This is a genomic window from Bradyrhizobium sp. (genome assembly GCF_004799445.1).
Lineage (GTDB): Bacteria > Pseudomonadota > Alphaproteobacteria > Rhizobiales > Xanthobacteraceae > Bradyrhizobium.
Genome location: NZ_SSNA01000032.1, coordinates 1 through 50,073 on the forward strand (window position 1 = coordinate 1; position 50,073 = coordinate 50,073).

At 63.2% G+C, this 50,073-nt stretch carries 41 protein-coding genes and 2 pseudogenes; 22 read left to right on the plus strand and 21 right to left on the minus strand.

Annotated elements, in window-relative coordinates; translation table 11 throughout:
• The 4 genes from E8A46_RS03480 to E8A46_RS03495 form a co-directional block, all read right to left on the minus strand.
• Window positions 1-210, minus strand: a complete 210-nt coding sequence (locus E8A46_RS03480; RefSeq protein WP_291557509.1) for a GDCCVxC domain-containing (seleno)protein — start codon at window positions 208-210, stop codon at window positions 1-3.
• A gap of 187 nt (window positions 211-397) precedes the next feature.
• Window positions 398-886: a PAN domain-containing protein gene (locus E8A46_RS03485; RefSeq protein WP_291557619.1), complete on the minus strand. Its 489-nt coding sequence runs from the start codon at window positions 884-886 to the stop codon at window positions 398-400.
• 284 nt (window positions 887-1,170) lie between these two features.
• A complete protein-coding gene (locus tag E8A46_RS03490) occupies window positions 1,171-2,541 on the minus strand; it encodes a glutamate--cysteine ligase (RefSeq protein WP_291557512.1) in 1,371 nt (456 codons plus the stop codon).
• 96 nt (window positions 2,542-2,637) lie between these two features.
• On the minus strand, window positions 2,638-3,126 hold the full coding sequence (locus E8A46_RS03495; RefSeq protein WP_291557515.1) for a MarR family winged helix-turn-helix transcriptional regulator: 489 nt from the start codon (window positions 3,124-3,126) through the stop codon (window positions 2,638-2,640).
• A gap of 128 nt (window positions 3,127-3,254) precedes the next feature.
• Between E8A46_RS03495 and gstA the strand changes: the two genes are divergently transcribed.
• Window positions 3,255-3,869, plus strand: coding sequence for a glutathione transferase GstA (gene gstA, locus E8A46_RS03500; protein ID WP_291557518.1), 615 nt, complete (start codon window positions 3,255-3,257; stop codon window positions 3,867-3,869).
• A gap of 521 nt (window positions 3,870-4,390) precedes the next feature.
• On the opposite strand, the gene E8A46_RS03505 is transcribed toward gstA, so the two are convergent.
• From E8A46_RS03505 to E8A46_RS03530, 6 genes are all read right to left on the minus strand, one after another.
• Entirely contained in the window at window positions 4,391-4,948 is a 558-nt protein-coding gene (locus E8A46_RS03505; protein WP_291557521.1) for a sugar O-acetyltransferase, read from the minus strand.
• 144 nt (window positions 4,949-5,092) lie between these two features.
• On the minus strand, window positions 5,093-5,419 hold the full coding sequence (locus tag E8A46_RS03510; RefSeq protein WP_291557524.1) for a hypothetical protein: 327 nt from the start codon (window positions 5,417-5,419) through the stop codon (window positions 5,093-5,095).
• Between the two features lie 156 nt (window positions 5,420-5,575).
• Entirely contained in the window at window positions 5,576-7,795 is a 2,220-nt protein-coding gene (locus E8A46_RS03515) for an FAD-dependent oxidoreductase (protein ID WP_291557526.1), read from the minus strand.
• A gap of 144 nt (window positions 7,796-7,939) precedes the next feature.
• The gene (locus tag E8A46_RS03520) at window positions 7,940-9,148 is read right to left on the minus strand and encodes an acetyl-CoA C-acetyltransferase (RefSeq protein ID WP_291557529.1); all 1,209 of its coding nucleotides are present in this window, start codon (window positions 9,146-9,148) and stop codon (window positions 7,940-7,942) included.
• A 91-nt stretch (window positions 9,149-9,239) separates the two neighbouring features.
• Complete coding sequence (locus E8A46_RS03525) at window positions 9,240-11,030, minus strand: acyl-CoA dehydrogenase C-terminal domain-containing protein (RefSeq protein WP_291557532.1); 1,791 nt, start codon at window positions 11,028-11,030, stop codon at window positions 9,240-9,242.
• Window positions 11,031-11,157: 127 nt separating this feature from the next.
• Window positions 11,158-11,544 (minus strand): nuclear transport factor 2 family protein, encoded by a 387-nt coding sequence (locus tag E8A46_RS03530; protein WP_291557534.1) that lies wholly within the window; start codon window positions 11,542-11,544, stop codon window positions 11,158-11,160.
• A gap of 131 nt (window positions 11,545-11,675) precedes the next feature.
• On the opposite strand from E8A46_RS03530, the gene E8A46_RS03535 reads away from it, so the two are divergent.
• The 6 genes from E8A46_RS03535 to E8A46_RS03560 all read left to right on the plus strand — a co-directional run bounded on the left by E8A46_RS03535 (window position 11,676) and on the right by E8A46_RS03560 (window position 21,496).
• Window positions 11,676-12,266: a PadR family transcriptional regulator gene (locus E8A46_RS03535; protein WP_291557536.1), complete on the plus strand. Its 591-nt coding sequence runs from the start codon at window positions 11,676-11,678 to the stop codon at window positions 12,264-12,266.
• A 245-nt stretch (window positions 12,267-12,511) separates the two neighbouring features.
• The gene (locus tag E8A46_RS03540; protein WP_291557540.1) at window positions 12,512-15,847 is read left to right on the plus strand and encodes a hypothetical protein; all 3,336 of its coding nucleotides are present in this window, start codon (window positions 12,512-12,514) and stop codon (window positions 15,845-15,847) included.
• A 161-nt stretch (window positions 15,848-16,008) separates the two neighbouring features.
• Complete coding sequence (locus E8A46_RS03545) at window positions 16,009-16,815, plus strand: hypothetical protein (RefSeq protein ID WP_291557543.1); 807 nt, start codon at window positions 16,009-16,011, stop codon at window positions 16,813-16,815.
• A 205-nt stretch (window positions 16,816-17,020) separates the two neighbouring features.
• Window positions 17,021-17,947 (plus strand): sulfite exporter TauE/SafE family protein, encoded by a 927-nt coding sequence (locus tag E8A46_RS03550; RefSeq protein ID WP_291557547.1) that lies wholly within the window; start codon window positions 17,021-17,023, stop codon window positions 17,945-17,947.
• A complete protein-coding gene (locus tag E8A46_RS03555; protein ID WP_291557549.1) occupies window positions 17,944-18,732 on the plus strand; it encodes a TIGR02186 family protein in 789 nt (262 codons plus the stop codon). The genes E8A46_RS03550 and E8A46_RS03555 overlap by 4 nt, the downstream gene beginning before the upstream one ends.
• Window positions 18,733-18,952: 220 nt before the next feature.
• Window positions 18,953-21,496, plus strand: coding sequence for a hypothetical protein (locus E8A46_RS03560; protein ID WP_291557552.1), 2,544 nt, complete (start codon window positions 18,953-18,955; stop codon window positions 21,494-21,496).
• Between the two features lie 89 nt (window positions 21,497-21,585).
• Here E8A46_RS03560 and E8A46_RS03565 read toward each other — a convergent pair whose 3' ends face one another.
• The gene (locus E8A46_RS03565) at window positions 21,586-22,593 is read right to left on the minus strand and encodes a DMT family transporter (RefSeq protein WP_291557555.1); all 1,008 of its coding nucleotides are present in this window, start codon (window positions 22,591-22,593) and stop codon (window positions 21,586-21,588) included.
• A 96-nt stretch (window positions 22,594-22,689) separates the two neighbouring features.
• Between E8A46_RS03565 and E8A46_RS03570 the strand changes: the two genes are divergently transcribed.
• Window positions 22,690-23,553 carry a LysR family transcriptional regulator gene (locus tag E8A46_RS03570; protein WP_291557558.1) on the plus strand — a complete coding sequence of 288 codons (864 nt, stop codon included), beginning with the start codon at window positions 22,690-22,692 and terminating at the stop codon, window positions 23,551-23,553.
• Between the two features lie 870 nt (window positions 23,554-24,423).
• Here E8A46_RS03570 and E8A46_RS03575 read toward each other — a convergent pair.
• From E8A46_RS03575 to E8A46_RS03590, 4 genes are all read right to left on the minus strand, one after another.
• Entirely contained in the window at window positions 24,424-24,834 is a 411-nt protein-coding gene (locus tag E8A46_RS03575; RefSeq protein ID WP_291557561.1) for a hypothetical protein, read from the minus strand.
• A gap of 10 nt (window positions 24,835-24,844) precedes the next feature.
• Window positions 24,845-25,555: a ligase-associated DNA damage response endonuclease PdeM gene (gene pdeM, locus E8A46_RS03580; RefSeq protein ID WP_291557564.1), complete on the minus strand. Its 711-nt coding sequence runs from the start codon at window positions 25,553-25,555 to the stop codon at window positions 24,845-24,847.
• A 3-nt stretch (window positions 25,556-25,558) separates the two neighbouring features.
• Window positions 25,559-28,378, minus strand: a complete 2,820-nt coding sequence (locus E8A46_RS03585) for a ligase-associated DNA damage response DEXH box helicase (protein ID WP_291557567.1) — start codon at window positions 28,376-28,378, stop codon at window positions 25,559-25,561.
• 79 nt (window positions 28,379-28,457) lie between these two features.
• Window positions 28,458-29,384, minus strand: coding sequence for a methyltransferase domain-containing protein (locus E8A46_RS03590; protein ID WP_291557570.1), 927 nt, complete (start codon window positions 29,382-29,384; stop codon window positions 28,458-28,460).
• Window positions 29,385-29,466: 82 nt separating this feature from the next.
• Between E8A46_RS03590 and E8A46_RS03595 the strand changes: the two genes are divergently transcribed.
• The 5 genes from E8A46_RS03595 to E8A46_RS03615 all read left to right on the plus strand — a co-directional run bounded on the left by E8A46_RS03595 (window position 29,467) and on the right by E8A46_RS03615 (window position 34,798).
• Window positions 29,467-30,504, plus strand: coding sequence for a ligase-associated DNA damage response exonuclease (locus E8A46_RS03595; RefSeq protein ID WP_291557573.1), 1,038 nt, complete (start codon window positions 29,467-29,469; stop codon window positions 30,502-30,504).
• Window positions 30,501-32,381, plus strand: coding sequence for an ATP-dependent DNA ligase (locus E8A46_RS03600; RefSeq protein WP_291557576.1), 1,881 nt, complete (start codon window positions 30,501-30,503; stop codon window positions 32,379-32,381). The genes E8A46_RS03595 and E8A46_RS03600 overlap by 4 nt, the downstream gene beginning before the upstream one ends.
• Window positions 32,382-32,455: 74 nt before the next feature.
• Complete coding sequence (locus E8A46_RS03605) at window positions 32,456-32,758, plus strand: DUF6460 domain-containing protein (protein WP_291557578.1); 303 nt, start codon at window positions 32,456-32,458, stop codon at window positions 32,756-32,758.
• A gap of 79 nt (window positions 32,759-32,837) precedes the next feature.
• Window positions 32,838-34,052 (plus strand): MATE family efflux transporter, encoded by a 1,215-nt coding sequence (locus E8A46_RS03610; RefSeq protein WP_291557621.1) that lies wholly within the window; start codon window positions 32,838-32,840, stop codon window positions 34,050-34,052.
• An 11-nt stretch (window positions 34,053-34,063) separates the two neighbouring features.
• Entirely contained in the window at window positions 34,064-34,798 is a 735-nt protein-coding gene (locus E8A46_RS03615) for an MBL fold metallo-hydrolase (protein WP_291557581.1), read from the plus strand.
• 24 nt (window positions 34,799-34,822) lie between these two features.
• Here the strand turns inward: E8A46_RS03615 and E8A46_RS03620 are convergent, their stop codons facing one another.
• Together E8A46_RS03620 and E8A46_RS03625 are read right to left on the minus strand one after the other, a co-directional pair.
• Complete coding sequence (locus E8A46_RS03620; RefSeq protein ID WP_291557583.1) at window positions 34,823-35,920, minus strand: quinone-dependent dihydroorotate dehydrogenase; 1,098 nt, start codon at window positions 35,918-35,920, stop codon at window positions 34,823-34,825.
• The gene (locus E8A46_RS03625) at window positions 35,917-36,261 is read right to left on the minus strand and encodes a DUF952 domain-containing protein (RefSeq protein WP_291557623.1); all 345 of its coding nucleotides are present in this window, start codon (window positions 36,259-36,261) and stop codon (window positions 35,917-35,919) included. The genes E8A46_RS03620 and E8A46_RS03625 overlap by 4 nt, the downstream gene beginning before the upstream one ends.
• Window positions 36,262-36,451: 190 nt before the next feature.
• Here E8A46_RS03625 and E8A46_RS03630 point away from each other — a divergent pair, with 190 nt between their 5' ends.
• Window positions 36,452-37,105 (plus strand): helix-turn-helix transcriptional regulator, encoded by a 654-nt coding sequence (locus E8A46_RS03630; RefSeq protein ID WP_291557586.1) that lies wholly within the window; start codon window positions 36,452-36,454, stop codon window positions 37,103-37,105.
• A gap of 158 nt (window positions 37,106-37,263) precedes the next feature.
• On the opposite strand, the gene E8A46_RS03635 is transcribed toward E8A46_RS03630, so the two are convergent.
• Both E8A46_RS03635 and E8A46_RS03640 read right to left on the minus strand, forming a co-directional pair.
• The gene (locus tag E8A46_RS03635; RefSeq protein ID WP_291557588.1) at window positions 37,264-38,043 is read right to left on the minus strand and encodes a class II aldolase/adducin family protein; all 780 of its coding nucleotides are present in this window, start codon (window positions 38,041-38,043) and stop codon (window positions 37,264-37,266) included.
• Window positions 38,044-38,293: 250 nt separating this feature from the next.
• A complete protein-coding gene (locus E8A46_RS03640; RefSeq protein WP_291557591.1) occupies window positions 38,294-38,425 on the minus strand; it encodes a hypothetical protein in 132 nt (43 codons plus the stop codon).
• Between E8A46_RS03640 and E8A46_RS30400 the strand changes: the two are divergent.
• From E8A46_RS30400 to E8A46_RS03650, 3 genes and pseudogenes are all read left to right on the plus strand, one after another.
• Window positions 38,369-38,512: pseudogene (locus E8A46_RS30400) on the plus strand (2-dehydropantoate 2-reductase); the annotation flags it as partial. The gene E8A46_RS03640 and the pseudogene E8A46_RS30400 overlap by 57 nt on opposite strands.
• A 17-nt stretch (window positions 38,513-38,529) precedes the next feature.
• Window positions 38,530-39,072 carry a ketopantoate reductase C-terminal domain-containing protein gene (locus E8A46_RS03645; protein WP_291557594.1) on the plus strand — a complete coding sequence of 181 codons (543 nt, stop codon included), beginning with the start codon at window positions 38,530-38,532 and terminating at the stop codon, window positions 39,070-39,072.
• 277 nt (window positions 39,073-39,349) lie between these two features.
• Window positions 39,350-39,604: a cupin domain-containing protein gene (locus tag E8A46_RS03650; protein ID WP_291557596.1), complete on the plus strand. Its 255-nt coding sequence runs from the start codon at window positions 39,350-39,352 to the stop codon at window positions 39,602-39,604.
• 67 nt (window positions 39,605-39,671) lie between these two features.
• On the opposite strand, the gene E8A46_RS03655 is transcribed toward E8A46_RS03650, so the two are convergent.
• Window positions 39,672-40,691 carry an LLM class flavin-dependent oxidoreductase gene (locus E8A46_RS03655; protein WP_291557599.1) on the minus strand — a complete coding sequence of 340 codons (1,020 nt, stop codon included), beginning with the start codon at window positions 40,689-40,691 and terminating at the stop codon, window positions 39,672-39,674.
• Between the two features lie 385 nt (window positions 40,692-41,076).
• Between E8A46_RS03655 and metF the strand changes: the two genes are divergently transcribed.
• The 5 genes and pseudogenes from metF (at window position 41,077) to E8A46_RS03680 (ending at window position 49,248) form a co-directional block, all read left to right on the plus strand.
• Window positions 41,077-41,991, plus strand: coding sequence for a methylenetetrahydrofolate reductase [NAD(P)H] (gene metF / locus E8A46_RS03660; RefSeq protein WP_291557602.1), 915 nt, complete (start codon window positions 41,077-41,079; stop codon window positions 41,989-41,991).
• A 3-nt stretch (window positions 41,992-41,994) separates the two neighbouring features.
• Window positions 41,995-45,882 carry a methionine synthase gene (gene metH / locus E8A46_RS03665; protein ID WP_291557605.1) on the plus strand — a complete coding sequence of 1,296 codons (3,888 nt, stop codon included), beginning with the start codon at window positions 41,995-41,997 and terminating at the stop codon, window positions 45,880-45,882.
• A gap of 317 nt (window positions 45,883-46,199) precedes the next feature.
• Window positions 46,200-46,658, plus strand: coding sequence for a cache domain-containing protein (locus E8A46_RS03670; protein WP_291557608.1), 459 nt, complete (start codon window positions 46,200-46,202; stop codon window positions 46,656-46,658).
• Between the two features lie 721 nt (window positions 46,659-47,379).
• Window positions 47,380-47,433 (plus strand): annotated as a pseudogene (locus tag E8A46_RS30405) (hypothetical protein); the annotation flags it as partial.
• Window positions 47,434-47,451: 18 nt separating this feature from the next.
• Window positions 47,452-49,248: an EAL domain-containing protein gene (locus E8A46_RS03680; RefSeq protein WP_291557613.1), complete on the plus strand. Its 1,797-nt coding sequence runs from the start codon at window positions 47,452-47,454 to the stop codon at window positions 49,246-49,248.
• On the opposite strand, the gene E8A46_RS03685 is transcribed toward E8A46_RS03680, so the two are convergent.
• Window positions 49,158-49,790 carry a glutathione S-transferase family protein gene (locus E8A46_RS03685; RefSeq protein ID WP_291557616.1) on the minus strand — a complete coding sequence of 211 codons (633 nt, stop codon included), beginning with the start codon at window positions 49,788-49,790 and terminating at the stop codon, window positions 49,158-49,160. The two genes, E8A46_RS03680 and E8A46_RS03685, sit on opposite strands and share 91 nt — an antisense overlap.
• Window positions 49,791-50,073 lie beyond the last annotated feature (283 nt).

Sequence of the window (50,073 nt, forward strand, 5' to 3'; positions counted from 1 at the left end):
CTAGCCGCAGCACTCGCCCTTGCCGTTCTGCTGGATGGGCGGACAAGGCACCGAACCGTAGGAACAGAACACGCAACAATCGCCCGGCAGGGCCTTGAGTTTTTCACCGCAGCCCTTGCAGACGTAGAAATACTGGCAAGCATCTGTCGGCATTTTTTCGGTCGCCTGGAAGCTGCACCTTGGGCACGTCAGGATCGATTCAAGCTGCATGCTTCCACCCTGCTCGGTCAGCTAAAAAGTCGTCGTCAAATTAGTGAGCCACTGCGGCGAGGCATTGACGAGCGCGGCCTCTACCCGTTTGTCGGCACCGCTGACGCGCATCAGCGCCGCGACATCAGTCCATCAAGCATGACCGATTTCCGCGCGCACCCGCATTACGGTACAGATGCCACCGATGTCACCTGACCACGCCCGAAATGAAGCCGGGCTTGCGCCGCGGTGGCTTGATTTCCTTTTTCAAAAAACAGTGAGCGTCTTTTCCGGCATATCCGGGCCGGGCATAGGTCCAGGCCCGGCATTTATTGTCGCCGGCGCAAGCCGCCTTGCAGGCCTCGTCACGCTCGCCCCGCTTGAGTTCGAAACTGCGATAATCGCCACCGTAGCGGTCGATCGAGGTCTCGATCGCTCCATTGCGCGGTTCGACCACGCCAGCGCCGCGCACGCCCGAGACGCAGCAATCATCCGGGGTGCGTGCCGGCACGTTGTTCTTCAGCCAGCAGACCGCGCTGCCCGCAGTATCGCTCGGATAGTTGAAGCTCCATGCCCGGCAACGCCGGTCGCGCTCGCACACCAGCGCACAATCCGCCGGATCGCCCGAGGGCACCAATGAACTCAGATAATCGCCGCCCGGACGATCGAAGTTGGTCTGAGCAAATGCCGGTCGCATGGTCGTGGCGGCCGCAAAAAAAGCGAGCGTCACCAAACACGCCCCGAGCAGGCGGCCTCCCCACATTCGCGATGCTTTCAACCGATTGGACTTCCCCGCATTTTGCGGGTTGTCATTTGATCGCCACGAACCTGTACGGCGGATGAACGGTGCAAAAACCCTTCCATCCGGGGATCCGCCGGCGCGCCCTGGCCCCCGAGAAAAGCACCAAGGCACAACAGCTTGCGTGGAACCCGGCTCCCATCGCAGGCTAACGCGACCCTGCGGTCCCGATTGTGCGCCAGCTAGAATGCGTATTCGTCATAGGCCGGTTCTACCGAACCCTGCCAGGGGCCATGGAATTTCTCCAGCATCTCCTCGGCGGGGGTTTGCCCGGAATCGATGATCCGGTCCAACGGCTCGAGATGGCGGGTCTCGTCGCGTCCGAAGTGATCGACGTGGCCGCGCCGGCTCAGCCCCGCATGCGACAACGCCAGGCATTCCTTGGCGATCTCGAACAGATAGTGATGCCGGATCCTGGCCTTGAAGCCGAGGCGCGGCACGTCGTCACGCAGCGACTGGCGTTCGAAGGCATTCCAGGATTTGACGATGTCCCATGCGGCGTCGAGGCTGGTGTCGTCGTAGAGCAGTCCGACCCAAAACGCCGGCAAGGCCGGCAGCCGTCCCCAGGGCACGCCGTCGGCGCCGCGCATTTCCAGATAGCGCTTCAACCGCACTTCGGGGAAAATCGTCGAGAGATGGTTGGCCCAGTCCGACAACGTCGGACGCTCGCCGGGCAATGCGGGATTTTTGCCGTCGAAGAAATCGCGGAACGACGACCCTGCCACGTCGATATAGGCATCGCCGCGCTTGACGAAGTACATCGGCACATCCAGCGCATAATCGACCCAGCGCTCGAACCCCATGCCGTCCTCGAACGCCCACGGGATCATCCCGGCGCGCGCATTGTCGGTGTCGCGCCATATCTCGGAGCGGAACGACAGGAAGCCGTTGGGCTTGCCTTCGGTGAACGGCGAATTGGCGAACAGCGCGGTCGCCACCGGCTGCAGCGCCACCGATACCCGGAGCTTCTTGACCATGTCGGCCTCCGAGGAGAAGTCGAGATTGGTCTGCACCGTGCAGGTCCGGTACATCATGTCGATGCCGTATTTGCCGACCTTCGGCATATAGCCGGTCATGATCTTGTAGCGTCCCTTGGGCATCATCGGAATCTGCGCCCGAGACCATGACGGCGTCATGCCGAGCCCGAGAAAACCTATCCCCAGGGGCGTTGCGATCTCGTTCACCTGCGCCAGATGCGCCATCAATTCGGCCTGGGTTTGATGCACGGTCTCGACCGGCGCGCCCGACAATTCGAATTGGCCGCCGGGCTCCAGCGAAATCGCGCCGCCGCCGGTGACGTCATACAGCCCGATGATGTTGCCGCGCTCCATGATCGGCTCCCAGCCGAGCAGGAGCTGCATGCCTTCCAGCAGCACACCGATGCCGCGGGCGCCTTCGTAAGGCACCGGCTGATGGCCGTTCAGCGTAAAGGGCGTCTTTTCATGCTCGGTGCCGATCCGGAATTCGGAACGAGGCTTCACGCCCGCTTCCAGCCACGCGACCAATTCCTCGCGCGATTGCAGGGGCGTCATATCGATCTGGTCACGCGCCATGCGGATTCCGGAGGTGGGGCGTTTCGACCAAACGCGCGCGGTGTCGGGAGTATCCGCGAACCAGGCAGTCCGCGGATGCGAAAGGCAAAAACAATATCATCGGGCGGGAGCGCCGTCTCTCGCGGCGAGCGATGGAGCCTCGCCGCAGGAGCAGCCCAACCGGTCAAGCAGACCACAGAGTTTTACGGCATCGGTGTCGGAAAGCTTCGAACCAACGTGTTTTTCGATCGCGGCCGAATACGCGCTCCACATCTTCCTCTGCAGCTCGCGCCCGGCCTCGGTGATCTCGACGAACTGGCCGCGCTTGTCGATCTTGCATTCGCGGCGCGCCGCCAGCCCTTCGTCGACCAGCCGGTCGATCAGCCGCGAAGTCGAGTATTGCGGGATCAGCATCTGCTTTTCCAGTTCCACCGGGCGCATCTCGCCCGACGGCGCGCGCGACAGTTCGAGCAACGCATCGTACCAGGCCAGCGGCGGAAACCCGGCCTTCTTCAACTCCTGCTCGACGGCGTCAAGCACCCGGCTCTGGACTCGCATCAGGCGAATCCAGGCGGCGGTCGCCTCGGTCGATGGTTTGCGCTTCATGGTCCGGCCCATAGATGACGAGAGAGTGTAGCGCACTAAATGCAGCTGCATCAATCTTGACTATTTCATGCAGATGCATTTAGTCATCTGTTGGCTGTTTGCCAATCATCCGAGGGAAGGAAATTCCGATGAAGCTTTATTATTCGCCCGGAGCCTGTTCGCTTTCACCCCATATCGCGCTTCTGGAGGCGGGTCTGCCATACGACCTGGTCAAGGTCGACCTGCGGGCCAAGAAGCTTGAGAATGGCGACGACTATCTCAAGGTCAATCCCAAGGGCCAGGTGCCGGCGCTTGCGCTGGACAATGGCGAGCTCGTGACCGAGGGCCCGGTCATCGTCCAGATGATTGCCGACAAGGCTTCAGCCAAGAATCTCGCGCCCGCGCGCGACAGCGCCGAGCGCTACAAGCTGCTGGAGTGGCTCAACTTCATCACGGGTGAGCTTCACAAGAACTTCAGCCCGCTGTTTAATCCGACGATCCCGGACGAGGTGAAGAACTTCTTCAAGGACCGCATCATGGGCAAATTCAAATATGCCGACAGCCAGCTTGCCGGCCGCGACTATTTGATGGGCAAGCAGTTCACCGTCGCCGACGGTTATCTCTACACCATGCTACGCTGGGCCGACGGCAACAAACTGGACCTCTCCGGCTTGAATAACCTGATGGCCTACAAGGACCGCGTCGCGGCGCGGCCGAAGGTGCAGGAAGCCCTGACCAAGGAAGGCCTGCTGAAGGCGGCGTGAGTTCTCAGAGAATAATTCTCAGTACAAAGGGCCGGATCGATGATCCGGCCTTTTTTTGCGGTTCGTCATGCCCGGCCTTGCGCCGGGCATCCACGTCTTCGCCCATGCTGAAAACGTGCCGGAACCACAAGGCGGGTCTGGGCGTTGCCGGGGAACTGCAGCCTGCCGCCCGTTCGTCTTCCATATCGAGACCTAAATGCCCAAGCCCAGGGATGAAACCCCGACGACCCCGGCGATTTCGTCATGGATGTCCGGCAGTTTGACCTTGTACCCGCGCTATGGCGCGCCGAGAAAATTATCGTTTCCTTGCACCCTGGAAACTCAACTCTTGCTTCAACGGTTGGAGCAGGAGCAACAGGGCCGCGAAGAGACCAACCGCCGGGAACGCGTGGCGCGGAGATCACCGGAAGCCCAATCCGGCCGGGACAAGAAATAAGGCCGGAAGAAAATCAAGACTGCTGCAACAGCGATTTCAGGTCGAAAATCAGGGAGTTTTGAGAGACGACAGGAAAGTCGTGCCCTCAGTCGGCAATCGAACGAATGACCCTCGCCGGGTTTCCTCCGACAAGAGTATTGGGGGGAACGTTCCTGGTGACCACGGAACCCGCCGCAACAACCGAGTTTTCGCCCACCGTCACTCCGCCGATGATCGTTGCGCCGGCTGCGATCCAGACGTTTCTTTCAATCACGATGGGCTTTGCGATTGTGAGGGCGCGCCGCCGAGACGGTTCGACGGGATGGCCAGACGTGATGATGCTCACGTTCGGCCCGATCATCACATCGTCGGCAATGTCGAGCCCGCCAAGATCATAAAAAGTGCAGTTCTGATTTACGAAAACATTGCGCCCGATACTGATGTCGACCCCACCGGTTGTGTAGAATGGCGGGATCAATAAAAAACTGTCGTCCACTTTCTTGCCGATGAGATCGCTGAACAAGGCCCGGACTTCGTCGGCATCGTTGAACGTCAAACGGTTGAGATTGGCGGTGATCGCCATCGCTCGTTTGACGTTCGCCGACATGGCTGCTGATTCCGCCGTTCTCCCCGGAATTATCCTGGTGCGATCATCATTCGCCATTGGTTATTCTCCTCCGAGCGCGGTCGAACGAACGTTCGGCGCATGACGGCCGCGCCGAGATTCGCTCAGTATAGCCATATGGAATCCACCTTTCTGCAACCTTGCCGTGTTGCACAATTCAGGGAATTCGGACGGCGGAGGGACTTACTTTTGGTTGCTATCGATATAGGCTGCCCAGGCAGCGGAGGCCAAAATCTGCGATGGATTGCCTTTGCAAGCCACTTCAACAGCGGTGATCATGGCCGTGCCGTTCGTTTTCGGCTGGTCTTGCTGGCTCGACGCCGCCACATAATTCAAGCCGCTCCAAAAGCCATAAATCCAGACCGTACCCTCCAGCCGATGGTCGGGACCGGAGAGCCAATAAGAACACTTCCGACTGCCGATACCAGCCAAATTGATTGAAGCCTCTTCCGCACCCGCGGTGCCGGTAGTGACAGCGAAAGCAATTAGCAGAACGATTGCCCGGATCATTGCGTCGTCTTCATGGCTTATCTCCAAGCTCCCCACCGGCAATCATTCCGCGCTGAGCCCGTCCCTGCGCGCCGGATAGCCGGACGCGTTTGGCCGGGCCCCGGCGGAAGCGGCCGCTCGGCGCTTTTGCCCGGCCATGACGGCGAGAGTTAGGAGTTACGCCGCCGCGGGCTGCTTTTTCGGCGGGAACCGGCCGTAGAAGGTCTCGCCCTTTGCCGCCATGTCGATCAGGAGTTTCGGCGGGGTGAAGCGCGAGCCGTATTTGGCCTCGAGCTTGTGGCACAGCGCGACGAAGTTTTTCGTGCCCATGAAGTCGATGTAGGACAGCGTGCCGCCGGTGAACGGCGCGAATCCAAAACCGAGGATCGAGCCGACATCGGCCTCGCGCATGTCGGTGATGACATGGTCTTCAACGGTGCGCGCCGCTTCCACCGCCTGCACCACGAGAAAGCGCTGCTTCAGCTCCTCGACGTCGAGGATATCGGGATCGAGATGCTTCGGCTGCAACCCGCTCAAGGCCGACCACAGGCTCTTTTGGCCCTTGCCCTTCTCGGGATAGTCGTAAAAGCCCTTGCCGTTCTTGCGGCCGAAGCGGCCCTGCTTCTCGACCATTTCGACCAAGAGCTTCTTCTGGGCCTGGTCGATGGCGTTGGCGCCGAGGTCGGCCTCGGTCGCCTTCATGATCTTGAGCACGAGATCGAGCGCCACTTCGTCGGATAATGACAGCGGCCCGACCGGCATGCCCGCCATCTTCGCGGTGTTCTCGATCATTGCCGGCGGCACGCCTTCCATCAGCATTTCCAGGCCTTCGGCGGTGAAGCGCAGCACGCAGCGGTTGGCGAAGAAGCCGCGGGAATCGTTGACCACGATCGGGGTCTTGCCGATCACGCGCACGTAATCCAGCGCGGTGGCGAGCGCGACATCGCCGGTGTTCTTGCCGACGATGATTTCCACCAGCATCATCTTCTCGACCGGCGAGAAGAAGTGAATACCGATGAACTTGCTCTGGTCCTTGAACTCTTCCGCCAGCGAATTGATCGGCAGCGTCGAGGTATTGGAGGCAAAGATCGCATCGCCCCTGAGCAGCGGCTGCGCCTTGGCGTAGGTCTCCGCCTTTACCTTTCGATCCTCGAACACCGCCTCGATGACGAGGTCGCAGTCTTTCAGCACGTTATAGTCGGCGGTCGCGGTGATGCGCGACAGGATGGCGTCGCGATCGCTTTCCTTGGCGCGGCCCTTCTTGATCAGATCATCGATCACGGCTTGCGCATGGCCGTTGCCCTTGTCGGCGCTCTCCTGGTCGCGGTCGATCAGCACCACGTCGATGCCGGCACGCGCCGAGACGTAGCCGACGCTGGCGCCCATGAAACCTGCGCCGATCACGGCAAGCTTCTTGACCTTGGTCGGTGGCACGTTTTGCGGACGCCGCGCGCCCTTGTTCAGTTCCTGCATCGACAGGAACAGGCTGCGGATCATTGCCGCCGCTTCCTTGCTGCGCAGGATCTGCGTGAAGTAGCGCGATTCGACGCGCAGCGCCGCATCGATCGGCAACTGCAGGCCTTCGTAGACGCAGCTCATGATGGCGCGCGCCGCCGGATAATTGTCGTAGGTCTCGCGGCGGTAGATGGCGTTGCCGGCCGGGAACATCATCATGCCGGCCTTGGAGAAGACCGCGCCGCCCGGCAGCTTGAAACCCTTCTCGTCCCACGGCGCGACCGCCTTGCCGCCGCCCTTGATCCAGTCCTTGGCCGCCTTGACGAGATCGGCAGCGGGAACGATGGCGTGAATCAGATTCAGCGCCTTGGCTTTGTCGAGATTGATCGCCTCACCCTTGAGCAGGAGTTGCATGGCATCCTGCGGCGAGACGATGCGCGGCACGCGCTGGGTGCCGCCGGCGCCCGGGAAAAGCCCGACCTTGATTTCCGGCAGGCCGAGCCGGGTCTTCGGATTCTGCGCGGCGACGCGGTAATGGCAGGACAGCGTGAGTTCGAAACCGCCGCCGAGCGCCAGCCCATTGATCGCGGCGACCCAGGGCTTGCCCGAGGTTTCGATATTGCGGAACACCTGCGAGAAGCGGCGGCTCTGGTCGAACAGCATCTGGTTGGCCGCGACCTCGCCCTTGGCCTTCAGCAACTCGCCATATTGGCGGCTCATGCCCTCCAGCATCGACAGATCGGCGCCGGCGCACAGCGCTTCCTTGCCCGAGGTGATGACCACGCCCTTCACCGCCGCGTCAGCGGAGGTCTGCTTGACGATCTCCTCGAGTTCGGTGACCGAGGTTTCGTCAAGCACGTTCATCGAACGACCCGGAGTGTCCCAGGTCACCAGCACGATGCCGTCGGCGTCGGTCTCAACTTTGAAATTCTTGAAGGCCATTTGTCGCTCCCTCGATGCCGGCAGCCCGCAGGCGCGGCGGTTGTCTCTGATCGTAGGGTGGGCAACGCGAAGCGTGCTCACCATGATAAACCGAATTCAAGTGGTGGGCACGGCGCGAATCGCGCCTTTGCCCACCCTAAGCCCTCACACCCGCTCGATGATGGTCGCCGTACCCATGCCGCCGCCGATGCATAGCGTGACCAGCGCGGTCGACTTGTTGGTTCGCTCGAGTTCGTCGAGCACGGTACCGAGAATCATCGCCCCGGTCGCCCCCAATGGATGGCCGAGCGCGATAGCGCCGCCATTGACGTTGATCTTGGCGTTATCGATGTCGAAGACCTGCATATAGCGCAGCACCACCGAGGCGAACGCCTCGTTCAATTCGAACAGGTCGATGTCGGATTTCTTCATGCCCGAGCGCTCGAGCAGCTTCTCGGTCACATCGACCGGGCCGGTCAGCATCATCGCCGGCTCCGAGCCGATATTGGCGAAGGCGCGGATTTTTGCACGCTGCTTCAGGCCATACTTGACGCCGGCTTCCTTGCTGCCGAGCAGGACCGCGCCGGCACCGTCGACGATGCCGGACGAATTGCCGGCGTGGTGGACGTAGTTGATGCGCTCGATTTCTGGATGCGACTGGATCGCCACCGCATCGAAGCCGCCCATCTGTCCCATGGTGACGAAGGAAGGCTGCAACTGACCGAGCGACTGCATCGTCGTCGTCGGCCGCATGTGCTCGTCCTTGGCGAGGATGGTGAGGCCGTTGACGTCCGTCACCGGGATCACCGAATTCTTGAAGCGGCCCTCGTCCCAGGCCTTGGCGGCGCGCTGCTGGCTCTGCACCGCATAGGCATCGACATCGTCGCGCGAAAACCCGTATTTGGTCGCGATCAGGTCGGCGGAGACCCCCTGCGGCATGAAATAGGCCGGCACCGCGATCGAGGGGTCCATCGGCCAGGCGCCGCCGGAGGCGCCGATACCGATGCGGCTCATCGATTCGGCGCCGCCACCGATGGTGAGTTCGTGCTGGCCGCTCATGATCTGGGCGGCGGCGAAATTCACCGCATCAAGGCCGGAGGCGCAGAACCGGCTGATCTGGATGCCGGGGACGGAATCGCCGAGACCGGCGTTGAGCGCCGCAAAGCGCGCGATGTCGGAGCCGGCCTCGCCGACCGGATCGACCACGCCGAGGATGACGTCGTCGACCACGCCCTCGGGCAGATTGTTGCGCTGCTTGAGCGCCTTCAGCGGCGCGGTCGCCAGCGCCACCGCGGTCACCTCGTGCAGCGCGCCGTCGGCCTTGCCGCGGCCGCGCGGCGTGCGAACGTGATCGTAGATATATGCCTCAGGCATGACGCCCTCCTGGTATGAGGATCATAATATTTAGGCGATTGGGAAGATACCGCGGCGGATTATCGAGCGGCCGCGGGAAGGATTTTTCCGGTCAGAAGGCTTCAGCCGCCAATTCCATGATGGTCGCGCTTCCGGTCTGGATGCGCGCAAGATGCACTGACGTTTCCGGCAGCATCCGTTCCATGAAGAAGCGGCCGGTCACCAGCTTGGTCGACAGATAGGGCGTCGCGCCGCTGCCTGCAATCTTGTCGTGTGCGACTTTCGCCATCCGCGCCCACATATAGGCGAAGGTGACGAGGCCGAACAGCTGCATGTAATCGGTGGCGGCGGCGCCGGCATTGTCCGGCTTCATCATCGCATTCTGCATCAGCCAGGTGGTGGCCTGCTGCAGATGACCGAGCGCCGTGCTCAGCGGGGCGACAAACGGCTTCATCGCCTCCTCCGCGCCATGATCCTTAGCGAAAGCGGCGACCTCGCCAAAGAAGGACATCACGGCGCGGCCGCCGTCGCGCGGCAGTTTGCGTCCGACGAGATCGAGTGCCTGAATGCCGTTGGCGCCTTCATAGATCATGGCGATGCGCGCATCGCGCACGAACTGCTCCATGCCGTTCTCGGCAATATAGCCGTGACCGCCATACATCTGCTGCGCCAGCACCGCGTTGGAAAATCCCACATCGGTCAGAACGCCCTTCAGGACCGGCGTCATCAGCCCCATGTGATCGTCGGCCTCCTGCCGATCCTTGGGATCGCTGGAGCGGTGGGCGACGTCGCTCTTCAGCGCGGTCCACACCACCATCGCACGCGCCGCCTCGTTGAAGGCGCGAATCGTGAGCAGCGTGCGGCGCACGTCGGGATGCACGATGATCGGATCGGCCGGCTTGTCCGGCGCCTTAGGCCCGGAGAGCGAGCGGCCCTGCAGACGGTCGCGGGCATAGGCCGCGGCGTTCTGATAGGCGACCTCGGACTGCGCCAGCCCCTGTACCGCCACTCCCAACCGCGCCTCGTTCATCATCACGAACATGCCCTGCATGCCCTTGTTTTCCTCCCCGATCAGCCAGCCGGTGGCGCCGTCGTAATTCATCACGCAGGTCGAATTACCGTGAATGCCCATTTTGTGTTCGATCGAACCGCAGGTGACGCCGTTGCGCGCGCCGAGCGATCCGTCGGCGTTGACCAGGATCTTGGGTACCACGAACAGCGAAACGCCCTTGATGCCGCTGGGCGCGCCCTCGATCCGCGCCAGAACCAGATGGATGATGTTTCCGGCAAGGTCGTGCTCGCCGGCGGAGATGAAGATCTTGGTCCCGGTAATCTTGTAGCTGCCGTCGGCCTGCTTGACCGCCTTTGTGCGCAACAGACCGAGGTCGGTGCCGCATTGCGGCTCGGTGAGATTCATGGTGCCGGTCCATTCACCGGCCACCATCTTCGGCACGAACATCTGCTTCTGCTCGGGCTTGCCGTGCACGATCAGCGCCGCGGTCGCGCCCATGGTCAGGCCGCCATACATCGAGAACGCCATATTCGCCGAACACTGAAATTCGTTGACGGCCTGGCTCAGCGAGACCGGCAATCCCTGCCCGCCATACTCCGTCGGCGCCGAAAGGCCGAGCCAGCCGCCCTCGGCGACCTGCTTGTATGCTTCCTTGAATCCCTTCGGCGTGGTCACGCTGCCGTCATCATGGCGGACACAGCCTTCCAGGTCGCCAACGCGGTTGAGCGGCTGCAGCACTTCTTCGCTGAGTTTGGCGGCTTCCGACAATACCGCCTCCCGCACGTCGGCGGAGGCGTCGCTGAATCCGGGAAGATTGTCGTAGCGGTCGATCTGAAACACGTCGTTGAGCAGGAAATTGACGTCTTCCAGGGGGGCTTTGTAGATCGGCATCATGTTCTCCCGGCAGGGACAGGCTGAAATTGGCGGAGGCGTTGAAGCGAGACTTTGCGGTGTTCCGGAAAATCGACCTTATCCGGTTCGACAGGTTGTGGGGAATGAGCAAGGCAGCAAATATGCCTCAGGGCTTTGCCAGTTGCTCCCCCATCAAACGATGCAGCAGATTGATCGCCTTGAGCGGGCGCACCATGACCTTGAAACGCGCGATCCGGTCATCCTCGCTGAAAGTGATGATATCGACGCCGTTGAGCTTGATCCCCTCGATCTCGTTTTCGAATTCGAGGACCGCGCCGTTGGCGCTGCGCCATTCGCCGATGTATCGGAAGCCCGGGCCGCCCAGCACCTTTTCCGCGCTCGACAGATATTTGAACGTGATGTCGCGCCCGCGTTGCGGCGTGTGAACGACGGGGCTCTCGAACACCGCATCGGGGTGGAGCAGATCCCATAGCGCCGCGTGATCATGGGACTTCATGTAGTCGTACCACTTGTCGAGGGCGGTCATGGGCATGAGGTCTCCGGTCCGGGCGATGGCGAAGTCGGGCCCTGACAAGCGCGCCATTTCCGATTATGCGCATTGACGCATATGCAACTTTATGCATAAAGTCAATAACAGTTCGAAAGCGACGGAGGGCTGGCGACTTGGCGCTTGGCGACGCAATCCTTGCATGCCTCACGGAACGTCCGATGACGGGCTATGAGCTCGCCAAGACGTTCGATGCGTCGATCGGGTTTTTCTGGAAAGCCGACCATCAGCAGATCTATCGCGAGCTGACGCGGCTTCGCGACCGCGGCCACATCCAGGGCCGCGAAGTCGTGCAGTCCGGCAAGCCCAACAAGCTGGTCTACACCCTCACACAAGAGGGCCGGGCCGCATTGAGGCACTGGGCCGCCCGGCCGAGCGTCCCGGCGTCGATCAAGGACGATCTGCTGGTGCGGCTCTATGCGCTCGACAGCGTCGACATCGAACCTTTGCGCACCGATCTGATGGCGCGGCTGGAACACCACCGCGACCGTTGTTCCCGCTACGAACGCATTCTCAACAAGCGCTTCCCGCAGGGCATCGCTTCGCCGGCGGACCTGGGCAAGCTCCTGAGCCTTCGCCTCGGCGTGCGTCACGAGCAGGCCGTGGTGGAGTGGTGCGAAGAGGCGCTCGAGGCGTTGTCGGCTCTGTCGATCGGCGCTGATCAGACCAATGTGGTTTCGATCCGGGACGCCGAATCCAGCGGTTAGGCGGTCGGCCGGTCGCAGTCGCGGCGCCGCTGTTCGCGCGGCCCTCGGAGAAGCGCAGGGATTTTGCTCCCGAGGCGAACTTTAAGGCAGCCCGGCGCGATTCCTTAACCGGTTATTTACCGTAACGCGAAAAAGTCAGGATCAGAGGCAGACGACCTGCGCGGATTTCGATTGTCTCCTAATCGGGGACGCGCGGGGAGGCTGAAGGCGCAGATAGCGCGCCGGATTCGGAACCGGACGAGAGCATGAATTCGCGCGTATCGTGGAGTAATGAAGGCATCGATCCGTCCGTCCGGGAGAGGGCCGAGGCCGCCGCGCGCCGGGCCGGCATGTCGCTGAGCGACTGGCTCAATTCCAACCTCGGCGATACCGCCGCTCCCAGCTTTCGTCCGTCCTATGACCAGCGCCCGGCGATGCCCAGCCCGGAGAACCGCGAGGTCGCGGACATTCACCAGCGGCTGGATTCGATCGCCCGGCAGATCGAGCAGATTTCTCAACCCCGACCGCGTAGCGATCCGCCGCGCGGTGAAACTCCCCGCGGTGAGCCAGCCGTCGCGCGGCAGTTGAACGATGCCATCGCCCGCCTCGACGCAAGGCTCTCGCAGATCTCAAACCCTGCCCCGGCGCGCCAGGCCCAGATCCAGGACAAGCAGCGCCAGACCGACATGGTCGAGCGCGCGGCAGCCCAGGTCTATCGTCCCTCACCTCCGCTCAGCCCGGCCTCGCTCGATTTTGCGATCGCGGAAATCGCGGCGCGCCAGAACGAACTCGATAACGCCGCGCCCCGGCAGATGCCGCCGCGCAGCGCGCCGCCGCCGGCGCCGGCGTACGCTCCACCGGCAGCGCCGGCGGGCCCGGATTTTTCGTCGCTGGAGCGCCATCTGGTCAAGATCACGAGCCAGATCGAGGCATTGCAACGTCCTGATCACATCGAGCAATCGATCACCGCTTTCCGCAGCGAACTTGCCGAAATCCGTCACGCCATTACCGAAGCGATGCCGCGCCGGGCCATCGAATCGATCGAGAACGAGATTCGCTCGCTGTCGCGCCGCATCGACGACACCCGCCAGAGCGGCACCGACGGCCAGGCGCTGGCCGGCATCGAACGCGCGCTGGGCGAAATCCGCGAAGCATTGCGCTCGCTGACCCCCGCCGAACAATTGACCGGCTATGACGAGGCGATCCGCAACCTCGGCGCCAAGCTCGACCTGATTTTGCGCGCCAACAACGACCCATCGACGGTCCACCAGCTCGAAGGCGCCATCGCTGCACTCCGCGCCATCGTCTCCAATGTCGCATCCAACGATGCTTTGGCACGGCTCAGCGATGACGTGCAGCTATTGTCATCCAAGGTCGATCAGCTTGCACGCTCCGATGGCCATGCTGATTCATTCGCGCTGCTCGAACAGCGTATCGCCGCATTGACTTCGTCGCTGGAGACCCGCGAGCCGCGGCCGGCGATCCCCGAAAACTCCGAGCATATCGAGAACGCGCTGCGGGCATTGTCCGATCGCCTCGATCGCATGCCGGTCGGCAACGACAACGCGTCCGCATTCGCTCATCTCGAACAGCGCGTATCCTATTTGCTCGAACGGCTGGAGGCCTCCACCGATCCCCGCGCCGGCAATCTCGGGCCGGTCGAGGAAGGGCTGCAGGATATTCTGCGCCACCTCGAACGCCAGCATGCAAGCATCGCGGCCTTCGCCGAGAGCAGCCGGAACGCGCCCGTCGCCGCGGACAGCGGGCTTGCCGACATCGTCAAGCGCGAATTGTCCGACATCCGTTTCAGCCAGGCTGAAACCGACCGCCATACCCAGGACTCGCTCGAAGCCGTTCACAACACGCTTGGCCATGTGGTCGATCGGCTGGCCATGATCGAAGGCGATCTGCGCGCGGTTCGCGTGCAGCCGGCCACACCGGAGCCGGAAGCGCCGCCGGCTCCTTCCTATGCCGCGCCAGCGATACCTACATTTGACGCGCCGCCAGCCCCGCCGGCTGAGCCCCCACGGGCCGCGATGGCGCTGCAACTCAAACCTGAACTGCCGAATCCCGCCGCAGCAGAGGAGCAGTTCGCCGCGGCTCCCCGCGAATTCCATTCCACGTCAGCGCCGATGCCGCCCGCCGCCGTTGCGACGCCAAGGGCGATCAGCGAAATTCTGGAACCGCATGCGGCGCAACCGCGCGTGGCGATCGAGCCGGGCCTGCCGCCCGATCACCCGCTCGAGCCGGGAACACGGCCGGCGGGGCGATCCGCCTCGCCGTCGGAGCGCATCGCCGCTTCCGAGAGTGCCATCAGCGAAATTCCAGGGGCTGCAAAAGAGCCCATCAGCACCTCAAGCTTCATCGCCGCCGCGCGCCGCGCGGCCCAGGCCGCCGCTGCCGCACCGCCGCCCGATAAGGCTGGCCGCGGCCCGCTGAAGGCTGCTGCCGGTGGCAAGGGCAAGGAAACCTCGACCGTCACCTCCAAGATCCGCTCGTTGCTGGTGGGCGCAAGCGTGGTCGTGATTGTGCTTGGCACCTTCAAAATGGCGATGACGCTGCTCGACGGCGGCAGCGCGCCGCAACTGCCCGCGATGGAGAATTCGAGCGAGTCACAATCTTTGGCCCCTCCGCCCGCCGAAGACGGTGCCAAACCGGCGATGCCGGCTCCCGCAGGGCCTTCGATGACCTCGCCGACGCCGATCGGACGGCAATCGCTCAACAACTCCGCACCGAACGCCGCTGATGGCGCCGCCTCGGTTGCGATCCCGCAGCCCATGGTCGGGCGCTCCGTTTCATCCGCGAACGACGTTACCGGCACGATTCCGGCGATGCAGGCACCGTCAGGTAATGGCCGACTCGCCTTGATACCGATTCCGCCGACCGAGAGCCTGCCCGACGGGATCGGCGGACCGGTGCTGCGCGCCGCCGCCCTTAAAGGCGATCCGACCGCGGCGTACGAGATCGGCGTTCGCTTCGCCGAAGGCAAAGGCGTTGCTGCGAATTTCGACGAAGCCGCGAAATGGTATGATCGCGCGGCCCAAGCCGGCGTGGTGCCGGCGATCTTCAGGCTGGGAACCCTCTACGAAAAGGGCCTGAGCGTGAAAAAGGACGTCGACATCGCGCGGCGCTACTACATGCAGGCTGCCGAGCGCGGCAACGCCAAGGCGATGCATAATCTCGCCGTGCTCGACGCCGACGGCGGCGGCAAGGGCGCCAGCTACAAGAGCGCGGCACAATGGTTCCGCAAGGCCGCCGATCGCGGCGTCGCCGACAGCCAGTTCAATCTCGGCATCCTCTACGCCCGCGGCATCGGCGTCGAACAGAACCTCGCCGAATCCTTCAAGTGGTTCAGCCTGGCCGCGGCCCAGGGCGACGCAGATGCGGGCCACAAACGCGACGATATCGCCAAGCGGCTCGATGCCCAGTCGCTGGCTGCGGCAAAACTCGCGATCCAGACCTTCACGCCGGAGCCCCAGCCCGACGACGCCATCAATGTGGCAAGCCCCGCGGGCGGATGGGATTCGGCACCGGCGCAGGCAAATACCGCAAAACCGGCCGCCAAGCCGGTTTCGACCAAGCGCACCGCCGCCGCGCATTGATCCCTTAGGGCGTTTTCGAGCGAAAGCCGGCCCCGCACTTGATGCGGGGTGGATACCGGCCTGGCGTGGCCGGCATGTACCTCCGCGGTGAAGGCGTATAAACAAGAACAGCAGCGCATGGGCGGCTCTCACGTCCAGGAGATACTTCCAAGAGGATCGCATTGCCGGTCGATGGTCGTCAGGACGATGGAAGTCATTTCCGCAAGTCGCCGACGGGACCTTGGGTGGCGCCGCCGCGCGCGCCAACCAGCCCGCCTTCAGCGTCGCCACATGATGTCGCCAGCCGCCGGCGGCGGCCAGTTTGGTCGGTCGTCGTCTTTATTCTCCTGATTTCCAGCCTGGGCATCCGCGCCTACAGGGACCTTTCGCGGCCCGAGGCGTGGGCCTATTGGAAGGAATCCTACTTCGCGCCGACCATGACTTCGTCGTCGATCGCGAAGACCGACCTTCACGGCTTCGCCCGCGGCCGGCCTGTATTGGCGATCCGCGGGACTATCGGCGCTGCTACCGCGGGCTGGCTGCGCGAGAGGCTCGACGAAGCCCATCTGGTCGCGGGCGACGCGGTATTGCTGTCCTCTCCGGGCGGCAACCTGGATCAGGCCATCATCATGGGTGAGATCATTCGATCGCGCGGGCTGGCAACCGCGGTTGGCGTCGCCGATAGTTCGGGCCAGATCAGGCGATCGTACTGCGCCAGCGCCTGCGTGCTCGTCTATGCCGGTGGCAAGCCGCGCTACGGCATCGATGGCTCGGTGCTGGGGGTCCACCGATTTGTGGCACCCGCGCCCGGCCGCGACCCCGTCGCCGAAACCCAGCGGACCGCGGGGACGGTCTTGAGCTTTATGACAAAGATGGGCGTGTCGTCCTCCGTCGTGGAAGCCATGTCCGAGACCAGGGATGTCCGCTGGCTCGGCCCGAAGGAAGCCTCAGCGATGAACCTTGTCACCGATCCCGTGGTCAGACCCTGACCCCATCCGTTGTTAATCTGAATCATTCACCACGTCGGAAAGTGCCTGACGGAAAGCGGGAAAAAAGCGGCCGCCGGCAGATTCTTTAGTCCCTCCGATAGGCGATTTCGGCTATGCAGGGGCGCGGCATTTGATCCGCGCTCCCAAAGAAACCATGCCATGAGCGGTTTCGGCCAGCCTCAGGGCCCATTCCGAAGCAACGCGCGTGCAGCTTTATCTTCCGATCGCCGACATTCCGGTCAATATTTTCCTCATCCTCGCGATGGGCGCGGCGGTCGGCTTCGTGTCGGGCATGTTCGGCATCGGCGGCGGCTTTCTGATGACGCCGCTATTGATCTTCATCGGCATCGCGCCCGCGGTCGCGGTCGCTTCCGTCGCCAGCCACATCGCGGCCTCGTCGTTTTCCGGCGCGATAGCCTATTGGCGCCGCCGCGCGATCGATCCGGCGCTGGCGCTGGTGCTGCTCAGCGGCGGGGTCGTCGGCACCGCGCTGGGCGTCTGGACCTTTACGCTGCTGCGCTCGCTCGGCCAGCTCGACCTCATGATCGCGCTGTCCTATGTCGTGCTGCTCACCACAGTGGGCGGATTGATGTTCTGGGAAGGGCTGCGGTCTATCCTGCGGGTACGGCGCGGCGTCATCGTTCCGATGCGCCGCTCGGGCAGCCACGGCTGGATCCACGGCCTGCCGCTGAAGATGCGCTTCAAGCGCTCCAAGATCTATTTGTCGGTGATCCCGGTTGTCGCCGTCGGCCTGGTCATCGGCTTTATCGGCGCGGTCATGGGCATCGGCGGCGGCTTTATCCTGATCCCGATCATGATCTATCTGCTGCGGGTGCCGACCTCGACCGTGATCGGCACCTCCATGGTGCTGACGCTGGTCACCATGGTATTCGCCACCATGCTGCACGCGGTCACCAACCATCTGGTCGACGCGGTGCTGGCACTGATCCTGATGATCGGCGGCGTGACCGGCGCACAGTTCGGTGCGCGCGCCGGTCAGAAAATCCGCGGCGAACATCTGCGGCTGCTGCTCGGGCTTTTGATTCTCGCGGTAGGAATCCGCTTCGCGGTCGAAATGGTGATCCGTCCCGACGATCTCTTCACCATCCGGGAAACCGGGGGCGCCGGATGATCGAACGCCGCTGCCTTGCCACCGCAGGTTTGCTGCTGCTGAGCGCGGCTTTCGCTCTATCGCCGGCGCGCGCGGAGCGGCTGATCGTATCGGTCTCGAACCATCGGGTAACCGTGACGCCAAACTATTCCGGCGAGGAACTGGTGCTGTTCGGCTCGGTCGAAAAGGACGCGACCACGCCCGTCTCCCGCACCAGCTACGACCTCGTCGTGACCGTCATCGGCCCCCGCGCCGACATGGTGACACGCCGCAAGGAGCGCAAATTCGGCATCTGGATCAACACCGACTATCGCGAGTTTCTCGAGGTGCCGACCTATCTCGCCTTGTTTTCCAACCGGCCGTTTGAAGCCATCGCATCCCCCGACGTCGAACGGCGGCAGCAGCTCGGTCTCAACAATGTGCTGCTGACCCAGCGGGTGGGAACCGATTACGCCGACGTGGTGCCTAACGATCCGTTCCGCAGCGCCTTCGTGCGGCTACGCTCGGAACACGGGCTTTATCGCGAGGAAACCTCCGCGGTGACCTTCCTGACGCCGACGCTGTTTCGCACCGGCATTCCGCTTCCGGCCGAAGTGCCGATCGGGACCTATGAGGTCGAGATCAAGCTGTTTTCCGACGGCGCGTTGGTCACCCGAACCGAAACCGCGTTCGACATCGTCAAGGTCGGCTTCGAGCAGTTCGTCGCGACGACCGCCCGCCAGGACGGCTTTGTCTATGGCCTCGTCACGGCCTTCATGGCGCTGATGACCGGCTGGATGGCGTCGATCGTGTTCCGCAAGGATTAGCACCTCGTCGGGCGCGCGGCGCGCCGTCCCGGACCGGCGGCTGCGACAAATTCCACGCACAAATACCGCCCGCCCGCTGTCGCAAACAGGTTCGCCTGGTAAAGTCAGCGCCGGGACCACCCGGCAATGCGGCTGAGTTGTTAAGCAAACATTGCAGATAGAGGCGTAATGGAATGTCTGCGGCGCGCGGATTGGTCGAGATTTCATTGAGGACACTATCTTGCAGGCATCCCCCCGAATTCTAGGCCGCCACTACTTCGCGATTTTCATCTTGGCCTCCGCCACGCTGTCCTACCAGATACTGATAACGCGCTTCTTCAGCGTCATGCTGTATTATCATTTCGCATTTGCCGCCATTTCCCTGGCCATGCTCGGACTTACTCGCGGCGCGATGGAAGTCTACAACAACCCGGCCCGCTACGCTCCCGAACGGGTGGGAGCGGAATTCGCAACGCACGCCTCGTGGTTCGCTATCGCCAGCGCTGGCGCAATGATTGCTTTTCTCTGCGTGCCGCTGGTGATCCCGGGCGATTACGTGATGGTGGCCTTGGCGCTCGCGGCGGTCGGCTTCGTCAGGCCCTTTACCGAAAGCGGCGTCTGCATCACGCTTCTGTTGACCCGGCTGCCCTATGGCGGTGGATGGCTGTATGCGGCCGACCTTGCAGGGGCGGCGCTCGGATGCCTCGGGGTCATCTTTATATTGCTCGTCGTCGACCCTGTAAGCGCCACGCTGGGGATCGGAGCCCTCGCCGCTGGCGCAGGTTGGGTGGTCGTGCGGGGTAGCGGCGACACCCGCAGCCTGCGTCTGAGCGGTGCCGTTGCGCTGGCGCTGACGGCTGCAACCATCGTGCATACCGGACTTGATGTTTCCGGCAAAAGCCATCTGGGTGTGTTCTGGGCCAAGGGGACTGCGCAGCTTGGAACGCTTTTCGAGCGCTGGAATACATACTCGCGCGTTAGGGTGACGGCGCTTGGAGAGACCGCTCCGCTCGGCTGGGGCTTCGCCCACACCGCGGAGACGAAAATTGAGCAGCATCACCTCGATATCGATGCGGATGCGGCCACGGTCATTACCCGTTACAATGGCGATATCGGCAAGCTGTCCTACCTGAAGGACGACGTCATCAATGCCGCCTACCTGGTGCAACCACCGACCGATGTCGCCATCGTTGGCGTGGGCGGCGGTCGCGACATTCTTTCCGGGCTGTTTTTCGGAGCCAGGCAGATCCGCGGAATTGAAATCAATCCCGCGATCTTCGAAGTCCTCACCGACAAATTCGCCGATTTCTCCGGCCATCTCGATCGCCTGCCGGGCGTCTCGCTGGTGAATGCCGAAGCCCGCAGCTACATCAACCACTCGTCCGAGCGATACGACCTTGTCCAGATATCGCTGATCGATACCTGGGCGGCAACGGCTGCCGGCGGACTAACCCTCACCGAAAACCGGCTTTATACCGTGGAGGCGTGGGGTGATTTTTACCGGGCGCTGAAACCCGGCGGGCTCTTGTCGGTATCGCGCTGGTACGACCCGGACGGCCACCGCGATGAATTCTATCGCCTGGTGTCGATCGCAGCGCGCGCGCTCCAGAACAAAGGTGTGCCCGCGGCCGAATTGGCGGACCATGTGATCGCATTGAACGTCGGCAACATCGTCACCGTGATTACCCGACCCGACGCCTTCACCAAGGCCGAGTGGCAGGGTGCGCGTGCCAGACTTCTGGCCCAGGGCTTCGAGATACTGATGGGGCCGGATATCGCTTTCGATACCATTACGTCGACGTTGATGTCGGGCAAGGCTGACGCGGCCTTCTTCGCGTCATTGCCGCAAAACATCAGCCCGTCCACCGATGACAATCCGTTTTTCTTTTATACGGCGCGTTTCGGCGATGTCGCCAGCAAGCCCTTCGCGATCCTCTCGAATAACAACGCGGCGGTCGGCATGACCCTGATGCTTCTGGCGGTGGCGCTTTGCGCCTGCCTCTACTACGTCGTCGGTCCCTTTGTCGGTCTGGCGAGGCGGATGCCGCTGTCCGCGCTGACGCCGCCTGTCGCCTATTTCTGTGCGATCGGCATGGGCTTCATGTTGATCGAAATATCGCAGATGCAGCGGCTGATGGTCTTCCTCGGACATCCCGTTTACGGGCTGAGTGTCGTGCTTTTCACAATTCTTCTCTTCAGCGGGATCGGCAGCACCACCGTTGGCGCGTATTCCCCTCGACCGGGAGCGGTCACCGCCCGGGTTGTCGCACTCCTGACAACGCTCGCGGTGGCGGGGCTGATGACTCCCCTGGTCACCAGCTTTGCACGGTCGGAAGCCACCGACATGCGCGTTCTCTGGTCCGCGCTGCTGCTGGCACCCCCGGCATTCTGCATGGGGATGATGTTTCCGCTCGGGCTGAGTATCTGGCGCCGTCACGCGGAATTGCTTCCGTTCTTCTGGAGCGCCAACGGTATTACATCGATGTTCGCGTCAGTGCTGGGCATGGCCTTATCGGTCGAGTTCGGCATCGCCAAAACCTACGTGCTGGGCATGTGTTTCTACGTTGTCTGCGCGTTGATGATCGTCGTAAGCCGCCAGGCGAATCGCGCGGGCGTCCCCGCGGCAGGATCGGTCGACGAGCCAGGATGGCTTCGCCAGGAAGAAGTCACCCCGGGGGCCATTGCGATCGCTCCGTCGATCCAGCCGGCACCGACCGAATTGGTCGCCAATATCCCGGCCCGCAAGCCGCTCGAATCGAGCATCGTGCCCGCACGCGCCGATTAAGGTCGCGCGGCGCCGGCGAGATGTCATGCCCTTTGGCACCCCCGCAACCACCTTCGCCATTTTGTTTTGCAGCGCTTCTACCGGAAGGATTAAAGGGAATCCTCATCCTGGGGAGCGCGCACTTGGGCGCGTCTCCGATCAAGGTAATGCGAAGCGGATTCGCGCGAACCTCCCCACTTCAATGTCGCGCCGCGGCCGCCAGCGGGGTGGGTCACGAGATAAATGCCGAGCGCCACCGGAACGATACCCAGCAGGTCGCTGATGGCGACATGTTCGCCCAATACTATCCAGCCAAACAACATCCCGAGCGGCGGCATCAGGAAATGATAGGCGCTCGCCGCCGTCGCCCCCAACACGGTCAGCAGATAGAACCACAGGAAAAACGCGGCGATCGAGCCAAGCAGGATCAGCCAAGCCAGCGATGCGAACAGCCGGCCGCTCCAGACGATATGGCCGAAATCGGAGAACATGAACGCGAATGGCGCGACCGCTAGCCCGCCGGACAGGTTCTGGATGCCGTTGCCGATCCAAAGGCTGCCCTTGGGCGAAAGAACCTTGAACAGCATCGTCCCAGCAACGAGAGCAACCAGCGCGCCGATTGCAAATGCGATGCCGACGGAACTGTCCGATCCTGCCGAAACTCGATCAGCGACAATCCATGCGACCCCGGCAACGCCCAGCGGAAGCCCCACGACCCTGCGCCACGTGATCTGATCGCCGAGAAAGACCGCGGCCAGCGCGGCCGTGAACATCGGATTGACGCTGACGATCAGCGCGTTAAGTCCAGAGGAAATCGTTTGTAAGCCGATATAGCCAAGCCCGACGTAAAGCGCATTATTCGCTATGCCGATCAGGACGAAGGCGAAGATGTCGCGCGGCGACAGATTCCATTGATCTCTCCGCAGCACCGAGATTGCCAGGATCAGTACGCCGGCAATCAGGAAGCGTATGGTCAGGAAGAGCAGCGGCGGACAATCGGCGATGCCGATCTTGCTGGCCACGAAGCCGGAACTCCACAGCAGACAGAACAGGACCACGTACAATGGCATGAGATTGATCCGACCGCGTGGAACGGCGACGGGGGGCGCGAGCGACATGGCTGTTCTCCTTCGGCCGTTGATTTATGCCGATGCCTTTTCATTCAAAAATTAAATGATAGAATGCATCCCAGTGGAAAACCGAATGGATCCGGAATGTTGGACCTCGAATTGCTTCGCAGCTTCGTCTCCGTGGTGGATGCCGGTAGCTTCACTCGAGCCGGCGAACGTGTTCATCGAACGCAATCGACGGTCAGCCAGCAGATCAAGCGGCTGGAGGACGAACTCGGGCGTCCGTTGCTTAATCGAACCGGCAAGCAGGTGGCCCCGACAGAGCATGGCGAACGACTGCTGTCCTACGCGCGACGGCTGCTCTCGCTGGCCGAAGAAGCCCGCGACGTGCTGGCGCGGCCCGGCAACGAAGGCGCGGTGCGGCTCGGAATCCCCCAGGATTTCGCGGCCTTTCGTCTGACGAAACTGCTGGCGACGTTCGCGCGCTCGCATCCTGGTCTGCGGCTCGATGTGCGCGCCGATCAAAGCGTGTATCTGCGGCGCGACCTTGAACGGGGCGATCTCGATCTCGCACTGATCAAGCGCGACGCTGGGGACGACGGAGGCCTTGCGGCTTGGCCCGAGCGGCTGCACTGGGTGACCAGCAAAGCCAATCCCGCTCACGCCGGCTCTGGCTCCGTGCCGTTGATTTTCTTTCCGACCGGCTGCCTTTATCGCACGCGCGCGATCCATGCGCTCGAAAGCGCCGGACGGACCTGGCACATGGCCTATACCAGTTCCAGCCTTGCCGGCATTCAGGCCGCGGTCGCCGCCGGCATGGGCCTGAGCATTCTTTCGGAGATGGCGATCCAGGACGACCATCGCGTCCTGACCGCCAGGGATGGATTTTCGCCGATCGATCGGACCGAAGTAGCGCTGGTGACGTCTCCCGAAGCGAGCCCCGCGACGCTGCGGCTCGCCGATCGCCTCGCCGAATTCTGCAATACGGTTCAGGCGAAGGCAGCATGAGCCGCATTGTGGTCGTGGCGAATGTCTGGATGGAGAATTGCGGGAACGCTCGTTCCGACCTCGCATTGTAGACCCGAGAATTGGCGGCCGGCCGGCTGAAATTTCGACAGAAAAAATGGATATGGAGCGCCAGCTGCGGTATCGTTGAGTCCTCGCAATGACTGAACCGCTCCCTGGATCAAAAATCGAAAGCTTGATCGCGATGCCGGTTTGCTGTGTCGCGTAGCAGCAGCCAAATGAAGGAACGCATGATGAAACCCCTAATTCTCGGCGCTGCCGCGGCTCTTGCGCTGGCGGCAGGGCCCCGCGGTGGCCAGGCATGTCATCTCTAGCCCAGGCCACTACGCCCAGAGCATCTACTGTGCGACCCGGGAAGCGGGAAATCCCTTCAGCAAGTATTGCGACTACATGGCCTGGAGCAAGTGGCGGCAGCGAGGCGGCTGGGACAGCCAGCTCGACAATGCTTGCTGGCGTAACCCCGGTTATAAGCCGGCAGGATGCTGGCCTTAGACTTTTCGGCGCAACACCAGCAAATATCTCAAAGGGCGGCTGCAAGACCGCCCTTTTTCGTGGTGTCGTTGGATCAGGTTGTTGCGGACGCCAGCGCTCTTTCAATAGCACCGCGAGGCGGCGATCACATGCAGACGGTGGTCGCCGAGCACATGCGCCATGAAGCCCGGCGGGCAAATCAGTCGGTGTCCGTACTTCGTCATTGCGAGGAGCGAAGCGACGAAGCAATCCATTCTTTCACAGTGTGGCCCAATGGATTGCTTCGCTTCGCTCGCAATGACGAGTAGGGCCTGCAGACTTGGCCAACCAGTTCCACCACAAGTCTACAGACGAAAGCGAAGGGCGCAACCCGCCCCTAGGCTACGTCGGTTCGACCAAGGCCTCCTTGGCGAGCACCCAACCAGAGAGGCCATACGATGAGGATAGGATGAAGCCCCGTATGCCCTTTGCCTTGAGCACCTGTGTCGCAGAGGCGAGATCAGCCGCCCACGAACCTGGAGCGCCCGCCAAACGATAAGACTCCGCGATTCGGGAGCCGTATTCAGCGAGAAGTTGCTCGACGGGAATTTCTGCTAATGAAAAGACAATATTGCCGAACGCATCGTTCTCGAATTGATATCCTTCAATACCGTTGAAAACGATAGTACGGCTCGTTTGCTCTTCATTTATTGCTGGGAGCCTTGGATCGCGCTTTGCGCAGAGTTTGATTTGGCGAGTCTCGCAGTTCACCTCATAGGAAACAACGAAGTCGTCATGGAGCGACGGCAGCATGGTCACTCTCTCAATAGCACCGCGAGGCGGCTATCGCATGCAGCCGGTGGTCGCCGAGCACATGCGCCATGAAGCCCGGCGTCTGGAATATTTTCGAAAAGGCTTGGTCGCGAATGTTTAAGCCGCCGGTATAGGCGCCGAATGCCGGCATCACGGCGCGCTCGCCGTCACTGGCAAAACAACGCCGCTCCATCGACCGGCCGCGCGTCGCCACCCGCGCCTTGGGATGCAGATGCCCGGCGATTTCGCCTGATGCCCCGCTCGGCTGGTGACGAAACGCGATTCTGCCGATGGCGACTTCGCTGGCGACGATGCCGCCGAGATCGGACGGCAATGCCGGATCGTGATTGCCGGCAATCCAGATCCAGTCGCGCCGCATTTGCATCGCCAAGAGCGCCTCGCGGTCCGGCGCGGACAGCCGCTGATGGGCGTCGCGGTCGTGAAAGCTGTCACCGAGTGCGATCACCGTTTGCGGGTCGTGGCGCGCGATGGCGGACGCGAGCCGGCCAAGTGTGGCCACCGTATCGTAGGGCGGCAGCAACACGCCGCGGGCGGCAAAGCTGGAGCCCTTTTCCAGATGCAGGTCCGAGACCACCAGCAGGCGCTCGTCTTCCCAGAACAGCACGCCGGAGAGATCGGCCAGCAGCGTCACACCGGCGACCTCGATGGTGGCGATGCTGGCCGATGGTTCTTCCTTGAGGGATTGCGCGCGCGCCGTCACGTTTTATCCAGTCGCCTCTTTCACCAATTCGTCGGCGGCTTCCGCCAAGAGCTCGTCGGATGCTTCGCCATAGACCGCTTCGCGGCCGATTTCCAGCATCACCGGAACCGCCAGCGGCGAAACCCGCATCAGTTCCCGGTGGGTGATTCGCCCCTTGATTCGCAGCAGCATATCACCCAATCGGCGCAGATCGAGCAAGCCGGTCGCGGCATCGGCGCGGGCGGCGCGCAGCAGCACGTGATCGGGCTGATGCTTGCGCAACACGTCGTAAATCAGGTCGGTCGAAAACAACACCTGACGTCGGGTTTTTTCCTCGCCGGTGAAGCGGCGTGCGATCAGTCCCGAGATCAGCGCGCAGGTGCGGAAGGTTCGTTTCATCAGCGCGGATTCCGCAAGCCAGGCTTCGAGGTCGTCGCCCAGCATGTCCGGATCGAACAATGCGTTGAGATCGAGCCGGCCCTGCCGGATCATGAACGACATGTCGCCGAGCCCCCACACCGCCAACGCATACTCATTGGCGACAAATCCGAGCGGCCGCGCGCGGGCGCGCTCCAGCCGCCGCGTCAAGAGCATGCCGAGCGTCTGATGCGCCAGTCGGCCCTCGAAGGGATAGCAGACCAAGTAGTGTTTATTGCCGCGTGGAAAAGTTTCCACCACCAGCTCGCGCGCTCCGGGAACGCGCGACAGGTGCGCCTGCAGCGACAGCCAGTCGCGCACCTGGTCGGGCAGGCCGTTCCACGCGCGCTTGTCAGCCAACAGATTTCGAACCCGTTCGGCGAGGTAAGTGGAGAGCGGAAACTTGCCGCCCATATAGGACGGCACCTTGGCGTCGGCGTCGTTGGCGCGCGAGACGTAGACCTGATCCTCCGAAAGCTGCTCGTAGCGCACCACCTCGCCGCCAAAGACAAAGGTGTCGCCGACCACCATCCCCTCGATGAAATATTCCTCGATCTCCCCCAGCATCCGGCCGCCGCGCCCCAGTGCGCCGGTTGATCCGGTATTTCCCTTGGCGCCGCGCGAGCGCACCAGGCGCACCTTCAGCATTGCCTCCTCGACGATGGTACCGACATTGAGGCGATAGCTTTGCCGCACACGCGGATTGGTGACGCGCCAGCGGCCGGCCTTGTCCTGCTTGATGCGCGCGAAGCGCTCATAGGTTTTCAGCGCGTAGCCGCCGGTGGCGACGAAATCGACCACGTCATCGAAATCGCTGCGCGACAGGCCTGAATAGGGGGCGGCGGTCAGCACCTCGGCATAGAGCTCGTCGGAGAGAAACGGTTCGCCGCAAGCACAGCCCAGCACGTGCTGCGCCAGCACGTCCAGCGCGCCGGTGCGCAGCGGCGGGGTGTCCTGCGCGTTCTCGTTGACCGCGTCGATCGCCACGTGACACTCCAGCACCTCGAAGCGATTGGCCGGCACAAGGACCGCGCGCGACGCTTCGTCGATGCGGTGGTTGGCGCGGCCGATACGCTGCATCAGGCGCGAGGCGCCCTTCGGCGCGCCGATATTGATGACGAGGTCGACATCGCCCCAGTCGACGCCGAGATCGAGCGAGGAAGTGCAGACCACGCCGCGCAGTCGGCCCGCAGCCATGGCGTCCTCGACCTTGCGGCGCTGCGCCACGTCGAGCGAACCGTGATGCAGCGCGATCGCAAGGCCATCATCGTTCATCCGCCACAGGTCCTGGAACAGCATCTCGGCCTGGCTGCGGGTGTTGACGAACACCAGCGTGGTCTTGTTGCGCTTGATCAGCTCATAGACCTCGTTGAGCGCATGGCGCGCGGAATGCCCGGCCCAGGGCAGCCTTTCGCGGGTGTCGAGCATCTCGACGATCGGCGCCGCCGCGCCGCCGGCGATCACGATATCGGCCGCCGCGCTCTCGCCGCCGCGCTGCGGCACCAGAAAACGCGCCAGTGATTCCGGCTCGGCGACCGTCGCCGACAGTCCGATCGCGCGCAGCTGCGGCGCCAGCCGCCACAGCCGCGCCAGGCCCAGCGACAACAGATCGCCGCGCTTGGAGGTGACCAGCGCATGCAGCTCGTCGAGCACGATGCGCTTCAGGGACGAGAACAGAAACGGCGCGTCGTCGGACGACAATAACAGCGCCAGTTGCTCCGGCGTGGTGAGCAGGATGTCCGGCGGATAACGCCGCTGCCGCTGCCGGCGCGAGACCGGCGTATCGCCGGTGCGGGTCTCGACCTTGACGGCTAGGCCCATCTCGGCGATCGGCGCCTCCAGATTGCGCGCGATATCAACCGCGAGCGCCTTCAGCGGCGAGATGTAGAGCGTGTGGAGGCCGCCGCTTCGTTTCACCTCGCGTCCGGTGGAGGTGAGGTTGCTGCGCGAGGCATGCGCCGCGAGCGCTGCATCTTCCTGCGCAGCAGGCGCCTCTTTCTCCCCTCCCCCCGCGCGCGCAACGCGTGGCGGGGTCCGAGGCGAGCGAAGCTCGCTCTCAAGGTCGGGGGTGGAGGGCGGTGCGGCAGTTTCGATGTCAGTTTGGAGACGCGAATTCGCGGAGCCACCCCCCACCCCCGACCCCTCCCCGCCGCTTCGCGGGAGGAGGGGAGAAGAGCGCACCGGCGATGAGGGCGCAGAGCGCGCCGAATGAGAGAGAGCACTCAACTCCACCAGCGTCGGCAAGAACCCGGCGAGCGTCTTGCCGGCGCCGGTGGGCGCGATCAGCAGCGCCGAGCGGTCATCGCGGGCTTTGTCAAGCAGCGCCAGCTGATGCTCGCGCGGCGACCATCCACGGCTCGCGAACCAGCGCAGAAACTTTTCAGGCAGCAGCGAGGACGGAAAAAGATCTGGTTCGAAGCTATTCACGAGCTCAGGTTAAGCCGGTCCGGCCACGGCGGTCGAGTGCTTAGAAGGCCGGGCAATCCATCCGATTGTCGCGGATGGCTCACGGCTTGGCCGCCACCACGACCAGACCGGGCACCGGCGTGTTGTCTTCGTTGCGGGCCGACAGCGTTTCAAGCTGCGACAATGCAAGGCCGGCCGCGTCGATCGACGCGCGCACATAAGCCGCGCCGTGGGCGTAGCGCAGCCCCTCGCCGATCACGACACCGTCACCGCCATGGGTTTCCGCGGTGAACGCCAATAGGCCGCCGGCAACCAGCACGCGCCTCGCCTCGTTCAGAACGGGGACGAGATCGGCGACATAGACCATCGCATCCGCCGCGAGGATGAGCTCGGCACTGGTGTCAGGCTTGCCGCGCAAGCCCTCCAGCATGTCGGCCACCTCCAGCTCGGCATAAAGCCCGGTGGCACGCGATTTCTCGACCATGCGCGGCGACAGGTCGATGCCGGTGAAATGATCGACCCCCCTGGCGAAGGCGTTCGCCGCCAATCCGGTGCCGCAGCCGAGATCGATGGCACGCCTGAAGAAGGCCGGCTTGCGGACCGCGTGGCGGGCGGCCAGCACCGCCTTGAACAATAGCGCAGGGCCGCGATAGCCGAGATCGTCGACCAGGGCACTTTCGAATTTCGGCGCGTATTGATCGAACAGCGCGCGGACGTAGGCCGACGGCATTGCTGACAGTTTCTCGGCGCCCAGCAGCATCAGCCGTAAGCTCGCGCCGTGCCGGTCGTCGCGGTCGGCGACCAGTGCTTTCCGGAAGGCTGCAATCGCCGCATCGCGCTCGCCAAGCTGTTCGCGGATTTGGCCAAGCGTGAACCAGGCGGAGGCAAAACCGGGCGCAAGCTCGGTTGCCTGAACCAGGAGATCGGCGGCGGCGGCGAGATCGCCCTTGAGCCGCAGATCGCGCGCAAAATCAAACCGGCGGTCGGCAACCAGATCGCCGGAGGACAGGAACAGTCGCGCGGGCATCAGCTCCACACTCGGTTCGCGGGCTTACTTCTCCCGGTCGGGGAGAGGTAAAAATCGCCGCTGCACGCCCTATATATCCAAAATGCGTCCGCAAGACATCCTGATGCCCGTCGCCGCCGGTCTGTGCTGCAAACCCGGCGGCTTCCATATCGATCCGGTGCGGCCGGTCGAGCGCGCCGTCATCACCCACGGCCATTCCGACCATGCACGGCCGGGCCATGGCGCGGTGCTGGCCACCCAGGAGACGCTCGACATGATGCGGCTGCGCTACGGCGACCATTTCGCCGGCACAACGCAGGCCATTGGCTATGGCGAAGCGATAAAACTCGGCGACGTCACCGTCGAATTTCATCCCGCAGGCCATGTGCTGGGCTCGGCGCAGATCGCGGTGGCTCGCGGCGGCATCCGCATCGTCGCCTCCGGTGACTACAAGGACGCGCCCGACCCGACCTGCGCGCCGTTCGAGGTGGTGCCCTGCGACGTCTTCATCACCGAGGCCACTTTTGGCCTGCCGGTGTTTCGCCACGGGAGCGCGGCGGACGAGGTGAAAAAACTGCTGGCCTCGGTGGCGCTGTTTCCGGAGCGCGCGCATCTGGTCGGCGCCTATTCGCTCGGCAAGGCGCAGCGCGTGATCGCGCTGCTGCGAGAAGCCGGCTACGACGCGCCGATCTATCTGCACGGCGCGATGGAAAAGATCACCCACTATTATCAGAGCCGCGGTGTGGCGCTCGGTGAACTGCGCCCGGTCAGAGGCATGAAGAAGGCCGATCTCGCCGGCACCGTCACGCTGGCGCCGCCGTCGGCCACCTCCGACATCTGGACAAGACGATTTCCCGATCCGGTCACGGCGTTCGCCTCGGGCTGGATGCGGGTGCGTGCCCGCGCCCGCCAGCGCGGCGTCGAACTGCCGCTGGTGATATCGGACCACGCCGACTGGGACGGCCTGACCGCCACCATCGACGCCACCGGCGCGGGCGAAATCTGGGTCACCCACGGTCAGGAGGACGCGCTGGTGCATTGGTGCAAGACGCGCGGCCTCGCGGCGCGGCCGCTCGATCTGGTCGGCTACGGCGACGAGGATGAAGGCGAGACGACTTCATCAGAGGATGGCGAAGCATGAACCGCTTCGCTGAACTGCTCGATCGGCTCGCCTATGAGCCCGGCCGCAACAACAAGCTGCGGCTGCTCGCCGGCTATTTCCGCGAGGTCGAAGACCCCGACCGCGGCTACGCGCTCGCCGCGCTGACCGGCGCGCTGTCGTTCAAACACGCCAAACCCGGGCTGATCCGCGACCTGATCGCCGAGCGCACCGATCCGGTGCTGTTCGCCTTGTCGTATGATTACGTCGGCGACCTCTCGGAGACGGTGGCGCTGATGTGGCCGTCTCCGTTCCACGGAGGATCTACTCCCCTCCCCCCGCGAAGCGGCGGGGAGGGGTCGGGGGTGGGGGGCGGCGCCGCAATCACGGAAACTGCGTTTCCTGCGGATAGACCCCCCACCCCCAACCTCGAGAGCGAGCCTTGCTCGCCTCGGACCCCGCCACGCGCGATGCGCGTGGAGGGTGGGGGGCGCACCATGCCCGACCACAACAATTCCGCCCCCGGCCACAACCACCCGCCGCCTCCAACCCTCACCGAAGTCGTCACCACACTTCGCACGCTCGGCAAGACCGAGCTGCCGAGGCAGCTATCACGCTGGCTCGACGAACTGGACGAGACCGGCCGCTGGGCGCTGTTGAAACTCGTGACCGGCGCGATGCGGATCGGGATTTCGGCGCGGCTCGCCAAGACCGCGGCAGCCGAGTTCGGCGCCAAGGACCCGCACGACATCGAACTGATGTGGCCGGGGCTCAGCCCGCCCTACCTCGATCTGTTTGCGTGGCTGGAAGGCCGCGGCGACAAGCCCGTCAATCTTGATCCCTCGCCGTTCCGGCCGGTGATGCTGGCGCACGCGATCGAGGACACGGACTTCCGCAACATCGCCGCTTCCGACTACATCGCCGAATGGAAATGGGACGGCATCCGCATCCAGGCCGTCAGCGGCAAAGACCCGCACGGCAATACCGTGGCACGGCTCTATTCGCGCACGGGCGAGGACATCACCAAAAGCTTTCCGGACTTGCTGCCGTCACTCCATCTTCCGGGCGCGATCGACGGCGAATTGCTGGTGGTGCGCGAGCGCCGGGTGCAGAGTTTCAACGTGCTGCAGCAACGCCTCAACCGCAAGGTGGTCTCGCCGAAGCTGATCAAGGACTATCCGATCCATCTGCGCGCCTACGATCTGCTCGGCGAGGACGATACCGACCTGCGCGCGTTGCCGTTCGCCGAACGCCGCGCGCGGCTGGAAGCTTTTGTCAGCAGGCTCGACGATGCGCGGATCGATCTTTCGCCAACAATCCCGTTCGATAGTTGGGACGCGCTGACGTCGGCGCGACGCGATCCGGCTGGCGCCGGCGCCGGCGAAGATGCCGACGCCGTCGAAGGCGTGATGCTGAAGCGCCGCGACGCGCCGTATCTTCCGGGCCGCCCCAAAGGCCAGTGGTGGAAGTGGAAGCGCGACCCTCACATCATCGATGCCGTGCTGATGTACGCGCAGCGCGGCCACGGCAAGCGCTCGTCCTATTATTCGGACTATACGTTCGGTGTCTGGACCTCGGGGGACAACGGCGAGGAACTGGTGCCGGTCGGCAAGGCCTATTTCGGCTTCACCGACGAGGAGCTGCTGCAGATCGACCGTTTCGTCCGCCGCAACACGGTCGAAAAATTCGGTCCCGTCCGCCATGTCGTTCATGAACCTGAACAGGGGCTGGTGCTGGAAGTGGCTTTCGAGGGCCTGCAACGCTCGTCGCGGCACAAATCCGGCGTGGCGATGCGGTTTCCGCGCATCAACCGGCTGCGCTGGGACAAGCCACCGCGCGAGGCCGACCGGCTGGAAACGCTGGAGCGGGTGCTCAAAGCCGACCGAACCATTCAGGATGCGGCGGCAGACGGCCATTGACGCCGACAGGCGGGTTCCCCATCTCCCCTGCTCTGTACTACAGTATGCGGGCAAATCCGCGCGGGAGACCATCGATGCCAGACGATACAAGGGAATTGCCGGCGGCCAATGAGGGCCTGTACCGCTTTCTCGGCGGCTCGCCGCTGACCGTGGCGTTCCGGCTGGTCCTGCTGTCGATCCTGGTCGGCGTGGTGCTCGCGGCCATCGGCTTCGATCCCTGGAACATTCTCAGCAGCATCCGGCTGTTGTTTCAGCGAATCTGGGATCTCGGCTTTGACGCCATCAACGGCTTGTGGCGCTATTTCCTGCTCGGCGCGGTGATCGTGATTCCGCTCTGGCTGCTGTCGCGGTTGTTCAGCGCGCCGCGCGGGCGATAGGATCGCGCGCAGGCCGGGTTCGTTGACTTCCATATCCAAGGTTACGACCGCGCAGGTTTTCGCCATCGCCGGTCCGGCGATGGTCGCAAACCTGACGACGCCGCTGATCGGCATCGTCTCGACCATTGCGATTGGGCGGCTCGGCGACGCCACGCTGCTCGGCGGGGTGGCGATGGCAACGGTTGTCTTCGACTGCCTGATCTGGCTGTTCGCCTTCCTGCGCATGGGCACGATTGCCTTCACCGCCCAGGCGCTTGGCGCCGGCGAGGTGCAGGAAATACGCGCGCTGCTGGTGCGGGGACTCGTCATCGCAGCACTGGTCGGAGCCGGCCTCATCGTCCTGCAGCTACCGCTCGCCGCGGTCCTGCTCGACGCCATGGGCGGCAGCGAGGGCGTCACCCGCGCGGCCAGGGTCTACTTCGGCATTCGTATCTGGGCGGCGCCGCTGGCGCTTGCCAATTATGTCGTGCTCGGCTGGCTGATCGGACAGGCGCGCGCGGGACTGGCGCTCGCGGTTCAGATCGCGATCAACATCAACATCGTCAACATGGCCGCGACCGTGGCACTTGTGCTTTGGCTCGACACCGGGATTGCGGGCGCCGCGATCGCCGCCGTTGTCGCCGAAGCGGTCGGTCTCTTGCTCGGCGTTCTGGTCGCGCGACGCCTCACGCACCAACCACTGAACGTGCCGATCTCGGCTCTGCTCGATCGCGCCAAGCTGGTCCGCATGCTGGCGGTCAATCGCGACATCATGATCGCCGCCAACGCGGTGCTGAACAACTTCCTGCTGATCAGCGCCTTCTTCCTCGACGGCCTCGCCAACGCGGCCGAGCAGCTCTGCGGACGCGCCTGCGGCGCCCGCGATCGCGCCGCGTTCTCGGGCGCGGTCCGCCTGGTGATCCTGTGGGGATTTGGCTTTGCGCTTGCGGTGGCCGCGATTTTTGCGCTGTTCGGCCCCTGGCTGATCCAGGCCATGACCGCCAGCGAGGACGTTCGGCAGAATGCGCTGGCCTATTTATGGTTCGTGGCGGTGTCGCCATTGCTGGCGGTGTTCGCCTTCGCCTATGACGGCATCTTCATCGGCGCGACCTGGGCGCGCGACATGCGCAACCTGATGGTGCTTTCACTGCTGATCTTTCTCGGCACCTGGTTTGCGCTGCGTGCGTTCGGCAATGCCGGTTTGTGGACCGCCTTTCTGATATTTTACGCCGCGCGCGGGGGCTTGCAGGCGCTGCGCTATCCGGCGAACCTGCGCGCTTCGTTCGAAGAGGCGCCGGTGACTTGCCGGGGTTAAGGGAGCGGGCGATGCAATTGCGGTTTATCGGCTGCGGCGACGCCTTCGGCTCCGGCGGCAGGGCCAACACCTGTTTTCACGTCACCGGCCACCGCGTCAATTTCCTGATCGATTGCGGCGCGTCGTCGCTGCCGGCGCTGAAGCGGCTGGGCGTTGCGCGCGACGATATCGACCTCATCCTGATCACGCATTTTCACGGCGATCATTTCGGCGGCCTGCCGTTTCTCTTGCTTGACGCGCAGTTCACCCGCCGGACCCGACCGCTGGTGATCGCCGGACCGCAGGGAATCGAGGCCCGGCTTACGCAGGTGATGGAAGCGCTGTTCGAGAATTCATCGAAGACAAAGCAGCGTTTCGACCTCAGCGTCGTTGCCCTCACGCCGGAACAGACGCACAGCTTCGGCGCGGTGAACGTGACGCCGTTTGCCGTCGTGCACGGCGAATCCGGCGGTCCGTTTTTGGGTTACCGGGTCGAGGCCGAGGACCGCGTCATCGCCTATACCGCCGACACCGAATGGACCGAGGCACTGATTCCTCTGGGCCGCGACGCCGACCTGCTGATCGCGGAAGCCTATTATTACGACAAGGTGGTGAAGAATCACCTCAGCCTGAATACCCTCGAAGCGCATCTCACCGAGATCAATCCGAAGCGGCTGGTGCTCACCCATATGAGCGACGACATGCTCGGCCGGCTCGACACCCTTACCCATGAGGCGGCGAGCGACGGCATGGTGATCGAAATCTAGCGTTTGTCTTGCGCGTCCCTTACGCTAGCTCGCCGGCCAATCCTCGGCCGTGATCGCCGCGGCATCCGCGCCGACGATCTCGGACAGCTGATCGCGCCCGGTGCGCAGCAGCGTGGAGGCAAGATCGTTCTTGATATCCTCCACAAGGCCAAGGCCCTTGTAGATCAGCGCGGAATAAAGCTGGATCAGGCTGGCGCCGGCGCGGATCTTGGTCAGCGCCGCGCCCCCGGAATCGATGCCGCCGACGCCGACCAGCGGAAACGCTCCTTCCGCGCGTACATAGGTCTCGGCCACCATCCGGGTCGACAGCCGAAACAGCGGCCTGCCCGACAACCCCCCGGACTCCCTGGCGCGGGTCTGCTCGCGCAAGGTCGGGGGCCGCGACAGGGTGGTATTGGTCACGATCATGCCGTCGACGCGGCGCGAGCGCGCGATCTGAACCACATCGTCGAGCTCATTGAGGCTGAGATCCGGGGCGATTTTCAGGAGCACCGGCGAGTCGCCGGCGTTTTGACGCACGCGCTCGCGCGCATCGATCACTCTGGCCAGAAGATCATCGAGCGCCTCGGCCTGCTGCAGGTTGCGCAAGCCCGGTGTATTCGGCGACGACACGTTGACGGTGAAATAACTCGCCACCGGCGCAAAGGTCTCGATAAGTTTCACGTAATCGGCGGTACGATCGGGGGAGTCCTTGTTGGCGCCGACGTTGACGCCGACGATGCCGCCCTGATGCGCCCGCCCGGCCAGCCGCCGCAACACCGCCTCCGCGCCGTCATTGTTGAACCCGAGGCGGTTGATGATGGCCTCGTCGCGCTCCAGCCGGAATATCCGCGGCCGCGGGTTGCCGGCTTGCGGCTTCGGCGTCACGGTTCCGACTTCGACGAAGCCGAAGCCGAGGCGCAACAGCGCGTCTGAAACCTCCGCGTTCTTGTCGAAGCCGGCGGCCATGCCGACCGGATTGGGGAAATTCAGCCCGAAAGCCCGCACCGCCAGTTTTTGGTCGTCCGGCCGCGGCCGCGCCGGTGGCAACAGCTTCAGGCCCTGGACCGCCAGACGGTGCGCATCCTCCGGATCGAACCAGCGCAACAGCGGCAACGAAAATGCATCGAATGCGCGGATCACGGCGCCAGCTCCGGGATATCGTGATACCCGTCGGACCGCGCCCGCATATCGAGAATGCCGGTGACCGCGCCGAGATCGAGTTCGCCATAGAGATGGGGAAACAATTCGTCGTTGCGCGACCGCTCCCACCGCAGCGCGTCTCCCAGCGCATCGGCGTCGACCGCGATCAGGAACAGACCGGTTTGACCGAAGAAGTGCTTCCTGGCGGTCTCCGCGACCTGCGACGCTGTGGAAAAATGAATGAAGCCATCGCTTATGTCGACGGGGCTGCCGCGGAACACGCCTTGCCGCTCCGCCTCGCGCCAGGCCGAGGCCGGACAGATTTTGTAGATCGATTTCACGCGCTTGGCGTCCTGCTTGTCGCCTGAGGCGCCTGGGATTTCCCAGGAATTCTTGCTTTTCGTTGGATCATGCGGACCGACCGTATCGGCGTGACCAGCGCACTTCAAGGGCCGCATTCCGGGTCTTGCCCAAGCTTGCGAAAACCGGTTTGATTGAGGGAATAATTCCTAACCTTGGCAAGATCGCCGGATGGCCAAAACCCAAAAAGCGCCGAAAATACTGACCCACGAGCAGATCTGGAGCGCGCTGGACCGGCTCGCCGAACGCGCCGGACTTTCGGCGTCCGGACTGGCCAGAAAATCCGGCCTCGATCCGACCACCTTCAACAAATCCAAGCGCATCACCGCCGACGGCCGCGAGCGGTGGCCTTCGACCGAATCAGTCGCCAAGGCGCTCGCCGCCGCCAGCAGTTCCATCGACAGCTTCGTCCAGTTGATCGACGATGCCGCGCGAACCGTGCAGACGGTGCCGCTGCTTGGTTTCGCGCAAGCGGGAGCCGGCCACCATTTCGACGACGACGGTTTCCCGGCCGGCAAGGGCTGGGATGAGATGGCGCTGCCTGCGGTCAATGACGATCATGCCTATGCGCTGGAGATTTCCGGCGACCAGATGCGGCCCATATATCGTGACGGCGACGTCATCGTGGTATCGCCGGCAACCGCGATCCGGCGCGGCGACCGCGTGGTGGTGAAGATTGTCGATGGCGAGGTAATGGTCAGGGAATTGAGGCGCCGGACCTCAAAGACGCTGGAGCTGCAATCGCTCAACCCCAGCCAACCCGACCGCACGCTGCCGGCCGCCGAGGTCGCGTGGATCGCCCGGATCGTGTGGGTGAGCCAGTAGATGCCCCTCGGCGTCGTCCCTGCGAACGCCGGGACCCATACGCCGCGGCCTATCGGTTGGAGCGCTGCAAGGAGACACCTTCCATAACCACGAACGCCGGTGGCTATGGGTCCCTGCGTTCGCAGGGACGACGGCGGATGGCGAATTATTTGCGCTACCTACGTCGCGTAATCCGGCTCCTTGCGGTCGAGGATGCGCTTTAAGGCATCGAAGTGCCGCTGTGCCGGGGTTGGCCCCTTGTACTGGTAGCCACCGATATCCCGCCTGGTCTTCTCGACCACGGTGTCGGGCAGCTTCTTGAGCGGCTGCCCCGTCCACATCGCGTAGATCTGAACCTGGGCGGCGCGCTCGATATAATAAAGCCGGTCATAGGCGGCGGCGATGGTTTCACCCACGGTGGAGATGCCGTGATTGGCCATGAACAGCACGCTCTTGTCGCCGATGACGCGGGCGAGGCGCGCGCCTTCGGCCGGATCAAGCGCCGGACCGGTGTATTCGTCGTCATAGGCAATCTTGTCCGACATCCCGACCTCGGTCTGGCCGATTTCCTTAATGCGCGGATCTTCCAGCCGCGTCAGCGCGCTCGCATAGGGCATGTGGGTATGAAACACGGCCTTGGCCTGCGGCAACGCCTTGTGGATCGGCGCATGGATGCAGTAGCAGGAGCGTTCAACTTCTCCCTCCCCGCGCCTGACCTCGCCGTCATCGATGCCGACTTCCATGAAGGAAGAGGCCGTCACTTCGGACCAGTGCATGCCGAACGGAATCTGGTAATAGCGGTCGCTGCGGCCCGGCACCACGAAGGTCAGGTGGTTGAAGATGCCCTCGCTGAAGCCGTGCATGAAGGCGAGGCGATGCGCGGCCGCAAGGTCGACCCGCGCCTGCCATTCCTCCGCGCTGGTATCTTTAAGCGTCTGCGGCGAAACCCTGAACTGCATGAGCATCCTCCCTGCGCAAGCTGCAGAAGCTGCAACATCGTCCGCGCCACCGCTTGGATGGCGGGCCGGACAGCCTTTTCAAAATATTGTAGCCTATTTCTGGAATCGCATTGGTTGAAATTGCCGCGGGCCTACCATCTCGATTTGCGGCTCGCGATGGCCCGCCGGCGATGATGCACCGCGGCAATTTCAGCCAATACCGTGCGCGATACCGTATTACGAAAAACCTGTGGAGTTTTGCAACATCATGTCACCTGGCAATCCGGTCGGACGTTCCGACCGCGCGACGGTCGGCGTCATCGGCCTCGGAAGCATCGGCGGCGTCATCGCCGGTTCGCTCTGCGCTCTCGATCGGCACGACGTCATTGCCTGTGTCAGACATCCCATCGAGCGGCTTACGGTCGAGCAATCGGATGGCGCGATCGAGGTTCCGATCAAGCCCCTGACCGATCCGACCGACGCGGAACCGCGCGATTGGGTCCTATTGTGCACCAAGGCCTACGATACGCCATCGATCGCGTCCGCTTCCGGCGGGCCGGCGAATACGAGTTTGCCGTTAACGAGGATCCGGACGGATCGGCGTTCGCCGAGCTCCTCGAAGGCACGCCGATGCGGGTGCTTCGCAGTCCCGATTTCAACACGCTGGCCTGGCGAAAACTCCTGATCAATGCCGTCGCCAATCCGATCACCGCACTCACCCTCCGGCGTCAGGCCGTGTTCCGGCGCGAGGACGTCAAGACACTCTGCCTTGCCATCCTCGATGAGGCTGCCGCGGTCGGACGCGCCGACGGCGCGCGACTTGCCGCAGATGAGGCCGGCAAAATCCTGGCGACGCTGCTGACCTATCCTGCCGACGCCGGTACCTCGATGTATTTCGATCGGCTCGGCGGGCGGCCTCTCGAAGTCGAGGCGCTGACCGGCGCCATCGTCGCGGCCGGCGAACGGCATCAGGTGCCGACGCCCCTCAATCGCATGCTGCTGACGCTGCTGCGCGCGACCGGCGATCCAGCGGGCAATGGTCATCGATGATTCAAAAATGTTCAGGCAATCAAGGTTCATGAGAAGGGGTACGGGATGACCGAAGAATCAAGGCTGAAGCATCCGGCATTTGATCCGGGCGTAGTGAGCGAGAGCAATTATACCTCTTATCCGGACCCTCACCGCGCCGCTAACCAGATGCGATACAATCGGCGGCTCGGCGATCACGCAGGCTTGCGGAATTTCGGCGTCAACCTGACCCGAATTGTTCCGGGGAGGTCAGTCCTCTTACCGGCATGCCCATTCCCGCCAGGACGAGTTCATCCTTGTGCTGGAAGGCGAGGTGGTGCTGGAGACAAACGATGGACGGCAGCTATTGACGGCAGGGATGTGCGCTGGATTTCCCGCCGGTTCAGGTGACGCTCACCGTTTCCTCAATTGCTCGGCAGCCGATGCCAAACTACTCGTCATAGGAGACCGAAGTTCAGGCGACGAGATCAGCTACCCCGATGTGGACATGCATGCTGTGCTCGGAGCTGACGGCATCTATCGATTCAGCACCAAGTCCGGCACGCCGCTTTGAGCGACAAGGGCACGCGTCCGCCCGACTCGCTGGTTTGGCCGGGACGAAGCAGGTTTGTGCGTTGGTCCTACGCGGCCGCCTTCTTGCCGAGCCCGAACGCATCCGCCAGCAGGCTGTAGGAGCGCTTGCGTGCGTCATGGTCATAGACCGCGGTGATGATCATCAGTTCATCAGCCTGGCTTGCCGCAATCATCGGTTGCAGCTTTTGCAGCACCGTGGCGGGGCTGCCGACAAACAGCCGCGCGCGGTTGCGCGCGATCGAGGCACGCTCGCTTTCGGTATAGGGATAGGCCAGCGCCTCCTCGACGCTCGGCAACGGCAGATATTCGCCGCGATCCCGGCGCAACCGGTTGAGATCCATCGACGAAGCGAGTCGCTCGGCCTCCGCGTCGGTTTCGGCCGCAACCGCGGCGACGGCAAGAATGCCGTGCGGGGTTGAGCGCCAGCCCGACGGCTTGAAGTGGCTGCGGTAATGGGTCAGCGCTTCGACCGCATCAAAAGATGCAAAATGATGCGCGAACGCGAAGCCCATGCCGACCTGGGCTGCGAGTTCCGAAGAATAATCGCTGGAGCCGAGCAGCCAGATCGGTGGCAGCGGCGTATCGTCCGGCATCGCCACCACATTGTGGTAGGGATGTCCGGGCGGGAAATCGCGGGTCTCCCATAAGGTCAGCTCATGCAGCCGCTCGAGGAAATCGTCGCCCTCGCGGCGATCGAGCCGGCTGCGCAACGCGTGCGCGGTGGCGCCGTCGGTGCCCGGCGCACGGCCAAGCCCGAGATCGATCCGGCCGGGAAACAGCGCCTCGAGCATCTTGAAGCGTTCGGCCACCACCAGCGGCGCGTGGTTCGGCAGCATCACGCCGCCGGAGCCGACCCGGATCTGCTTGGTCACCGCGGCGATCTGCCCGATCATCAGGTCGGGCGCCGGGCTGGCGACCGACGCCAGGTTATGATGCTCGGCCAGCCAGTAGCGGACATAGCCCAGCGCATCGACGTGGCGTGCCAGATCGATGCTGTTGCGCAGCGCCGCCGCAGGTTTGGTGCCCGTGGTGACGACGGAGAGGTCAAGGACGGAAAGCGGGATCATGGCCTTAACCTAGTGCGGCGGGTCGAAGCCACAAAGGCCCTCCTTGTGCAGATCAGGCCCGCGACGCCGGGCCCTCGGATGGCTCGGCTCAGTACGCTAGTGGGCTAACTGAAACTTACTTCTCACCGACATAGCTCTGCCCACAGCGCCCAGCCGGCACCAGACCGAGCCGATATTGCCTTAAAACAATGGTGTTATTGCGAATCCGGCCAATTAGCCTCGGCCTGCCCACTCATGCGGAAAGTGGCAAAAAATATCATGGTTCCTACATAAATTGGGCCATTTCCCACATAAGATGGGCTGTTTTGGCAGCCTCGTTTCGCCTATTTTAGCCTTCCAGGCCTAGACCCTGGCGTCGTCCATCGCTGCGGAGCTTGTGAGTGCCATGACCGAGGTTACGCCCCCCATATCGGAGGGACAGCGCGTGTTGAAACAGCCCGCAATCTCCTTTGAGTTCTTCCCGCCGAAAACCGAGGAGATGGAGAAGAGCCTGTGGGACACCATCAAGCGCCTCGCGCCGCTCGCTCCGAGTTTCGTGTCGGTGACCTACGGCGCCGGCGGGTCGACCCGTGAGCGCACCCATTCCACCATCGCCCGCATCCTCGCTGAAACCGAACTTCTGCCGGCCGCGCATCTGACCTGCGTCGGTGCCGCGCGCGGCGAGATCGACGAGATCGTCCGCCGCTATCACGATATCGGGGTCCGCCATATCGTGGCGCTGCGCGGCGATCCGCCCGGCGGCATCGGCACGGCTTTTTCCACCCATCCCGATGGCTACCAAACCTCGCCCGAGCTGGTGGCCAGCATCAAGCGGCGATATCCGGACATTGAGGTCTCCGTCTCGGCCTATCCGGAAAAACACCCCGAGAGCCCTGACTTCGATGCCGACATCGATGTGCTGAAGGCCAAGGTCGATGCCGGCGCGACCCGCGCCATCACGCAGGTGTTCTTCGATAACGACCTCTATTTCCGCTATCTCGACCGGGTTCGCGCCCGCGGCATCTTCATTCCGATCGTGCCCGGCATCATGCCGATGCACAATTTCAAGCAGGCGAGGTCGTTCGTGACCCGCGCCGGCACCAGCGTGCCGGACTGGCTGGCTGCGAAATTCGAAGGCCTCGACGACGACGCCGAGACCCGCAAGCTGGTGGCGGCCACGGTGGCGGCGGGCCAGGTGCAGAAGCTCAACAAGCACGGCGTCGACACCTTTCACTTCTACACCATGAACCGCGCGGACCTCGTGTTCGCGATTTGTCATTTGCTCGGTATTCGCCCCTCGGGCGCACAGAAAGCCGCCTGACCGATGAGCGCACCCGTCTCCCCCAAGCGAACCGCTTTGCTCGCGGCGGCCCGCGAGCGCATCCTGGTGCTCGACGGCGCCATGGGCACCATGATTCAGGGCCTCGAATATGACGAGGCGGCGTTTCGGGGGCAGCGGTTTGCGGATTTCCACCGCGACGTCAGGGGCAACAACGACCTGTTGATCCTGACCCAGCCGAAGGCGATCGAGGATATCCACGCCGATTATTTGCGCGCCGGCGCCGACATCGTGGCCACCAACACGTTTTCCTCGACCGCAATCGCGCAGGCCGATTACGAGATGTCGGACCTCGCCTATGAGCTTAACCTGCAGGGCGCGAGGCTGGCGCGCGCCGCGGCCGAACGGGTGAGCGCAGAAGACGGCAAGCCCCGCTTTGTCGCGGGCGCGATCGGCCCGACCAACCGCACCGCCTCGATCTCGCCCGACGTGTCGAGCCCCGGCTATCGCGCCGTCAGCTTCGACGACCTGCGCGCCGCCTATGGCGAGCAGATCAACGGCCTGCTCGACGGCGGCGCCGACCTGCTGCTGGTCGAGACCATCTTCGATACGCTCAATGCCAAGGCCGCGCTCTACGCCATCGCCGAAATTGCCGAGCAACGCGGCGTCGACGTGCCCGTGATGGTCTCCGGTACCATCACCGACAAATCCGGGCGGCTGCTGTCGGGGCAACTCCCCGAGGCGTTCTGGAATTCGGTGCGCCACGCCAGACCGATCACGATCGGCTTCAACTGCGCGCTCGGCGCCGAGGATCTGCGCGCGCATATCGCCGACATCGGCCGCGTCGCCGACACCCTGGTGTGCGCCTATCCCAACGCCGGCCTTCCCAATGAATTCGGCCAGTATGACGAGAGCCCGGAATATATGGCGCGCCTGATCGGCGAGTTTGCATCCGCCGGCCTCGTCAACATCGTCGGCGGCTGCTGCGGCACCACGCCTGACCATATCGCGGCGATTGCCGCGGCGGTCGCACCGCACCGGCCGCGCGCGATCCCCCTGATCGAACCGCGGCTGCGGCTCTCCGGCCTGGAGCCGTTCGAACTGACGGCGGCCATCCCCTTCGTCAATGTCGGCGAGCGCACCAACGTCACCGGATCTGCGAAATTCCGCAAGCTGGTGACCGCGGGCGATTATACCGCGGCGTTGCAGGTGGCGCGCGACCAGGTCGAGAACGGCGCGCAGATCATCGACGTCAACATGGACGAGGGCCTGCTTGATTCCGAGCAGGCGATGGTGACCTTCCTCAACCTCGTCGCCGCCGAGCCGGACATCGCCCGCGTCCCGGTGATGGTCGATTCCTCGAAATTCAACGTCATCGAAGCCGGCCTGAAATGCGTGCAGGGCAAGCCGGTGGTGAATTCGATCTCGATGAAGGAAGGCGAGGAAAAATTCATCCACGAGGCCAAAATCGCGCGGCGTCACGGTGCGGCCGTGGTGGTGATGGCGTTCGACGAGGCTGGCCAGGCCGACACCTTCGCGCGCAAGACCGAGATCTGCAAACGCGCCTACGACATCCTCGTCAACCAGCTCGACTTCCCGCCGGAAGACATCATTTTCGACCCCAATATTTTCGCCATCGCGACCGGGCTCGAGGAGCACAACAATTACGGCGTCGATTTCATCGAGGCCACCCGCTGGATCCGCCAGAACCTGCCGCACGCGCATATTTCGGGCGGCGTCTCCAACCTGTCATTCTCGTTCCGCGGCAACGAGCCGGTGCGCGAAGCGATGCATTCGGTGTTCCTGTATCACGCCATCAAGGCCGGCATGGATATGGGCATCGTCAATGCCGGGCAGATGATCGTCTATGACGACATCGATCCCGAGCTGCGCCAGACCTGCGAGGACGTCATCCTCAACCGCGACCCCGGCGCTTCCGAGCGGCTGCTGCAGCTCGCCGAAAAATTCCGCGGCAAGGAGAAGAAGACGCAGGAGCAGGATCTCGCCTGGCGTGAATGGCCGGTCGACAAGCGGCTAAGCCACGCGCTGGTGCACGGCATCACCGAATATATCGAGGCCGACACCGAGGACGCCCGCAAAGTCGCCGAGCGGCCGCTCAATGTGATCGAAGGCCCGCTGATGGCCGGCATGAACATCGTCGGCGACCTGTTCGGCGACGGCAAGATGTTCCTGCCGCAAGTCGTCAAATCCGCGCGCGTCATGAAGCAGGCGGTCGCCTATCTGATGCCGTTCATGGAGGAGGAAAAGGCGCGTAACCTCGCCAATGGCATTGTCGGAGACGGCCGCAACTCCGCCGGCAAGATCGTGCTTGCCACCGTGAAGGGCGACGTCCACGACATCGGCAAGAACATCGTCGGCATCGTGTTGCAGTGTAATAATTTCGAGGTGATCGACCTCGGTGTCATGGTGCCGGCGACAAAAATCATCGAGACCGCCAAGCGCGAAGGCGCCGACATCATCGGCCTTTCCGGCCTGATCACGCCGTCGCTCGATGAAATGAGTTTTCTTGCCGGCGAGCTGGAGCGCCAGGGCATGACCGTGCCGCTGCTGATCGGCGGCGCCACCACCAGCCGCGTCCATACCGCGGTGAAGATCGACCCGAACTACCGCGGCGGCCCGGTGGTGCATGTCAATGACGCCAGCCGCGCCGTCGGCGTCGCCTCCGCGCTGTTGTCGCCGGAGCGGCGCGAGGCCTATGCCACCGAGGTGCGCGCCGACTACGCCAAGATTTCCGCGGCGCATTTCCGCGCCCAGGCCGACAAGAAGCGGCTGAAACTCACGGCTGCCCGCGCCAACGCGGTCAAAATCGACTTTGCCAGCACGCCGCCGAAGCAGCCGGTGTTTCTCGGCATCAAGAGTTTCAGGGATTACGACCTCGCGGAGCTGGCCGAATATATCGATTGGACACCGTTCTTCCAAACCTGGGAGCTGACCGGACGCTTTCCTGCCATTCTCGATGACGAAAAAGTCGGCAAAGTCGCGCGCTCGCTCTATGACGATGCCCGCAACATGCTGGATCGCATCATCAAGGAGAAATGGTTCAAGGCGCAGGCGACCATCGGCTTCTGGCCCGCCAACGCGCAAGGCGACGATATCGTCGTCTACGCCGACGAGGCGCGCAGCAAGCAGGTCGCGACCTTCCATTCGCTGCGCCAGCAACTCGAAAAACGCGAAGGCCGCTTCAACGCGGCGCTGTCGGATTTCATCGCGCCGGTGTCCTCTCGGGTGCCGGATTACATCGGCGCCTTTGTGGTCACGGCGGGGATCGGCGAAGACATCATCGCCGACCGGTTCAAGAACGCCAATGACGATTACTCCTCGATCCTGTGCAAGGCGCTGGCCGATCGGCTCGCGGAAGCCTTCGCCGAGCGCATGCATGCCCGCGTGCGCCGGGAATTCTGGGGCTATGCGCCGGACGAGGCGCTGACACCCGATCAGCTCATTCTCGAACAATACAAGGGCATCCGCCCCGCGCCCGGCTATCCCGCGCAGCCCGATCACACCGAAAAGGCCACGCTGTTCGCCCTGCTCGATGCCGAGAATACCGCCGGCGTGAAGCTGACGGAAAGCTACGCGATGTGGCCGGGCTCGTCGGTATCCGGGCTTTATTTCAGCCACCCCGAAAGCTTCTATTTCGGCGTCGGCAAGATCGAGCGCGACCAGGTGGAAGACTACGCCGCGCGCAAGGGCTGGAGCGTTGGTGAAGCCGAGCGCTGGCTGGCGCCGGTGTTGAACTACATCCCGACGCAGGACCAGTCAGCGCAGGATCGCCGCGTGAAGGAGGCGATGCCGACGCTGGCGCCGTCGGCCGCGCCCGCCAACGATATCGAATCAAAGGACATGCTCGCGCACCCACCTGGCTGCAACTGCGCGGTGCATTTGGCCTACCGCAAGAAGGCGGCACGGGCATAGTCCGCCTAACCTCCCCTTCCATGGCAGGGTGCAATTCCCGATCGGCGGGCAGCGGCTGCACGATCTCGGCGAATACCGATAGCGCCTCCCACCATTCCGCAGCGCCGGATGACGCGGGCCGTCTAACAGCGCGACGATGCGGCAACGCAAACTGCGAGCCACGCGTCGCGCCGAGATCGCTCACGATGTTTTAACCATGGCAGCAGGTACAACCGGTTGTAGGCGAAATATTTAGCCGCACCTGACACGTTTAGGCTCACTGGTCTCGTGTCATATCGTCTTCCTCCTGACCGTGACCCGGAATGACGGAGCAAATTATGTTTCGTTCCCTGAGCATCGTCTTTTCAGTTATCGTTGCCTTTGCAAATTTCGCTCACGCGTCCGAATTCGGCACGCGCGAAGAGGCCGTCGCCATGGTGAAGCGGGTCCAGGACAAATTCCACGCAGACGGACCGGAAGCGACGTTCAAGGCGGTGATCGATCAATCGACCAAAGAGTTCCACGATCGAGATCTCTATCCTTTTATTTATGACCTTACCGGGCTCAACGTCGCGCATGGAGCCCGGCCCGCGCTGGTCGGAAAAAATCTGATCTCTCTCAAGGATCAAGACGGCAAACATCTGATCAGGGACATGATTACGATCGCGACAACTTCAAGAAGCGGCTGGATCGACTACAAGTGGCCCAATCCAATCACAAACAAGATTGAAGACAAGTCGAGCTACGTCGAGAAGCTGGGCGATTATTTCGTCGGCGTCGGCGTCTACCGTTTCTGAAAACACGGGCACTCCGGGGGATATCAGTCAAGTGTTCGCCCGCCTGCTGCAAAACTCGCCGATTTGGGCAAAGGCTTTCGCAGCATCGGTCGTGCTATTTGTTTGCCTGGGCGCGCTGGGCGCTACCGCCTATCTGACGCTGGACAAATCAGCTCGCGGCCTGACGACGCTCAGGGATACAAACCTTCCGAGACAGAATGCCGTTGCGGAGCTGACCCACGACATCATTGCGACCCACGTCAAACTTTTCCGTCATGTCACGTGGGGAAGTAACAGCGTCAACTCGGCGCTTCTGTTGGGCTTGAGCAAGGAAATTCGCGCCGATCTGACCGCGCTGAAATCCCGCGTCAACTCGCTCGTAGCGCAACCGAATCTGGCGCTCCGGGAGCGACAGGACTGGATCGCGCTGCAGATCAAATGGGCGAAGTACGACAGGGCCGCGCGAGACACTCTGGATGTCGCCGCCACCGACGCGCCGATGGCGACCATGATGCTGGGGGGGACCGATGACGACTTCCAGCAACTCGCCAATGAGCTGCATAATCTGTCGGCGTGGGTCACCGAGCGGACGCGCTCCGTCACCGGCACATTGGCAGACGAAGCGGAATCCAGAAAAAAGATGATCGCTGTCGGCGGACTTGCCGGCGGACTGATCAGCATCCTGGTGACGCTTCTGGTCGCCGGCTCCATTGTGAGACCGATCCGGTCGGTGACGCGGGCGATGTCGCAGATTTCGCGAGGCAACACCGATCTCGATCTCGATCGCCGGGACCGCAGCGACGAAATCGGCCAGATGATCAACGCGGTCGTGTCGTATCGCGACCGGCTGCAACAACAGAAAGACGAGCTTCATATCCAGAATATGCGCTTCGACACCGCCCTCAACAACATGTCGCAAGGTCTGGCGATGTTCGATGCCGAGCAGCGGCTGGTCGTGTGCAACGACGAGTACATCGCGATTTATGCGTGGGCGGAAGGATTCTTCCAACCAGGCATGACCCTTCAGGAAATCCTGGAGGATCGGGTGCGGTCGGGATTGATGTCGAATGAGTCGCTTGATGGAATCAGGGGGACCGCGGCTGCCGGCACGGGCGACGGAAGGAAGGCCGCGTTCTACTGCCAATTGAACGATGGCCGCTGCATCGCGGTGGTTGCCCGGCCGATGCTGGACGGCGGGACTGTGACAACCCACGAGGACGTCACCGAACGTCGCCGCGCCGAAACCCAGATTGCCTATATGGCGCATCACGATGCGCTGACCGGACTGGCCAATCGCATTTTGCTGCGCGAACGAATCCAGGCAGCCCTGTCGGCTTGTCCCGACCGGCCGCTCGCCGTGTTCTGTCTTGATCTTGACCGCTTCAAGGCCGTGAACGACACGCTGGGTCATCCGGTCGGCGATGCGGTGCTGCGAATGGCGGCGAACCGGTTGAACAGCTGCATTCGAGAGACCGATACCGTCGCCCGCCTCGGCGGAGATGAATTCGCCATCGTCGCCTCTCTCGCGCCGCTCGATGCCAGCGCGCTCGCCGCGCGAATTGTCGAAGCGATCAGCCAGCCCTACGATCCAGACGGTCACCGCATTGAGATCGGCATCAGCATCGGCATTGCGCTCGCCCCGGGGGATGGCAACGATCCGGACGAGTTGTTGAAGAACGCGGACCTCGCGCTTTACCGCGCCAAGGCCCAGGGTCGCAACACCCATCGATTCTTCGAGCCAGACGAAGATCTGGGCCTGACGGAACGCTACAGACTGGAGCAGGACCTGCGTCGGGCGATCGGCGCCAGGGAATTCGAGGTCCACTACCAGCCGATTTGCAGCATCGAGACCGGTCGCACGATAAGCGTGGAGGCGCTCGTCCGCTGGCGCCATCCTGTGCACGGCCTGATACTGCCCGATCGGTTCATCCCGCTTGCGGAGGAGACGGGTCTGATTCACGCCCTGGGCGAGTTGGTGCTTCGTCAGGCATGCGCCGATGCCATTGACTGGCCGTCCTATGCCAAGGTTGCGGTGAACCTGTCGCCGCTGCAGTTTCAAAGCCCTGACCTGGCGGGTCACGTCGCAGCCATTCTTGCAGATTCCGGATTGCCGGCTTATCGGCTCGAGCTCGAGATAACCGAAACGGTTCTGCTCCAACGCAGTAACGACAACATACGCACCCTGCAGGAATTGAGCGCGCTCGGCATATCGATCGCGCTTGACGATTTTGGAACCGGTTACTCGTCCTTGAGCTACCTCCGGCTGTTCCGGTTCGATCGGATCAAGATCGACCGGTCGTTTGTCAGCGAAATGGCCCAGATGGAAGCCAGCGCGGCGATTGTGTGCGCCGTGGCGAACCTCGGAAGAAGCCTCGACATTGTCACGGTTGCAGAAGGGGTCGAAACGGAAGAGCAGCTTGCGCTGCTTCGCGCCGCTGGATGCACGCAGGCGCAGGGCTATCTGCTCGGTCGCCCGATTCCGGCGGCTGATCTCATCTTTGACGTTGAAATGGATGCAACTCACGCGCTCGGCGGGATCAGCGGCTGCACGATCTCGGAAAACGCCGGCAGCGCCTCGCAAGCCGCAGCATGCGCTGACAGCGCTGGATAGCGCGCGGCATTGAAAAACAGCGGATGGGCCTCGCTGGTGAAGCGTAGCACACAGGCGACCGCGATGTCGGCATGGCCGATGGCCGCGCCGAACCAGTACGGCGAGGCGATGCCGGCGCGCTGCTTTTCCAGCACCTCCAGCACGCCGCCGATCTGCGTCTCGCAACGCTCGACCCAGAGCTTCGACTGATGGTCTTTCCGCAGCACGCGCTCGTAGACCAGGCTGACCGCCTTGTCGCCTAAACCGGTCGCCAACGCGCATATCTTGAGCGCATGGCGGCGCTCGGGGCCGCTCTCGGCGATCATTGCCTTGTCCGGCCCAACCAGTTCATCGAGATAATCCAGGATCGCCGTGCTCTCGATCAGCGCCTCGCCAGCATCGAGCAGCAGCGTCGGCACCCGGCGCAGCGGATTGTACGGCGCGATCTTGTCACCGTCGCCGAAAGTCGACCATGGCCGGTGCTCGAAGGTGAGGCCGTAAAGCCGCAGCGCAATCGCGACGCGGCGGACGAAGGGGGAATCATATTGGCCGATCAGGATCATGTTCTAAAGATGCCTTCTCCAGGTCACTCAGCCGATAGCATTTGCCGTTCCGCCGATGCCGCGGCCTGCTTGAAATAAAAGACGCCGCTCGCGGGGCTCGTCTGCCCGGGACGAGGTGGACGGATTCAAACCTCAAACAGCCTAATCGTCTTTGCGAGCGAAGCGAAGCAATCCACGTAGCAACAAGAAAGAATGGATTGCTTCGTCGCTTCGCTCCCTTGCGCAAACGCTTCGCGTTTGTCGCAGGCAATGACGACAAAACGCAGCTTCGCGATCTCGCCGC

Excerpts from the sequence above, each read along its gene's own strand:
- E8A46_RS03655 (WP_291557599.1), bottom strand. The coding sequence starts at position 40,691 with ATGATCCCGCTTTCCGTCCTTGACCTCTCCGTCGTCACCACGGGCACC.
- E8A46_RS03505 (WP_291557521.1), bottom strand. The coding sequence starts at position 4,948 with ATGGCGAATGATGATCGCACCAGGATAATTCCGGGGAGAACGGCGGAA.
- E8A46_RS03485 (WP_291557619.1), bottom strand. The coding sequence starts at position 886 with ATGCGACCGGCATTTGCTCAGACCAACTTCGATCGTCCGGGCGGCGAT.
- E8A46_RS03540 (WP_291557540.1), top strand. The coding sequence starts at position 12,512 with ATGAATTCGCGCGTATCGTGGAGTAATGAAGGCATCGATCCGTCCGTC.
- E8A46_RS03635 (WP_291557588.1), bottom strand. The coding sequence starts at position 38,043 with ATGCAGTTCAGGGTTTCGCCGCAGACGCTTAAAGATACCAGCGCGGAG.
- E8A46_RS03530 (WP_291557534.1), bottom strand. The coding sequence starts at position 11,544 with ATGCCCATGACCGCCCTCGACAAGTGGTACGACTACATGAAGTCCCAT.
- E8A46_RS03490 (WP_291557512.1), bottom strand. The coding sequence starts at position 2,541 with ATGGCGCGTGACCAGATCGATATGACGCCCCTGCAATCGCGCGAGGAA.
- E8A46_RS03525 (WP_291557532.1), bottom strand. The coding sequence starts at position 11,030 with ATGCCGATCTACAAAGCCCCCCTGGAAGACGTCAATTTCCTGCTCAAC.
- E8A46_RS03595 (WP_291557573.1), top strand. The coding sequence starts at position 29,467 with ATGCGTCCGCAAGACATCCTGATGCCCGTCGCCGCCGGTCTGTGCTGC.
- E8A46_RS03600 (WP_291557576.1), top strand. The coding sequence starts at position 30,501 with ATGAACCGCTTCGCTGAACTGCTCGATCGGCTCGCCTATGAGCCCGGC.
- E8A46_RS03605 (WP_291557578.1), top strand. The coding sequence starts at position 32,456 with ATGCCAGACGATACAAGGGAATTGCCGGCGGCCAATGAGGGCCTGTAC.
- E8A46_RS03515 (WP_291557526.1), bottom strand. The coding sequence starts at position 7,795 with ATGGCCTTCAAGAATTTCAAAGTTGAGACCGACGCCGACGGCATCGTG.
- metH (WP_291557605.1), top strand. The coding sequence starts at position 41,995 with ATGAGCGCACCCGTCTCCCCCAAGCGAACCGCTTTGCTCGCGGCGGCC.
- E8A46_RS03570 (WP_291557558.1), top strand. The coding sequence starts at position 22,690 with ATGTTGGACCTCGAATTGCTTCGCAGCTTCGTCTCCGTGGTGGATGCC.
- E8A46_RS03685 (WP_291557616.1), bottom strand. The coding sequence starts at position 49,790 with ATGATCCTGATCGGCCAATATGATTCCCCCTTCGTCCGCCGCGTCGCG.
- E8A46_RS03520 (WP_291557529.1), bottom strand. The coding sequence starts at position 9,148 with ATGCCTGAGGCATATATCTACGATCACGTTCGCACGCCGCGCGGCCGC.
- E8A46_RS03555 (WP_291557549.1), top strand. The coding sequence starts at position 17,944 with ATGATCGAACGCCGCTGCCTTGCCACCGCAGGTTTGCTGCTGCTGAGC.
- E8A46_RS03565 (WP_291557555.1), bottom strand. The coding sequence starts at position 22,593 with ATGTCGCTCGCGCCCCCCGTCGCCGTTCCACGCGGTCGGATCAATCTC.
- E8A46_RS03590 (WP_291557570.1), bottom strand. The coding sequence starts at position 29,384 with ATGCCCGCGCGACTGTTCCTGTCCTCCGGCGATCTGGTTGCCGACCGC.
- E8A46_RS03480 (WP_291557509.1), bottom strand. The coding sequence starts at position 210 with ATGCAGCTTGAATCGATCCTGACGTGCCCAAGGTGCAGCTTCCAGGCG.
- E8A46_RS03615 (WP_291557581.1), top strand. The coding sequence starts at position 34,064 with ATGCAATTGCGGTTTATCGGCTGCGGCGACGCCTTCGGCTCCGGCGGC.
- E8A46_RS03630 (WP_291557586.1), top strand. The coding sequence starts at position 36,452 with ATGGCCAAAACCCAAAAAGCGCCGAAAATACTGACCCACGAGCAGATC.
- E8A46_RS03680 (WP_291557613.1), top strand. The coding sequence starts at position 47,452 with ATGATCAACGCGGTCGTGTCGTATCGCGACCGGCTGCAACAACAGAAA.
- gstA (WP_291557518.1), top strand. The coding sequence starts at position 3,255 with ATGAAGCTTTATTATTCGCCCGGAGCCTGTTCGCTTTCACCCCATATC.
- E8A46_RS03575 (WP_291557561.1), bottom strand. The coding sequence starts at position 24,834 with ATGCTGCCGTCGCTCCATGACGACTTCGTTGTTTCCTATGAGGTGAAC.
- metF (WP_291557602.1), top strand. The coding sequence starts at position 41,077 with ATGACCGAGGTTACGCCCCCCATATCGGAGGGACAGCGCGTGTTGAAA.
- E8A46_RS03610 (WP_291557621.1), top strand. The coding sequence starts at position 32,838 with ATGGTCGCAAACCTGACGACGCCGCTGATCGGCATCGTCTCGACCATT.
- E8A46_RS03495 (WP_291557515.1), bottom strand. The coding sequence starts at position 3,126 with ATGAAGCGCAAACCATCGACCGAGGCGACCGCCGCCTGGATTCGCCTG.
- E8A46_RS03510 (WP_291557524.1), bottom strand. The coding sequence starts at position 5,419 with ATGATCCGGGCAATCGTTCTGCTAATTGCTTTCGCTGTCACTACCGGC.
- E8A46_RS03670 (WP_291557608.1), top strand. The coding sequence starts at position 46,200 with ATGTTTCGTTCCCTGAGCATCGTCTTTTCAGTTATCGTTGCCTTTGCA.
- E8A46_RS03640 (WP_291557591.1), bottom strand. The coding sequence starts at position 38,425 with ATGTCTGACACAGGCAATGACGTCGTGCCGATCGAGAGCGCAGAGCGA.